The organism is Streptomyces sp. GB4-14 (assembly GCF_022696125.1).
Classification (GTDB): Bacteria; Actinomycetota; Actinomycetes; order Streptomycetales; family Streptomycetaceae; genus Streptomyces; species Streptomyces werraensis.
This window is the reverse complement of record NZ_RZHO01000002.1, coordinates 6666349-6723446: the sequence shown is the minus strand read 5'-3', so window position 1 is coordinate 6723446 and position 57098 is coordinate 6666349. Positions and strand designations below refer to the sequence as shown.

The 57098-nt window shown below is 72.5% G+C and carries 47 protein-coding genes and 3 pseudogenes (2 of these 50 only partly in view); 12 read left to right on the top strand and 38 right to left on the bottom strand.

Features of this window, described 5'->3' with window-relative positions:
- A pseudogene (locus ELQ39_RS32315) lies at positions 1-261 on the bottom strand (MFS transporter); its annotated part reaches 63 nt to the left of the window's first position; the annotation flags it as partial.
- A 96-nt stretch (positions 262-357) separates the two neighbouring features.
- Complete coding sequence (locus tag ELQ39_RS32310; RefSeq protein ID WP_242590673.1) at positions 358-621, bottom strand: monooxygenase family protein; 264 nt, start codon at positions 619-621, stop codon at positions 358-360.
- A 216-nt stretch (positions 622-837) separates the two neighbouring features.
- Between ELQ39_RS32310 and ELQ39_RS32305 the strand changes: the two genes are divergently transcribed.
- Positions 838-1197 (top strand): cytochrome P450, encoded by a 360-nt coding sequence (locus tag ELQ39_RS32305; protein WP_277994764.1) that lies wholly within the window; start codon positions 838-840, stop codon positions 1195-1197.
- 273 nt (positions 1198-1470) lie between these two features.
- On the opposite strand, the gene ELQ39_RS32300 is transcribed toward ELQ39_RS32305, so the two are convergent.
- A complete protein-coding gene (locus ELQ39_RS32300; protein WP_242590675.1) occupies positions 1471-2067 on the bottom strand; it encodes a hypothetical protein in 597 nt (198 codons plus the stop codon).
- A 129-nt stretch (positions 2068-2196) separates the two neighbouring features.
- Between ELQ39_RS32300 and ELQ39_RS32295 the strand changes: the two genes are divergently transcribed.
- Positions 2197-2691, top strand: a complete 495-nt coding sequence (locus ELQ39_RS32295) for a hypothetical protein (protein ID WP_242590676.1) — start codon at positions 2197-2199, stop codon at positions 2689-2691.
- Between the two features lie 57 nt (positions 2692-2748).
- Here the strand turns inward: ELQ39_RS32295 and ELQ39_RS32290 are convergent, their stop codons facing one another.
- From ELQ39_RS32290 to ELQ39_RS32280, 3 genes are all read right to left on the bottom strand, one after another.
- Complete coding sequence (locus ELQ39_RS32290; protein ID WP_242590677.1) at positions 2749-3774, bottom strand: 2-oxoacid:ferredoxin oxidoreductase subunit beta; 1026 nt, start codon at positions 3772-3774, stop codon at positions 2749-2751.
- Positions 3764-5665 carry a 2-oxoacid:acceptor oxidoreductase subunit alpha gene (locus ELQ39_RS32285; RefSeq protein ID WP_443334323.1) on the bottom strand — a complete coding sequence of 634 codons (1902 nt, stop codon included), beginning with the start codon at positions 5663-5665 and terminating at the stop codon, positions 3764-3766. Before ELQ39_RS32285 ends, ELQ39_RS32290 begins: the two co-directional genes overlap by 11 nt.
- A gap of 507 nt (positions 5666-6172) precedes the next feature.
- Positions 6173-7342, bottom strand: coding sequence for a DUF418 domain-containing protein (locus ELQ39_RS32280; protein WP_242595511.1), 1170 nt, complete (start codon positions 7340-7342; stop codon positions 6173-6175).
- A 106-nt stretch (positions 7343-7448) separates the two neighbouring features.
- Between ELQ39_RS32280 and ELQ39_RS32275 the strand changes: the two are divergent.
- Both ELQ39_RS32275 and ELQ39_RS32270 read left to right on the top strand, forming a co-directional pair.
- Positions 7449-7661: pseudogene (locus ELQ39_RS32275) on the top strand (IS5/IS1182 family transposase); the annotation flags it as partial.
- Between the two features lie 71 nt (positions 7662-7732).
- Complete coding sequence (locus tag ELQ39_RS32270; protein WP_242595510.1) at positions 7733-8233, top strand: metallophosphoesterase family protein; 501 nt, start codon at positions 7733-7735, stop codon at positions 8231-8233.
- A gap of 217 nt (positions 8234-8450) precedes the next feature.
- Here the strand turns inward: ELQ39_RS32270 and ELQ39_RS32265 are convergent, their stop codons facing one another.
- The 13 genes from ELQ39_RS32265 to paaA form a co-directional block, all read right to left on the bottom strand.
- Positions 8451-9092 (bottom strand): fascin domain-containing protein, encoded by a 642-nt coding sequence (locus tag ELQ39_RS32265; RefSeq protein ID WP_242595509.1) that lies wholly within the window; start codon positions 9090-9092, stop codon positions 8451-8453.
- Between the two features lie 562 nt (positions 9093-9654).
- On the bottom strand, positions 9655-10125 hold the full coding sequence (locus ELQ39_RS32260; RefSeq protein WP_400765161.1) for a hypothetical protein: 471 nt from the start codon (positions 10123-10125) through the stop codon (positions 9655-9657).
- A gap of 142 nt (positions 10126-10267) precedes the next feature.
- Complete coding sequence (locus ELQ39_RS32255; protein WP_242595508.1) at positions 10268-11053, bottom strand: dirigent protein; 786 nt, start codon at positions 11051-11053, stop codon at positions 10268-10270.
- Positions 11054-11963: 910 nt separating this feature from the next.
- Complete coding sequence (locus ELQ39_RS32245; protein ID WP_242595507.1) at positions 11964-12623, bottom strand: 4'-phosphopantetheinyl transferase family protein; 660 nt, start codon at positions 12621-12623, stop codon at positions 11964-11966.
- Between the two features lie 146 nt (positions 12624-12769).
- On the bottom strand, positions 12770-14029 hold the full coding sequence (locus ELQ39_RS32240; protein ID WP_242595505.1) for a kynureninase: 1260 nt from the start codon (positions 14027-14029) through the stop codon (positions 12770-12772).
- Positions 14026-14874, bottom strand: a complete 849-nt coding sequence (locus tag ELQ39_RS32235) for an alpha/beta hydrolase family protein (RefSeq protein WP_242595503.1) — start codon at positions 14872-14874, stop codon at positions 14026-14028. Before ELQ39_RS32235 ends, ELQ39_RS32240 begins: the two co-directional genes overlap by 4 nt.
- Entirely contained in the window at positions 14864-15712 is an 849-nt protein-coding gene (locus tag ELQ39_RS32230; RefSeq protein WP_242595501.1) for a tryptophan 2,3-dioxygenase, read from the bottom strand. Before ELQ39_RS32230 ends, ELQ39_RS32235 begins: the two co-directional genes overlap by 11 nt.
- 25 nt (positions 15713-15737) lie before the next feature.
- A complete protein-coding gene (locus tag ELQ39_RS32225; RefSeq protein WP_242595499.1) occupies positions 15738-16514 on the bottom strand; it encodes an SDR family oxidoreductase in 777 nt (258 codons plus the stop codon).
- Between the two features lie 39 nt (positions 16515-16553).
- A complete protein-coding gene (locus ELQ39_RS32220) occupies positions 16554-17684 on the bottom strand; it encodes a 2Fe-2S iron-sulfur cluster-binding protein (RefSeq protein WP_242595497.1) in 1131 nt (376 codons plus the stop codon).
- 8 nt (positions 17685-17692) lie between these two features.
- Complete coding sequence (paaD, locus tag ELQ39_RS32215) at positions 17693-18205, bottom strand: 1,2-phenylacetyl-CoA epoxidase subunit PaaD (RefSeq protein ID WP_242595495.1); 513 nt, start codon at positions 18203-18205, stop codon at positions 17693-17695.
- The gene (gene paaC, locus ELQ39_RS32210; RefSeq protein WP_242595702.1) at positions 18202-18993 is read right to left on the bottom strand and encodes a 1,2-phenylacetyl-CoA epoxidase subunit PaaC; all 792 of its coding nucleotides are present in this window, start codon (positions 18991-18993) and stop codon (positions 18202-18204) included. Before paaC ends, paaD begins: the two co-directional genes overlap by 4 nt.
- Positions 18994-19003: 10 nt before the next feature.
- Positions 19004-19315, bottom strand: coding sequence for a 1,2-phenylacetyl-CoA epoxidase subunit PaaB (gene paaB / locus ELQ39_RS32205; RefSeq protein ID WP_242595493.1), 312 nt, complete (start codon positions 19313-19315; stop codon positions 19004-19006).
- Positions 19312-20352, bottom strand: coding sequence for a 1,2-phenylacetyl-CoA epoxidase subunit PaaA (paaA, locus tag ELQ39_RS32200; RefSeq protein ID WP_443334355.1), 1041 nt, complete (start codon positions 20350-20352; stop codon positions 19312-19314). Before paaA ends, paaB begins: the two co-directional genes overlap by 4 nt.
- A 323-nt stretch (positions 20353-20675) precedes the next feature.
- Between paaA and ELQ39_RS32195 the strand changes: the two genes are divergently transcribed.
- From ELQ39_RS32195 to ELQ39_RS32185, 3 genes are all read left to right on the top strand, one after another.
- Positions 20676-20924 carry an acyl carrier protein gene (locus ELQ39_RS32195; protein WP_242595491.1) on the top strand — a complete coding sequence of 83 codons (249 nt, stop codon included), beginning with the start codon at positions 20676-20678 and terminating at the stop codon, positions 20922-20924.
- Positions 20924-22408, top strand: coding sequence for a class I adenylate-forming enzyme family protein (locus ELQ39_RS32190; RefSeq protein ID WP_242595489.1), 1485 nt, complete (start codon positions 20924-20926; stop codon positions 22406-22408). The genes ELQ39_RS32195 and ELQ39_RS32190 overlap by 1 nt, the downstream gene beginning before the upstream one ends.
- A gap of 361 nt (positions 22409-22769) precedes the next feature.
- Positions 22770-23489 carry an enterobactin synthetase gene (locus ELQ39_RS32185; protein WP_242595487.1) on the top strand — a complete coding sequence of 240 codons (720 nt, stop codon included), beginning with the start codon at positions 22770-22772 and terminating at the stop codon, positions 23487-23489.
- A 54-nt stretch (positions 23490-23543) separates the two neighbouring features.
- On the opposite strand, the gene ELQ39_RS32180 is transcribed toward ELQ39_RS32185, so the two are convergent.
- From ELQ39_RS32180 to ELQ39_RS32165, 4 genes are all read right to left on the bottom strand, one after another.
- Positions 23544-23738 (bottom strand): antitoxin, encoded by a 195-nt coding sequence (locus ELQ39_RS32180; protein WP_242595485.1) that lies wholly within the window; start codon positions 23736-23738, stop codon positions 23544-23546.
- A 67-nt stretch (positions 23739-23805) separates the two neighbouring features.
- Complete coding sequence (gene ccrA, locus ELQ39_RS32175) at positions 23806-25035, bottom strand: crotonyl-CoA carboxylase/reductase (protein WP_242595483.1); 1230 nt, start codon at positions 25033-25035, stop codon at positions 23806-23808.
- Between the two features lie 22 nt (positions 25036-25057).
- A complete protein-coding gene (locus ELQ39_RS32170) occupies positions 25058-28942 on the bottom strand; it encodes a type I polyketide synthase (protein WP_277994762.1) in 3885 nt (1294 codons plus the stop codon).
- Positions 28935-37568 (bottom strand): non-ribosomal peptide synthetase, encoded by an 8634-nt coding sequence (locus tag ELQ39_RS32165; RefSeq protein ID WP_242595481.1) that lies wholly within the window; start codon positions 37566-37568, stop codon positions 28935-28937. The genes ELQ39_RS32170 and ELQ39_RS32165 overlap by 8 nt, the downstream gene beginning before the upstream one ends.
- A 471-nt stretch (positions 37569-38039) precedes the next feature.
- Between ELQ39_RS32165 and ELQ39_RS32160 the strand changes: the two genes are divergently transcribed.
- Together ELQ39_RS32160 and ELQ39_RS32155 are read left to right on the top strand one after the other, a co-directional pair.
- Positions 38040-39344, top strand: a complete 1305-nt coding sequence (locus ELQ39_RS32160) for a phthiocerol/phthiodiolone dimycocerosyl transferase family protein (RefSeq protein WP_242595479.1) — start codon at positions 38040-38042, stop codon at positions 39342-39344.
- A gap of 63 nt (positions 39345-39407) precedes the next feature.
- A complete protein-coding gene (locus tag ELQ39_RS32155) occupies positions 39408-39926 on the top strand; it encodes an RNA polymerase sigma factor (RefSeq protein ID WP_190003486.1) in 519 nt (172 codons plus the stop codon).
- Between the two features lie 107 nt (positions 39927-40033).
- Here the strand turns inward: ELQ39_RS32155 and ELQ39_RS32150 are convergent, their stop codons facing one another.
- Positions 40034-40714, bottom strand: a complete 681-nt coding sequence (locus tag ELQ39_RS32150) for a PAS domain-containing protein (protein WP_242595477.1) — start codon at positions 40712-40714, stop codon at positions 40034-40036.
- A 680-nt stretch (positions 40715-41394) separates the two neighbouring features.
- Here ELQ39_RS32150 and ELQ39_RS32145 point away from each other — a divergent pair.
- Entirely contained in the window at positions 41395-42684 is a 1290-nt protein-coding gene (locus ELQ39_RS32145; RefSeq protein ID WP_242595475.1) for a helix-turn-helix domain-containing protein, read from the top strand.
- A gap of 311 nt (positions 42685-42995) precedes the next feature.
- Here the strand turns inward: ELQ39_RS32145 and ELQ39_RS32140 are convergent, their stop codons facing one another.
- The 7 genes from ELQ39_RS32140 to ELQ39_RS32110 all read right to left on the bottom strand — a co-directional run bounded on the left by ELQ39_RS32140 (position 42996) and on the right by ELQ39_RS32110 (position 49847).
- Complete coding sequence (locus ELQ39_RS32140) at positions 42996-43163, bottom strand: hypothetical protein (RefSeq protein ID WP_242595473.1); 168 nt, start codon at positions 43161-43163, stop codon at positions 42996-42998.
- Positions 43164-43462: 299 nt separating this feature from the next.
- Positions 43463-43813, bottom strand: a complete 351-nt coding sequence (locus ELQ39_RS32135) for an SAV_915 family protein (RefSeq protein WP_190003482.1) — start codon at positions 43811-43813, stop codon at positions 43463-43465.
- A gap of 29 nt (positions 43814-43842) precedes the next feature.
- On the bottom strand, positions 43843-44748 hold the full coding sequence (thpD, locus tag ELQ39_RS32130) for an ectoine hydroxylase (protein ID WP_242595471.1): 906 nt from the start codon (positions 44746-44748) through the stop codon (positions 43843-43845).
- A gap of 50 nt (positions 44749-44798) precedes the next feature.
- Entirely contained in the window at positions 44799-45197 is a 399-nt protein-coding gene (locus ELQ39_RS32125; protein WP_190003480.1) for an ectoine synthase, read from the bottom strand.
- 71 nt (positions 45198-45268) lie between these two features.
- Positions 45269-46564 (bottom strand): diaminobutyrate--2-oxoglutarate transaminase, encoded by a 1296-nt coding sequence (gene ectB / locus ELQ39_RS32120; RefSeq protein ID WP_242595469.1) that lies wholly within the window; start codon positions 46562-46564, stop codon positions 45269-45271.
- 61 nt (positions 46565-46625) lie between these two features.
- Positions 46626-47114 carry a diaminobutyrate acetyltransferase gene (gene ectA / locus ELQ39_RS32115; RefSeq protein ID WP_242595466.1) on the bottom strand — a complete coding sequence of 163 codons (489 nt, stop codon included), beginning with the start codon at positions 47112-47114 and terminating at the stop codon, positions 46626-46628.
- Positions 47115-47795: 681 nt separating this feature from the next.
- Positions 47796-49847, bottom strand: coding sequence for a phosphocholine-specific phospholipase C (locus ELQ39_RS32110; RefSeq protein WP_242595465.1), 2052 nt, complete (start codon positions 49845-49847; stop codon positions 47796-47798).
- A gap of 290 nt (positions 49848-50137) precedes the next feature.
- Here ELQ39_RS32110 and ELQ39_RS32105 point away from each other — a divergent pair, with 290 nt between their 5' ends.
- The gene (locus ELQ39_RS32105; protein ID WP_337663034.1) at positions 50138-50422 is read left to right on the top strand and encodes an SDR family oxidoreductase; all 285 of its coding nucleotides are present in this window, start codon (positions 50138-50140) and stop codon (positions 50420-50422) included.
- 352 nt (positions 50423-50774) lie between these two features.
- On the opposite strand, the gene ELQ39_RS32100 is transcribed toward ELQ39_RS32105, so the two are convergent.
- The 5 genes from ELQ39_RS32100 to ELQ39_RS32080 form a co-directional block, all read right to left on the bottom strand.
- Positions 50775-51617, bottom strand: a complete 843-nt coding sequence (locus ELQ39_RS32100) for a DUF899 family protein (protein WP_242595464.1) — start codon at positions 51615-51617, stop codon at positions 50775-50777.
- 203 nt (positions 51618-51820) lie between these two features.
- A complete protein-coding gene (locus tag ELQ39_RS32095) occupies positions 51821-52159 on the bottom strand; it encodes a hypothetical protein (protein ID WP_242595463.1) in 339 nt (112 codons plus the stop codon).
- Between the two features lie 254 nt (positions 52160-52413).
- The gene (locus tag ELQ39_RS32090; RefSeq protein WP_242595462.1) at positions 52414-53175 is read right to left on the bottom strand and encodes an SDR family NAD(P)-dependent oxidoreductase; all 762 of its coding nucleotides are present in this window, start codon (positions 53173-53175) and stop codon (positions 52414-52416) included.
- 49 nt (positions 53176-53224) lie between these two features.
- Positions 53225-54193, bottom strand: a complete 969-nt coding sequence (locus ELQ39_RS32085) for an alpha/beta hydrolase (RefSeq protein ID WP_242595461.1) — start codon at positions 54191-54193, stop codon at positions 53225-53227.
- 118 nt (positions 54194-54311) lie between these two features.
- Positions 54312-54629, bottom strand: coding sequence for a putative quinol monooxygenase (locus tag ELQ39_RS32080; protein WP_242595460.1), 318 nt, complete (start codon positions 54627-54629; stop codon positions 54312-54314).
- 143 nt (positions 54630-54772) lie between these two features.
- Here ELQ39_RS32080 and ELQ39_RS32075 point away from each other — a divergent pair, with 143 nt between their 5' ends.
- Complete coding sequence (locus tag ELQ39_RS32075) at positions 54773-55678, top strand: AraC family transcriptional regulator (RefSeq protein ID WP_242595459.1); 906 nt, start codon at positions 54773-54775, stop codon at positions 55676-55678.
- A 65-nt stretch (positions 55679-55743) separates the two neighbouring features.
- On the opposite strand, the pseudogene ELQ39_RS32070 reads toward ELQ39_RS32075, so the two are convergent.
- Both ELQ39_RS32070 and ELQ39_RS32065 read right to left on the bottom strand, forming a co-directional pair.
- Positions 55744-56482, bottom strand: a pseudogene (locus ELQ39_RS32070) (IS5 family transposase); the annotation flags it as partial.
- Between the two features lie 439 nt (positions 56483-56921).
- Positions 56922-57098, bottom strand: partial view of an SDR family oxidoreductase gene (locus tag ELQ39_RS32065; RefSeq protein ID WP_225643771.1) — the final stretch only. The gene runs 567 nt beyond the window's last position; the window shows 177 of its 744 coding nt (coding positions 568-744); its start codon lies off the right edge, out of view; its stop codon occupies positions 56922-56924.

Genomic DNA, 57098 nt, shown 5'->3' with positions numbered 1-57098 from the left:
GAGCGCCCGGCCGGCCAGGACCTGCGCAAAGCCGTCGCTCACGGCCACGGCCAGGGAGCCGGCGGCGAGCGCGGCGACGCCCAGGAGGAACACGCGGCGTCTGCCGTAGCGTTCGCCGAAGGCTCCGCCGGAGAGCACCCCGGCGGCCACCACCAGGGTGTAGGTGCTGGAGACCCAGCTGAGGTCGGCCGGCGCCACGCCGAGGTCGACCTGCATGGCGCGCAGGGTGGAGATGGCCGCGGTGACCTCGATGAAGGACATGAACAGGCCGAGGAGCAGCAGCCGGGGGCGGGCGGGGGTGCGGCGCCGGCCAGGGCGCCCCCCGGGCGGTGGCCGCCGGGGGGCTGGGGGTGGTGGTCACGGCCTTTCTCCTCTCAGGCGGCGGCCCGGCCCTGCGGGGGCCGGGCCGCCACGACCAGGCCGTCGCCGCCCCGGTGGGGCGTGCTCGGTCGCCTTGGCCATGCCGAACAGCGGCATGCTCCGGTAGATGACGTGCATGCGGTCGGGACGGGACACGCAGGCCTCGTGCCAGACACCCACGTTGCCGCTGTCGCCGACGCTGCGGTTGAAGTCCCGCCAGCCCGGCACGAGTTCAGCCTGGGCGGGGCTGGCGTAGGCCATCAGGTCGTCGAGGCCTGCCGGACGGGTTCGCCCGGCACGTGGCGAAGGCGCCGGACGCCTGCGTGGACCGCGAGGTCGTGCTCAACTCGCTGCGGGTGGTGCTGCAGGCCGGCTTCCAGACGGCCAGCCGGTTCCTCGCCACCGGACTGCTGACCCTGCTGCGCGTCCCGCCGGGCGAGCGCGTCGTGGTGGACACCGACAAGGGCCGTCCACGAACTGGTCCGCCACTGCGGCCCCGTGCACGTGGAGAGCCGCGCCTGCGTCCGCGACACCGTGCTGGGCGGGCGGCGCATCCGCCGGGGCCAGATCGTCTCCTGCTTCCTCGGCGCCGCCGACCGGGACGCCTCCGTCTTCCCCGAGCCCGACAGGCTCGTGTGGGACCGCACACCCAACCGCCATCCGGGCTTCGGCCGGGGCCCGCACGCCTGCCTCGGCGCCCAGGTCGCCGTGGAGGTCGCCCGCCACGTCCTCGGCACCATCGGCCGCCGGTTCCCCCAGGCCCGGCCGGCGGCCGAGCCGGTGCCGCGGCCCGACGTGACCGAACACGGGATGTACTCCCTGCGAGTTTCGTCCTGAACGCGCCCCCGCAGGCGCCGCCGGAACGAGCCCCCTGCCGCCGAGACCTCCGGGAGGTGACAGCGATGCGTCACGTCCACTGAATCCCCCGCCACGCGGGACGAGTCCCCCACACGCGGGACTGAGCCGAGCACCTGGCCCGCCGGGTACGGGACGCCCCGTACCCGGCGGGCCCGTGGCGCCGGCGGACCGGCACGGCGCACGAGCGAGGAGACCACCTGTGGGACGGACCGGAGCACAACCGGCGCCTGCCCCCGCGGCCGCGGCGCCCGGCTACCGGGCGGTGCTGCGGGCCCCGGGCACGCGGGCCGTGTTCGCCGCCCACACTGTCTCGACGGCCGGGAAACTGGCCGCCGAGGCGCCGCCCACGCCGTCTCGACGGCCGGGAAGCTGGCCGCCGAGGTGGCCCCGTCGATCCTCGTCCACCAGCGCACCGGCTCCCCGCTGCTGTCGTCGCTCGTGCTGGTCTGCGCCTTCGCGCCGCACGCCGTCGGCGGCACCGCCCTGTCCGCGCTCGCCGACCGCTTCCCGCCCCGCCGGGTCCTGGCCGGCTGCGACCTGCTCGCCGCCGCCTGCGTCGCCGCCATGCTCCTGCCCGGCCTGCCCGTGGCCGCGCTGCTGCTCCTGCTGCTGTGCACCGGCTTCGTCGCACCCGTCACGCAGGGGCGCCCGCACCGCGAGCCTGACCCAGCTGCCGGACGACGACCTGTTCCCGGTCGGCCGCTCACTGCTGCGGACCGTCGGCCAGACCGCCGTCGTCGCCGGATTCGCCCTGGGCAGCGTCCTGGTCGCCGCGGTCGGACCGTACCGGATGCTCGCCGCCGACGCCGCGAGCCTGCTGGTGTCCGCCGCCCTGGCCGGCCCGTGCACACCCGCGACACCCGCGCTCGCCCCGGACGGCCGCCGCTCCCCCGCCGGAGTCCTCGCGGACTCCGCCGACGGCCTGCGGCGCCTGTTCGCCGACCGCAAGGTCCGCCCGCTCGTCCTGCTGACTGGGCCGTGCCCGGGTTCTCCGCGGTGGGCGACGGCCCGGCCGTCGCCTACACCGCCCAGGCCGGCGCCCCCGCCACCGCCGCGGGCGCCCTCTTCACCGGATACGCGGCCGGCACGGTGCTCGGCGAGACGGCGGTGGCCCGGCTCTCACCGGCACGCCGGCGGCGGCTGGTCGTCCCCCTGCTGGTGTGCTCCCAGGCCCCGCCGGCCGCGTTCCTCCTGGGACCGCCCGTACCGGCCGCGGTGGCGCTGCTGGCCCTCTCCGGGGCCGGCTTCGCCTGCAACCAGGGAATCGACCCGCTGATCCCGGCGGCGACCGAACCCGCCTACCGCGGACACCTGTTCACCGTGCAGACCAGCGGGATGACGACGGCGCAGGGCGTGGCGACCGCACTGTCCGGCGCGGCCGGCACGGTGGCCGCACCCGGACTGGTCATCGGGGTGTCGGAAGTGGTGGGGACGGGCGTGGTGGTCGGGCTGTTCCTGCGGGGACGGGACTGACAGCCGCCCCCCCCGCCCCCGCAGGTCTCGGATGCCGGGGCCCTCCCGTGTCGGTGTTCAGCCGGCGACGGTCCAGGTGTCGCCGCCGGCGAGGAGTGCGGCGAGGTCGCCCTTGCCGTGCCGGTCGACGGCGGTGTCGAGCTGGTCGGCCATGAGGGTGTCGTAGACCGGCCGGCCGACGGAGCGGAACACCCCGATGGGGGTGTGGTGCAGGGTGTCGGGGTCGGCGAGCCGGGACAGCGCGAACGCGGTCGTCGGGGAGGCGTTGTGGGCGTCGTGGACGAGGATGTCCGCCTCGTTCTCCGGGGTGACGGCGACGACCTTCAGGTCACCGGTTGCCGGGTCGCGGACGACGCCCTTGCCGCCGTCGGCGCCGAAGCGGATCGGCCGGCCGTGTTCGAGGCGGATGACGGCTTCTTCGGCCTGCCGGCGGTCCTTGAGGACGTCGAAGGCGCCGTCGTTGAAGATGTTGCAGTTCTGGTAGATCTCCACCAGCGCCGTGCCGGGGTGGCCGGCGGCCTGGCGCAGCACCTCGGTGAGGTGTTTGCGGTCGGAGTCGACGGTGCGGGCGACGAAGGACGCCTCCGCGCCGATCGCCAGCGAGACGGGGTTGAAGGGCGCGTCGAGGGAGCCCATCGGGGTCGACTTGGTGATCTTGCCGACCTCGGAGGTGGGGCTGTACTGGCCCTTGGTGAGGCCGTAGATGCGGTTGTTGAACAGCAGGATCTTGAGGTTGACGTTGCGGCGCAGGGCGTGGATGAGGTGGTTGCCGCCGATGGACAGCGCGTCGCCGTCGCCGGTGACGACCCACACGGACAGGTCGCGCCTGCTCGTGGCGAGTCCGGTGGCGATGGCGGGGGCGCGGCCGTGGATGGAGTGCATCCCGTAGGTGTTCATGTAGTACGGGAAACGGGAGGAACAGCCGATGCCGGAGACGAACACGATGTTCTCCCGGGCCAGGCCCAGCTCCGGCATGAAGCCCTGCACGGCGGCCAGCACGGCGTAGTCACCGCAGCCCGGGCACCAGCGCACCTCCTGATCGGACTTGAAGTCCTTGGCGGACAGGCGCAGTTCAGTTCTCATCGAGGATCTCCCGCAGTGCGTCGGCGAGCTGCTCCGCCTTGAACGGCATGCCGTTGACCTGGTGGTGGGAACGGACGTCGACCAGGTACTTCGCCCTGATGAGTGTGGCGAGCTGCCCGAGGTTCATCTCGGGGATCACCACCTTGTCGTATCTGCGCAGGATGTCGCCGAGGTTGGGCGGGAAGGGGTTGAGGTGGCGCAGATGGGCCTGCGCCACGGCTTGTCCGGCCCGGCGCAGGCGCCGTACCGCCGCGGTGATCGGCCCGTAGGTGGAGCCCCAGCCCAGCACCAGCAGACGGGCGGCGCCGTCGGGGTCGTCGACCTGAAGGCGGGGGACGTCGATGCCGTCGACCTTGGCCTGCCGGGTGCGGACCATGAAGTCGTGGTTGGCCGGGTCGTAGGAGATGTTCCCGGTGCCGTCCTGCTTCTCGATCCCGCCGATGCGGTGCTCGAGACCCGGCGTGCCCGGGATCGCCCACGGACGGGCCAGGGTGTGCGGGTCGCGCTTGTAGGGCCAGAACACCTCCGTGCCCTCGGCCGTGGTGTGGTTGGGGCCCCGCGCGAACTGCACCGCCAGATCCGGCAGCTCCTCAAGCTCCGGGATCCGCCACGGCTCGCTGCCGTTGGCCAGATACCCGTCGGAGAGCAGGAACACCGGGGTGCGGTAGGCCAGCGCGATCCGCGCCGCCTCCAGGGCGGCGTCGAAACAGTCCGCCGGCGTCCTCGGCGCCACCACCGGCACCGGCGCCTCACCGTTGCGGCCGTACATCGCCTGCAGCAGATCCGCCTGCTCCGTCTTCGTCGGCAGCCCCGTCGACGGCCCCCCACGCTGGATGTCCACGATCAGCAGCGGCAGCTCCAGCGACACCGCCAGCCCGATCGTCTCGCTCTTGAGCGCCACCCCCGGCCCGGAGGTGGTGGTCACCGCCAGCGAACCGCCGAACGCCGCCCCCAGCGCCGCCCCGATCCCGGCGATCTCGTCCTCCGCCTGGAACGTGCGCACACCGAAATTCTTGTGCCTGCTCAGCTCGTGCAGGATGTCCGAGGCCGGAGTGATCGGGTACGAGCCCAGGAACAGCGGCAGATCCGCCTGACGCGAAGCCGCGATCAGCCCGTAGGACAGGGCCAGGTTCCCGGAGATGTTGCGGTAGGTGCCCGGCGGGAACGCCGCCGCCGCCGGCGCCACCTCGTAGGAGACCGCGAAGTCCTCCGTGGTCTCCCCGAAGTTCCAGCCCGCACGGAACGCCGCGATGTTCGCCGCCGCGATGTCCGGCTTCCTCGCGAACTTCGACCGCAGGAACGCCTCCGTCCCCTCCGTCGGCCGGTGATACATCCACGACAGAAGACCCAGCGCGAACATGTTCTTGCTGCGCTCGGCCTCCTTGCGGGTGAGGTCGAACTCCCTGAGCGCCTCCACCGTCAGCGTGGTGAGCGGCACCGGGTGCAGGTGGTAGCCGTCCAGCGAACCGTCCTCCAGCGGGCTGGCGTCGTAGCCGACCTTCGCCATCGCCCGCCTGGTGAACTCGTCGGTGTTGACGATGATCTCCGCCCCGCGCGGCAGATCCCCGATGTTCGCCTTCAGCGCCGCCGGGTTCATCGCCACCAGCACGTTCGGCGCGTCACCCGGGGTGAGGATGTCGTGATCGGCGAAGTGCAGCTGGAACGACGACACACCCGGCAGCGTGCCGGCCGGGGCACGGATCTCGGCAGGGAAGTTCGGCAGCGTGGACAGATCGTTGCCGAAGGACGCGGTCTCCGAGGTGAAACGGTCACCGGTGAGCTGCATCCCGTCACCCGAGTCCCCCGCGAACCTGATCACCACCCGGTCGAGCCGGCGGACTTCCTTGTCACACTCCCCTGTCACGTCAGGGACAATGATTTCCACAGACATACGTGTGTCGGCTCCTGTCGATGCTGGTCCGCGAGTGCAGACAGCCACGTCGGCGGACACGCGGTGCGGTGCGAGGTCGTTCACCCTGCCGGGAAGCTACGCGCCGCTGATGGAGAAGCACTCGTGCGGCCGCCCGGTACGGGCTCGAGCCAGGGCTCTCCAACGCCCCGCGAGCACCGGCCCCAGGGACGGACCGGGACGCTCGAGGTGGTGGAACTCCGGAACGGAAAGGCGTGAGTCCTCGCGAGGCCACCGAACCACCCACCGGCACCCCAACCCCCCCACCCCCCAAGGGCGCCCACGGCCCCCCCCTCCCCCCGGCCACCCAACCGCCTCGGCCACCCCACCGACATCGTCACCTTCCTGGCCACCGACCACACACACTGGATCACCGGCCACATCCCCAACGCAAGCGACGGCACCCACCCCTACCCCCCGGCCCACCCCCCGGCACACGACCAACCACAATCCACACCCCGACCGACACCGACACCCTGCCCGACGAAATCAGCGGCGCATCCGGGGACGCTCCACGTTCGTGACGGCCCGCAGTACCCATTCGGCTGGGCCGTACCGGTACCGCGCGAGCCAGCGTCGGCTCAACTCCAGTTGGACCGCGAAGATGCCGACGGCGACGACCGGCACGACCGTCGGCGGCGTGTCTCCGGTCAGCCCAAGCCCTACGCCGGTGAAGATCAGCACGCCCAGCAGAGACTGACCGAGATAGTCCGACAGCGCCATCCGGCCGGCTGGCGCGAGCGCCCGTGCCAGCCGGCCGCCGCGCGGGGTGGCGAACACCCGTAGCAGGGTCGCCACATAGGCGCTGACCAGCAACGGCGCGGTGAGGATGCTCGCCGCCAGCGCGGCCGGGCTCGCGGTGCCGCCGCCGACCGCGAACACCAGCGCGCCGGCGAGCCCGATCGGGTACCCGACCAGCTCCAGTCGGCGCAGCACGACTGTGCGCCTGCCAATCCCGTCGGTGAGCAACTTCCGCCGGCCGGCGGCCAGCCCGACGAGGAACGCGGCAAGCGCGAGCGGGCCCTGCACAGCAAGACTGGCGGCCATCGTCGGCAGCGAGCGCAGGTGCTCGTCGATCACCGAACCCAGGCCACCGGCCAGCGCATCGGTCGACGCGCGACCGTCGGCGAGCGCGGCGTCCTGGTCCGTGACCATTTCAACGCCGGCCAGCGCAGCCACGGCCATCCCGACCGCGATGACACTGACGATCGCGCCCGCGGCGATGACCGCGGTTCTCGGCTGGATCCGGTGCACGGCAAGCATAACAAGGCCAAGCAGCGCGTAGGTGGTCAGGATGTCGCCCTGGAACAGCAGCACCGCATGCAGGCCGCCGAGCACGAAAAGCCCGCCGAGCCGGCGGACGAACCGCGCGGTGAAGTTCGCACCGGCGGTGCCCGCGGCGGCCAACTGCAAGGTGAAGCTGTAGCCGAACAGGAACGAGAACAGTAGGTAGAACTTCATCTCGAACAGCAACCGGACCCCGAACTCGACGGAGTCGTCCCGCCAGGAGCCGTGCGCCGGATCGGCGACGAGGTGGAACGGGTAACCGGAGGCGAAGTACGCGAGGTTCACGACAAGGATGCCGAACAGTGCGAACCCGCGCAGCGCGTCGACATCAAGTAACCGGGTTGGGGTGCGCGATCGCTGCGTTTCCGTCATGCAAGAACGCTAGGAACGGTGGGGGCGTGGCACGAGCCGGTGTGCCCGAAAATCCGTGGTGGGGTCGGCCCTACCGGTCGACAACCGACCGGCCGCGGGCGAATCGGTCGTGCCGCACCGCAAAGGCCCTCGCCGACTGTTGCTGGCCGGTGAAGAAGCGGACAATGCCACCCACCGCAACGTGCGTGCCCGAGTGGAGCATGTGATCGGCCGCACGAGGAACTACAAGATCCTCCGCGACTGCCGACCGTACCGCGACGGCCTCCACCACGCCGTCCAAGCCGTCGCCCACAGGCACAACCTCGCACTCACATCATGACAAGAAGACTGTGATCAGGGCCCTGACCTGCCCAGACGCAGCCGTGTGCAACACCCTTTATGCTGCCCATCGTGCGTCTGCTCTTGATGTCCGACACCCATCTGCCGAAACGCGCCAAGAAGCTGCCCGAACCGCTGCTGGCGGAGATCCCCCGTGCCGACCTCGTCGTGCACGCGGGGGACTGGGTCGACACCGACACCCTCGACCTGCTCGAGAGCCGCAGCCGCAGGCTCCTCGCCGTGTACGGCAACAACGACGGCCCCGCGCTGCGCGCCCGGCTGCCGGAGGTGGCCCGCGCGGAACTCGACGGGCTGCGCTTCGGGGTGATCCATGAGACAGGTTCCGCGCAGGGGCGGGAGAAACGGTGCGCCGAACGCTTCCCGCACCTCGACGTGCTCGTGTTCGGACACAGTCACATCCCGTGGGACACCACAGCTCCCACGGGACTTCGCCTGCTCAATCCGGGGTCGCCGACGGACCGGCGCCGACAGCCCCACTGCACCTATATGACCGCCGCGATCACCGACGGCCGGCTCTCGGAGGTGACCCTCCACCGGCTGCCGCCGCGCTGACGGTCCGGGCCGGCTCGCCTCGGCGGAAACGGCCCGGGCGCGTCTCCAAGTGTCTCCTGAGTGAACTCCCATGAGAAATGACGTCTTATGGGGTGGGCTGCACCGACGGCTCGATCGACGATCATATGGTGCCTCAGAAGAACCTTCACCATGACGACGTCCCTGCCCTGGGAACAGGTGCCCTAGCGGGCAGGGACGTTCACGACCTACAGGCCAGTCAGATCGTGTAGAGGTTGAATTCTTCCCACGAGCCGGAGACGTCGGTCGAGCGGGCGCGCAGGGCGTACTGGAGCGTGCCGGTGTAGCTGTTCTCCATGGCGACGAACAGGCCGTTCAGCTCGGACTGGATGGCGAAGCGGTCCAGAGTCTCGTTGTAGTAGAGGACGAACCGCTCCCAGCCGCCCGCGCTCGCGGAACGGGCACGCAGCAGGTTCTGCGAGGTGCCGGTGTAGTTCTTCTCGACAGCCACATACAGACCGTTGGCCCGGGACTTCATGGCGAAGGTGCTCTCCTCCCCGATCCACTCGAAGGTGAAGCCCTCCCAGGAGCCGCCGTAGACGTCGGAACGGGCGCGCAGGGCAGCGGTGTTCGGGGCGGCGTACGTCTTCTCGGTGGCGACGAACTTGTTGTTCTTGGCCGATTCCACGGCCAGCGCGGTGGGCTCCGGGGCGGCGGCTGCGCGCGCGGTCTGCGCGTCACCCGACTCCTCGGTTATCCGCGCCAGTTCGGCGGCGTCGTCGATCTTCTCCCAGCCGGACTGCATCGCGGCCGGGGCGACCTGGGGGGCGGCCCCCACGGCGGGCGCGCCCAGCGCCGAGGTCGCCGCCAGGGCGCTGAGGGACAGAAGGACAGTGGTCATGCGTCGCATCGTTGGTTCCCCACCATTCGTGAAAACGGACGTTGCGCGGCGGCCATCGCTCGCACCTGCCGCCCCCGCCCAGGACAACCGCCGCCAAGCCCTTCCCCCGGGGCGGCGGCTTCGTCAGAGTAACGGGAATTACATATGTGGCGACAGGGACTGACGGGTTCACTCCTCGGTTATTTCACGGAAAACATGCCGCATTCCCTATTCCTTAACCCTCCGCTAACGCGCATAGAACGCGATGTTCTCGGTCGCTCTCGGAACCGAACTGTGCGGGGTTCGGGACCTTGCGGCGTTCCCTCGATCCAGCTGGTGCAGCTGCACGTCTGTCCCGCGTTCCGCGTCTCGACGTAGGGAATTCGCGCGAACCGCACCAGCTTGCATCTCGGAACCAGAATGAAGTTGAGGAGGCGAGTTCTGGGGTTCTTCCACGTCGGCCATGCGGAGCATGCCGTTGCGGACGAAGACCGAGGGTGTGCAGGCATCACCCACATGGAGGTGCCCGCCCCGCTCCGGTGGAGGGCGGCGCGTCCGTGCGGCCGCCTGCCGAGGTCGTTGTTCAGGCAGGGACGATCCGGCCGTTGTCGATGCGGAAGTTCTCCGTCGGTGAGCAGCCCACTGACGGCGTGATCAGCAAGCTGACTGCGACGGGTGCGGGCTGGGTACTGGAGGTGGAGAATGCACACACCGCGTGGCGGCCGGTCAGCGGGAACCAGAACCAGGAATCGGCCTCGCCCACCAGAGCACGGTCCGTTTCCCTCCAGGTGCCGTCGAAGGTGAAGACCTCGAGGCGCACGGATGCCGCGAGGGGCTCGGTCCGCGATCTCAGGGCGGTGAGTGTGTACTTCACGTCCTTGCCGAGGACCGATGAGGCGATCCGCCGATGCTCCGCCGACCGGGGCTCGGTTTGCGTCTTTGGTCCCTGACCGGCCGTGGAGCGGGCGGCCTGTGGGCCGGTCGGCTGCGGGTTCCCAGGGCCACCGGCGGTCACGCCGATCGTGGCCGTGACGGCCGTGGCGGTGGCCGCCACGACGACACCCCAGCCTGCGAGCCTACGGAGATTCTTGATCACGATGTCTCCACGTGTGGCGATGGGTGCGTGTCCCGACGTGCTGCGCACCGTCTTCGAACCGGTGCGCCTCACGGTCGACCACGAGGGCTGTTCGACGCGGCTACTTGCCGGGGAGTGACGGACGCACGGGCCTCGGCGCCTCGTCCGGACCGCGGCCGTCCTCGGGCCGGTAAGGCCGCACGTCGAGGAGTCCGAAGGTGAGTTGCCAGGTCGCCGGCGTCAACACCCGTTGGGTCACCTGGCCATGAGCCCGACGGAACGCCCCGGTGCCTCCGGTGACCGCGTTGACGACCGGACCCGGTACGGGAATGCCGGCTTGCCGGCCCTGAACGGTGATCTGGCCTTCCGGCAGCACCGCGGTCGACGCGCACTGTCCCGCGTTGCGTTCGAGGTCGGTGGTGACGCAGAACCCGCCGATGCTCCCGACGACGTGTTCCTCGCCTCCCTCGGTCGACGTCAGATCTCCGCCGAAGACGAACTGATCGCCCGCACTGCGGCCCGCCGTCCCCAGATCGAGTTCCTCGCCGACGGACAGCCGGGCTTCCACACGGATGACGCGGCTCTTCGCCGAGGAGTCGTCGTCAGGGCGGGGTGCGGCAGGGGGAGCTGTCTGCGGGGGGACCACGTCGGCCGATGCGGGCCCGATGAGGGTGAGCCCGGCACAACAGCCGAGAACCGCGATCGCGAGGGTGGTGAAGGGTCGGCCGGCGAAGCTCATGGTCGCCTCCGTGTTCGTGGGATGGAACAGGGCCGGTCCGGTGTTGCCGGGCCTTGTCCGTAGTCGACGCAGCCGGACGGTGGCGTGTGGGGTTGGTTGAGGCAGGAGGGGCGCCCGGTTCCCGGGGCCGTGGGCGAGTGCGTACGAGAAGCCCGGCGGCAGCAGCACTGGACATCCTCGTCACGCTCACCTTGGTGGTGACGTGTCTCGTGCGAGTCTGTGCGTGACGGGCGCTCCGTCTGGCGGAAACGCTAATGGCGGCCGTGGCGACGTGCTCAGCAAGAGCGACGGCAACAGGGCCGTTGGAGTGCATTTCTCTTGAAGACCCGGGCGAGCCGGGTGCCTGGGTGTCCATGGCGGCGCGGAAGGCGCGGCCAGGGCGTCGCGATCGTGGCCGGACCGGGCGAAACGATCGTGGCCCAGTCCGGCGGCGAAGGGCACGACATCGCGGGCCACAGCCCGCCTGGAGCAGACGACGGGACCGGCCTCGGCGGCGCGTCCCTGTCCCGGCCCCCTTCACAACGCCGTCTCCCGGCTGCCGCCGCGTCCAAGTCCGTCAACGCGGACGTTGTGCCGCCCTTCCGCGCCCGCCGGTATTTCGGCGGCGCGTCGTCCGCGATCGCCCTGCGGACGGTGTCCTCGAGAACCCAGCTTCCGTACGATCGCTCGCACCGGCATCTGCTCGGCCCGGAGCAACTGGCGGAAGTCCGCCCAGTCTTCCACGCTGGGCACCCATCCTCCCGGCCTGGCTCAACGAGCCAGCCCCCTGGAGAGGGTCAGCTTTCGAGCGTCGTTACTGGTCCACATTTCAGCCGTCGCCGACAACCCGGGCCCCGGCCCGTTGCAGTCGTTCCACCAAGCCACGGTCGATGCGGTGGAACCGCTGCGCCAACTCGTCCTGCTGAAGCAGCGGCCAAGCGTGTCCTGCCCCTGCCGGGGAGCGGGGCGGCTACCCGATCAGCCGCTGCTCGAGGTGAGGGCGGGAGTGGGGTCGGCCGGGTCCGCTCACGAATCCGCAGGTCGCCGTCCGCGGAACTCCTCAATCTGCGTGCTCCGTGGTCCCGGCACGGGGTCTTCTTCAGGTGTGCGGGACCGCCACGGCCGTGGCGATCAGGCTCAGTTCCGCCGTCCACCGGCCTTCGAAGTGGTCGAGGCGGTGGCCGCCCACCTGGGGGCCGGGGACGAGGAGCGCCGCGCGAAAGCGGCCGTCCTCGGAGAATTCGATGTCGGCCTCCGTGAAGTCGAGCCACTCTCGGGTGAGGGGGAACCACGCCTTGTAGACGGATTCCTTGGCGCTGAACAGCAGCCGATCCCAGTGCACGTCGGGGCGCCGCTCGGATAGCCGCCGCAGCCGGTTCACCTCGGCCGGCAGGGACACCGTCGCCAGTACCTCGTCGGGCAAGGGCCGGTGCATCTCGACGTCTATGCCGAGCGAGGCCAGATCCGCTGCGCGGGCAAGCGCGGCGGCGCAGAAGTCCTCGCAGTGGGTCATGCTGCCGACCAGTCCGGCCGGCCAGCATGGGGCACCATGCTCCCCCGACAGGACCGGCTGCGGCGGCACACCGAGCTTCTCCATGGCGCGCCGGGCGCAGGAGCGCACGACGGCGAACTCCCTCCGCCGTTTGGCGACCGCACGCGTCATCAGCGCCGCTTCCTCGGGGAAGAGCTCAAGGTCCGCGTCGTCCTGACCGTAGGCTTCCACCGTTACGACGGTCGGAGGCACCAGTTGCTCGATCACTCGGTACAGGATACGCCGCAGGCCCATTGGCGGATGTGACCACCGGCGCTACTCGGGTGGGTAACCCACCGACACCACCGACCCGATCGTTTCAAGGACCACCAGCGCAGCCGTGACGTCGTGGCAGCCGCCGCGTGACGGCCCGCTCAGGTCACCGGTCCCGCGCCGAGGGGAGCCGGGTCGTACGCGCCCTCCACGGTGAGGTCACGCAGGCGCGAAGCGGCGGTGAGCAGGTCGCCGTGACTGGTGAAGAGGGCGTTGACGCCGAAGCGGAGCAGGTCGGGCGCGCGCATGTCGGCCACGACACCGCGCCCGGCCAGGGCGACGGCCAGTCCGTGGGCGTGGGGGTGGCGCAGGGTGACCTGGCTGCCGCGGCGGCCGGGGTCGGACGGGGTGACGGAGGTGAAGCCCAGGGGCGCCAGGAGGCTCTCCGCGCACCGCAGGAGGAAGCCCGTCAGGGACAGGCTCTTGGCGCGGACCTGGTGCAGGTCGACGCCGTCGAAGGCGGTGAGGGCCGCTTCGAGGGCGAGCAGGGACAGGATCGGCGGGGTGCCGATGCGGGCGCGGGCGATGCCGGGCGCGGGGATGTAGTCCCGTGCCAGGCCGAACGGGTCGGCGTGGCCGGTCCAGCCGGGCAGGGGCGTCTCCAGCTCGGCGTGATGACGCTGTGCCACGTAGAGGAAGGCGGGGGCGCCCGGGCCGCCGGAGAGGAACTTGTAGCCGCAGCCGACCGCAAGGTCCACGCCGAGGGCGTCGACCTCCAGGGGCAGGGCGCCGGCGGCGTGGCACAGATCCCACAGCGCGAGGGCGCCCGCGTCGTGAGCGGCCCGGGTCAGGGCCCCCATGTCGTACAGCTCCCCGGTGCGGAAGTCGACGGGCGAGTAGCTGACGACGGCGACCCGTCGGCCCTCGGCGGCGAGGAAGCGCGCGAGGTCCGGCGGCGGTACGTGCCGTACCTCAAGGCCGCGGCGGCGGGCGACCGCGTCGGCGAGGTAGCGGTCGGTGGGGAAGTGCCCGGGGTCGGTGACCAGCAGGGGGCGGTCCGGCCGGAGCGCGGCGGCGGCGTCGAGCGCGGTGAACAACTGCACGCTGGTGGAGTCGCCCGCGATCGTCTGCCCCGGCGCGGCCCCGATGAGCGTGCCGATGGCGTCGCCCACGCGCAGCGGTGCGTGCCACCAGCCGGCCGCGTTCCAGGAGCCGATGAGTCCGGTGCCCCACTGGCGCCGTACGACGTCCTCGAGGGCCGCCGGCACGGCGGCGGGCAGCGGGCCCAGGGAGTTGCCGTCGAGGTAGACGACGTCCGGCGGGAGCAGGAACCGTTCGCGGAGGGGGGCCAGGGGGTCGTCGGCGTCGAGCTGTGCGGCCTGCTCGCCCAGGGCGGTGGCGGCGGAGAGTGCGGTGGTCATCGGTGTGCGGCCTCCTCGCCCGCGCGGCCGGCGTCCGCCGGGGGGAAGGCGGCCGCCATGTCCCGGAGGGTGTCGGCGACCGCGCGGGCGCCGGGTGCTCCGGGTTCGATGAGGGTGTAGTGGCCGGTGCCGGGCAGGACGACCGTCCTGAGGTCCCGGTGCACGGCCGCGTAGTCGCTGAACTGGGTGAGCGGGACCTCCTCGTCGGCGGCGCCGTGCAGCAGCACGGTGGGGACACCGGTGGTCCCGGCGGCGCGCAGCAGGGTGAGGGGGTCGACCTCGGCCAGACGCTCGGTGAAGTGCTCCTCACCGCCGAGGAGTTGCAGGGCGGCGTCGTTGCTGAGGCGGTCGCGGCGGGTGGCGGTGAGGTCGGTGATCGGCGCGAGGGCGAGCACACTGGTCGGCAGGGTGCGGGTGTGCCAGCGGGAGCCGGGCGGCAGCAGGCCGCGGGCGGCGCACCACAGGGCCAGGTGCCCGCCGGAGCAGTGGCCCGCCAGGACGTAGGGCCGCCCCTCGGGCAGGGTGTCCACGATGCGGGCGACGTCGTCGAAGGTCTCGGGATAGCCGCCCGCGCCGCCGGACCGGCGGAAGCCCGGGAGCAGCACGCTGAAGCCCTGGGTGGAGAGCCAGGCCGCGAACGGGGTCAGGTGCATCCGGTCGTAGCGCCAGTAGCCGCCGTGCAGCAGGATCACCAGCGGGGCGTCGGGGTCCTCGGACGGCCAGGCGTCGTAGGAGTGGTGGGGGTGGTCCCCGTAGCGGCCGTGCACCGGTGCGAGGACCGGCTTCAGGCTCAGGACCCGCTGCTCCTCCTCGGCCGCGAAGGCGGAGATCGTCCTAGACGTCACCGCGCACCTCCCACAGTTCGGGGAAGACCGGCCGGGCCGCACGCTGCTCCAGCCAGGCCAGCCCGGCCGATCCGGCGCTGCCCGGCTTGGCTCCCATGGCCCGGCGGACCACCAGGACGTGGTCGGTGCGCCAGCGGGTGACGAGTTCGGCGATGTCGGTGAGCAGTTCGCCGAGTGCGAGGTGGGGGTGGTGCTGCGGCCCGGCGTAGACGTGCCGCCAGGCCTCCACCACCCCGGGGTCGCTGTCGTAGGGGCCGGTCACGTCCCGTTCGCGGACGTGACGCGGGACGGGCAGGCCCTGGCGGTGCAGGTAGGCCAGCACCTCGTCGTACAGGGACGGTGCGCGGTAGGTCTCGGCGAGCGCCTCGTGGACGGTGGGGTCGCCGCGGTGGGCGCGCAGCAGCCCGGCGGACTTGTCACCGAGGAGGAACTCCATGTGCCGGTACATCGCCGACTGGAAGCCCGACGCCCGGCCGAACGCGGCCCGGAAGCCGTTGAACTGGGCCGGGGTCAGGGCGGCGATGGGCGCCCAGGCACCGCCCAGGGCGGTCAGCGCGCGGCGGCTGCGCACCAGCGCGTCCAGGGCGGCGGGCAGGTCGTCCTTGGCGAAGGCGACCTTGGCCGTGCGCCACTCGTGCACGATGAGGGTGAACCAGAGTTCCATCACCTGGGTGGTGACGAGGAAGCCCATCTCGTCCGGGGCCTCGGTGAGCGGCTGCTGCAGGGCGTTGAGGACGGACGCGTGCACGTACGTGTCGTAGGGGCTGGCGCCGTCGAAGGGGCGGGTCAGGGTGTCGTCCGTGGCCGGCCCGTCGAGGGTGGCCGTGAGGTCGTTCATCACTTCTCCTAGAGGTGCGGACGTGTCACACACCGAGGTGGGCGCCGCCGGACGCGTCGATCCACTGGCCGGTCACCCAGCGGGCATCGTCGCTCGCCACGAAGGAGACGACGTCCGCGATGTCCGCCGGGTCGCCGAGCCGGCCGAACGTGGAGGCCTCGGAGTAGCGGCGGCGGATCTCCGGAACGGCGAGGGTGGGGTTGATCTCGGTCTCGGTGTAGCCGGGCGCGACGGCGTTGACGGTGATGCCCCGGGGGCCCAGCTCCTGGGCCAGGGAGAGGGTGAGGTAGTCGAGGGCGGCCTTGGTCATGGTGTAGGAGACGATCGGCGGGAAGGCGATACGGGTCGCGACGGACGAGATGTTGATGATCCTGCCGCCGTCCCGGAGGCGGTCCAGTCCTCGCTGGATGATGAAGAACGGCGCCTTGGTGTTGATGGCGAAGACGCGGTCGTAGTCGGCCTCGGTCACCTGGGCGATGGGGCGGGGGACGGTGATGCCCGCGTTGTTGACGAGGATGTCCAGGCCGGCCGGGGCGTCCTGGCCCGCCAGGGCCTCGTCGAAGGCGGCCCACAGGGTGTCGGCGTCGCCGGGGACGCCGAGTTCGGCGTGTACGGGGAAGGCGCGGCCGCCGTCGGCCTGGATCTCCTTGACGGTCCGCTCGGCGGCCGTCAGGTCGTGGCCGTAGTGGACCGCCACGAGGGCGCCCTCGCGGGCGAGGCGGTGGCTGATGGCTCGGCCGATGCCGCGGCTGCCTCCGGTGACCAGGGCGGTCTTTCCCGCGTGGCGGTCGGTGGCGGTCATCGTGGGTCTCCTTCGCTGAGGGGTGGCGGGGCGGGCGGGTCAGGCGTCGAAGTCGAGGGTGAGTTCGGGGGTGCGGGGCCTGGCGCGGCAGACGAGGGTGTAGCCGGCGGCGCGGTCCCGTTCGTCCAGGGCGTGCTCGCCGTCCGCCGTCACCTGCCCGGACAGGACCTTCGCGCGGCAACTGCCGCAGACGCCCTCACGGCAGGCGTACGGCACGTCGGGGTGGCTGCGCAGCAGGGCGTCGAGCAGGGCCGGGTCGTCCGGCAGCACGGTGGCGGCCCGGCGGCGCCCGTCGAGCAGGGCGGTGACCCGGTACTCCCCCGCCTCCGGTGCTCGTCCGGCCGGCCGTGGCGGCGTCGGCTCGGTGCCGTCGGCCGTGAACAGCTCCCAGCGGACGAGCGAGGGGTCGGCTCCCGCTTCGGCCAGGACGCGCCGTGCGGTGGCGACGAGACCGGGCGGTCCGCACAGGGCGAATGTGGTGTCCGGGTCCGGACGGGCGTCCACGGCCGCCAGCAGCCGGCGCACCCCGGACGCGTCCAGCCGCCGGGCGAGCGGCCCGCTCCCACTTCCCCGGTCCTCCCGGGTCAGCACGTACAGGACGGTGAAGCGGTCCACGAACTCGTCCTTGGTCTCGGCCAGTTCGTCGGCCAGCACGGCGTCGGCGGAGGTGCGGACCGAGTGCACGAGGCTGACGCGGCAGGCCGGGTCCCGCCGCAGGGCATGGACGGCCATCGGGGCCAGGGGGGTGATGCCGGTGCCGCCCGCGAGGAGGACGTGATGGGCGCCCGGCACCTCCGGCAGGGCGAAGGTGCCGGTGGGCGGCGAGAGTTCCAGCAGCGCGCCGGCGGCAAGGCGGGTGGTGGCATGGTCGCCGAAGCCGCCGGGGCCGGACCTCTTGATCACCAGACGGAGCGCCTCCGGTGTGCTCGGTGGCGGGCAGACCGAGTAGCTGCGGCGCAGTTCGGTACCGGCCAGGCGGTGCCGGACGACGACGTGCTGGCCGGGGTGGTGGGCGAAGACGTGACGCAGTTCGGTGGGCACGTGGAGGGTGACGGCGACCGTGTCGGCGGTCAGGTGCCGGACCTCGGTGACGTCGAGTGTGTGCCGGCCGGTGCGGTGGCGGGAACCGGCCGGCGCCTGGTCGCGGAGGGCGGGCGGGGGGCTGTTCACGGTGTGCCTCACAGCGCGGTCAGGTGGGGGAAGGGCTCGCGGCACGCCGTGCACCACAGCACCGACTGGCAGCGGGACGGCCCGAAGGCGCTCTGCGGCCGGGTGGCCGTCGAGCCGCAGTGCGGGCAGGGCACCGCGCCCAGGGCGACGGGGACCGGGCCGCCCGGTGCCGGGGACACGGGTGGGGCGATGCCGTGCGCGGCGAGGGCGCGGCGCCCTTCGGGGGTGATGCGGTCCGTCGTCCAGGCGGGGGTGAGGACGTGCCGGACGCGGCCGTCGGGGTGACCGCAGGCGGTCAGGACCTCCCGCACCGCCGCGGTGATCTCGGGCAGCGCGGGGCAGCCCAGGTAGGTGGGCATGAGCTCCACCTCCAGCACACCATCGGCGCCGGGGGCGACGGAGTGCACCACGCCGAGGTCGCCGAGGCCGATCACCGGCAGTTCCGGGTCCGGCAGGGCGGCCACCCGCTCACGCACCTCCTCGGCGCAGAGGCGGGCCGTGACCGGTGCGGGTTCGCTCACCAGGTGCCTCCTGGGAACTGCCGTCGCACGGACTGCAGTTCGGCGATCAGCGGGCCGAACTCCTCGGTGTGCAGGCCCGAGCGGCCGCCGGTGGCCGACCAGGTGGGAGCGGGCACGGCGAGTCCCGCCTCGGTGACGACCTCGGTGACCCGGGCGCGCCAGGTGTCGTGCAGCGCTGCCGGTGAGGGCACGGTGCCGGACGCGGCCAGGCGGCGCAGGACGTCGTCCTCCTCGAAGAGTTCGGCGGTGTAGGGCCACACCCGCTCCAGGGCCCGTTGCATGCGGCGGGTGCTCTCCGCGGTGCCGCGTCCCAGCGTCACCGTCCAGCGGTCGGCGTGCAGCCGGTGGAAGGCGACCTCCTTGGCGGCCCGGACGCCGAACGCGGCGAGTTCGGCGTCAGCACTGTGCGCCAGGGCCTCGTAGTGGAGGACGGCGTAGTGGGTGTAGGCGAGTTGCCGTGCCACGGTCACGGCGAAATCGCCGTTGGGGAGTTCGGTCAGCAGGGCGTTGGTGAACTCGCGCTCCGAGCGGGTGTAGGCGACGTCGTCCTCGCTGCGGCCTGTCCCGTCGAGGCGCCCGGCACGGGAGAGGAGCGTGCGGGCGTGGCCGATGAGGTCGAGGGCGATGTTGGACAGGGCCAGGTCCTCGTCGATGGTCGGCGCGCGGGTGATCCACTGGCACAGCCGCTGGCCGAGGACGAGGGCGTCGTCGCCGAGGCGTGTCAGGTGTCGGGCCAGGTCGGGACCGGCGGCGGCCGGCGGCTCGCCCGGCGGGGGGCCGGGACGCACCGCCGTAACGTCACTCGTCGTGCTCACCTTCGGGACCTTTCTCGGTCAGCGGCGCGTAGTGCTCGGGGTAGCGGTACGGCTTGTGGCGGGCGCCCGCGAAGTACGGGTCGCGTTCGTCCGGGGAGGCCGTGCGCACGGCGTCGGAGCGGACAACCCACAGCGACAGTGGCTCGCCACGCCGGGTGTACAGATCGCGGGCGGCGGCCAGGGCCGCGTCCGCGTCTGCGGCGCGCACCGATCCGACGTGCTGATGGGCCAGGCCCCTACGGGCCCGCAGGAACACCTCCCAGGACGCCGGCGCGCCTTCCCGTGCCGCGCTCATGCGGCCGCTCCCGCCGGCTCGTCCGTCCTCGCGGCGTACGCGACGGCGGCCTCCCGGACCCAGGCGCCGTCCTCGTGCGCGGCCAGGCGGTGGGCGATGCGCTGCCGCGCCCAGTGCGTGTCGTCGCCCAGGGCGCGACGGTAGGTGTCCCAGTCGACGGGCGTGAAGTCGTAATGGCCGCGCTCCTCGTTCCAGCGGATCGCCGGGTCGGGCAGCGTCAGGCCGAGGCGCTCGGCCTGCGGAACGCAGGTGTCGACGAAACGCTGGCGCAGCTCGTCGTTGGTGTGCCGCTTGATGCCCCAGGCCATCGCGCGCCGGGAGACGGCCGCTCCCAGCGCGGCGGTCCGTGCGTCGGCGCCGCCCGCCTCGGTGTCGGGCGGTCCGAACATCAGCGCCACGGCCGGCAGCCACCAGCGGTTCACCGCGTCCTGTGCCATCTCCTTCTGCTCCGGCGTCCCCTCGCACAGGGCGCGCATCAGGTCGTAGCCCTGCCGCACGTGGAAGGCCTCCTCCTGGCAGACGCGGCGCATCGCCCGGGCGTAGGGCCCGTAGGAGGTGCGGCACAGGGGTGCCTGGTTGATGACGGCGGCGCCGTCCGTCAGCCAGGCGATGGCGCCGGTGTCCGCCCAGGTCAGCGCGGGGTGGTTGAAGGTGGCCGAGGCGCGCTGGCGGCCGTGGTGCAGGGCGTCCAGCAGGTCGGCGCGGTCCACGCCGAGCGTCTCGGCGGCGGAGTACAGGTACAGGCCGTGGCCCGCCTCGTCCTGGACCTTGGCGAGCAGGACCGACTTGCGGTGCAGGGAGGGGGCGCGGGTGAGCCAGGCGCCCTCCGGCTGCATGCCGATGATCTCGGAGTGGGCGTGCTGGGCGATCTGGCGGACCAGCATGCGGCGGTAGCCGTCGGGCATCCAGTCGCGCGGTTCGATCGTCTCGCCGTCGGCGATGAGCGCGTCGAAGTGGGCGAGCAGCTCGTCCTCGTCCGGGGCGGCCGCGGCGGCCGCGGTGGCCGCGGTGGCGGGGGTGGTGGTCGGCGCGGTCACCGGGCACCGCCCGGGTGTCCGGTGGCCGTCGCGGCGGTGCCGTGCTGCGGGCACCGTCCCGGGGCCCGGACCCGTACCGGCTGCCTGGGCACGCGCATCACTCCTTCGGCTGGGGAACCGCCCGCCGCGGGGCCGGGCGGAGCGGGTTGCTTCGTTGCGGTAAGAGGCCGCGGGCGTGGCCGGGCTATCCCCGCCGCGTCGGGTTCGGGCGCGTGACAAAGCTCACGGCAGGGCCCGGGGAGTGGGGTCGGCCGCGGCCGCCTCTTGAGGGGGTGACAGTCGTGGACCGCGGCGGCCGGCACGCCGGGGCGAAAGGGGAAACCATGAGCACCATCAGGGAGTTGCTGGTCGAACTCACCGGCACCGTCGAGTACGCCCACCGGATCGGCGACGACGCCGACCTGGCCGCCAGCGGCATCGACTCCGGGGACCTGGTGCGTCTCGTGCTGCTGGTCGAGCAGCGGCTCGGCGTCGAGATCACGGCCGAGGACATGGAGGAGCTGCGCACGATCGGCGACTACGAGCGTTTCGTGGCCGAGCGCACGGTCGCCGGCGCGAGCGGCGGTGCGTGATGTGGCTGACGCAACTGCTGGAGCGCAACCGCCAGTGCCGGCCCGGCCGGACCGCGCTGGTGGACGAGGAACGCAGCGTCACCTGGGCCGAACTGCATGACCGTACGCTGCAACTCGCGCACGGGCTGGCCGACCTGGGGATCCGGCGGGGCGACCGGGTGGCCGTGCTGTCCAAGGACCGGATCGAGGTCCTGGAGAGCTACTTCGCGCTGGCCCGGCTGGGCGCGCTGTTCGTGCCGCTGAACCACAGCCTGGCCGAGCCCGAGGTCGCCGGGATCGTCGAGCGCGTCGGCGCGGTGGCCGTCCTCGGTGAGTCCGAGCTGCTGGACCGGCACACCGGGCTGCCGTCCTCGGTGCGGATCCGGGTGGCCTTCGACAAGCCCGCCTTCGCGGCGCTGGGCACGCTCGCCGCCGAGCGGGAGCTGCCGGACGTCACCGACACGGACCCGATCGCCGTGCTGCACACCTCGGCGACCACCGGGCAGGCCAAGGGGGTGACGGTCGACAGCGCGTCGTTCCGCGCCATCGCCCTGGGCTGGCTGGTGATGGCCCGCCCCACGGACGACATCGTCATGGTCAACTGCTGCCCGCTGTACCACGGCAGCATGGTCGTCTCCCTCACCTACCTGGCGGCGGGCGCGACGGTCGTGCTGATGCCCGGGTTCACCCCACAGCGGGCGCTGTCCGCGGTGGAGACGCACCGCGCCACCCACATGTGGCTGGTGCCGCAGATGCTGCGCTTCATGCTCCAGGCGAAGGCGTCCCGGCGCACCGACCTGTCCTCCCTGCGGGAGGTGCTGTACGGGGCGGCCCCCATGCCGCTCGACGTCTACGCCGACGCGGTGGAACGGCTCGGGTGCGGCTTCCGGCAGGTGTACGGCATGACCGAGGTCGGCGGCCCGTTCGTCACGCTCGGTCCCGACGAGCACCCCGCGCCCGGGGACGTCACCGCCCGCATCCCGTGCGGGCGGGTCGTGCCGGGCATGTCCGCCCGCGCCGTGGACGAGACCGGGCGGGAGCTGCCGCCCGGCGAGATCGGCGAGATCGTGGTGCGCGGGCCGGGCGTCATGCAGGGCTACTGGAACGACCCGGAGGCCACGCGGGAGATCACGCGGAACGGCTGGATCAGGACCGGCGACCTCGGCTTCATGGACGAGGAGGGCCGCATCAGCCTGGTGGACCGCACCAAGGACGTGATCATCCGGGCGGGCCAGAACGTCTACCCCTCGGAGATCGAGCGCGCCCTGATGACCCACCCGGCGGTCCGGGACGCGGCGGTCGTCGGCATGCCCGACGAGGACTACGGCGAGGTGCCGCTCGCGTACGTCGCTCTGGAAGCCGGCGCGGAGCCGGGCACGGCGGAGCTGATCGCGCATGTGGCGGGGCTGCTGGCGCCCTACAAGCGGCCGCGGCGGGTCGAGTTCATCGAGCGGGTGCCGCGCAACCCCGCCGGGAAGATCATCAAGAAGCTGCTGCGGGCGTGAGCGGGTGCGGCGGCGAACGGCGATGACCGGGAGCCCGATGCGACCCGGGCCGGCCACGACGCCTCCGTCGTGGCCGGCCCGGGTCGCTGCCGTACGCACACGGCCCGGGCGAACCGGAGCGGAGCGCGGGCGGTCGGCCGAGAGCGACGCGGGGTCCTGGCGGACGGCGCAGGACGGTGCGGAGCTCGCGGCTGGATCGCCGTCGAGGACAGCCAAGGCCGGTGCGGAGCCCAGGGCAGCTCGGGCCGGTGAAGAACCCGCGTGGCCGACCGCGACCGGCCCGGAACCCGAGCTGGCAATTCCGTCCGCTGCAGGAACCGCGTGGCCGGCCGCCTCGTGGGTTCGGGCCGGGGTGGAGTCCGTGGGGACAGGACCGGGTGGTGGAGAGGCGCTGTCCGCGGTCGATGGTGGCCTGGTGGCGCTCGGGCCGCTCCTGGCCGCTGCCGGGCTCGGGCTGGGCATGGCCGCCGTGTCGGAGCCCGGTCCGGAACCGGCGGGGCCCGCCGAGGCGGCCGCCGCTGCGGCGATGCCGCCGCTGCGGCGGCTGGAGTTCCTGGCCGGCCGGCGGGCCGCCCGGCGGGCCCTGCGTGCGGTGGGGCTGGACTGCGGGGAGATCCCTCGGAGGGGGCGCCTGCCGGTGTTCCCACCGGGGCGGGCCGCGTCGATCTCGCACAGTGCCGGGATCGCCGTCGCCGTGGCCGCTGCCCCCGGACGGGACCTGCCGCTCGGCTGCGACCTGGAACTGCGGCCCCTCCCCCGTGAAGCGGCCCGCCTGGTGCTGTGCGAGGACGCGGAGTCCCTGCTTGCCGACGCGGGGCTGCAGCCTGGTGCGGGCGCGGTCTGGCCGGTGACGGCCTTGTTCTCCGCCAAGGAGGCGGCGTGGAAGGCCCTCACTGTGATGACGGCTGAGGGCCGGGAGGGCCCGGCGGGGAGTCTGCGGGAGTTGCGGGTCTCCCCATGCGGGGACCATCTGCGTGTGTGCCTGCGCGTCGATCCCGCCCAGGCCGTACGGGTGCGGGTCGTGCGCGTCGGCTCGGGAGTGTTCAGCTACGTCACCGGCCGGGCCGGCACCCACGACTGAATCGAACCCGCCGCCCGCCCCCGGGTGCGCCGGGGGCGGGCGGCGGGTTCGGTTTCAGCGCTCCGGTGTGCCACCGTCCCGGTAGGAACGCCGCACCGCGTCGGCCCCCTTGTCGGTCTTGGCGTCGTACTTGTCGCCCGTCCGCTCGTCGACCACGCGCTCGGCGCCCGAGACGCCCCTGTCGGCCTGGTCGGGGTGACCCTTGGCCATCTGCTTGGCCTTGTTCATCATGTCGCCCAGCTTGCCCATGGGGTACCTCCGGGAGGTGTGGGGGCAGGTTTTACCCCGCGCAGGTACCCGTCTGGCCGGGCGTGAATCACCCGCGGTCGCCGACCCTGGCCGCCATGTTGCCCGCCGGGTGGCGGTTGTCGTGGATGAGCTGGTGCGCGAGGCCGATCTCGTCGAAATCGAAGGTCTGGGACAGGCATGGGTCGATAATTCCCTGGTCGATCAGCCGCGTCACCTCGCGTGCCTCGCGGGCCGTGGCGACGTGCGAGCCTTGCAGGCGCTTCTGCCGCATCCACAGGAACCGCAGGTCCACGTCACCGTTGTAGCCGGTGGTGCCGCCGCACAGGACGACCATGCCGCCGTTGTCGCACAGGTACAGGGACGTGGGGATGGTGTCGGCGCCGGAGTGCTCCAGCACGACCCGCGGGCTGCGGCGCTCGCCGAGCACGTCCCAGAACGCCCGCCCGAAGGCGCGGGCCCCGGACAGCCAGCGGCCCATGGCCTCGTCGTCCGAGGTGTCCGGCAGCCGCCCCCAGTGGTCGAACTTCCGCCGGTCGATGAAGCCCTCGGCGCCCAGCTTGAGGCAGAACTCACCGCGCTCCTCGCTGGAGACGACCGCGACGGGGATGCCGCCGACGTGCCGGACGAGCTGGATGGCGATGCAGCCGAGTCCGCCGGCGCCGCCCCAGATCAGCACCGGGTCGCCCGGGCGCACCGTGTGCGGCGGCCAGCCGAACAACTGGCGGTAGGCGGTGGCGGCGGTCGCCATGTAGCAGGCAGCCTCAGCCCACGACAGCCGGGCGGGCTTGGGGTGGCACATGTAGTCGTCGACCACCGCGAACTGGGCGAAGGAGCCGTAATTCTCCTCGTAGCCCCACACCCGTTGGCTGGTGGACCAGGTGGGGTCGCCGCCGAGGCGGATGTCCTCGGCCCTCTCGTCCCAGCGGTTGGCGAGGACGACCACCTCGTCCCCGAGCTTCACCCCGCGCACGTCCTCGCCGACCGCCCACACGATCCCGGACAGGTCGGAGCCGCCGATGTGGAAGTCCTCGGTGGCGCCCGCCTTCTGCCGTGCGGCGATCACGTCGAGTGGCGAACCGAGCGCCGCCCAGACGTTGTTGTAGTTGATGCCGGCCGCCATCACCTTCACCAGCACCTGGCCGCGCCCCACGGGCGGGACGTCGACCACCTCGGTGCGGAAGGCGTCGACGGGCTGTCCGTAGCGCTCACGGCGGATGAGCGAGGCGTACATCTTCTTCGGGGCGGTGCCGATCTCGGGCGCGTCACCGAGTTCGTAGAGGTCCTGGGTCGCACTCACGCTGGGTCTCCTAGACGCGGGTTCAGGGGGAAGGGGAGGTGGAGGCCCGGCCGCCGAGACCGCGCAGGGCCTTGGCGACCGCCTCGCCGATACGGGCGATGGGTTCGGGTTCGGTCATCTCGTAGTGGCCGCAGGGCACGTGGTGGTCGTGGAGGGTCCCGTCGACGTAGGGCCGCCAGCTGTCGGCCTTGCCCGGCAGGACCGCCAGGTCCGCCGGGAAGTCGGCGGGCTGCTCCTCCGCGGCGCTGAAGAACAGCACGTCCCCGCGGTAGACGCCGGGGGCGAACTGGGGGGCGATGCGCAGGTTGTTGCGCATCACGGCGGCGATGGCGGCGGCCTCGGCGCGGGTCACGGGGACGCTCGACGGGTCGGCCGTGACCCGGGCGTCGATCCGGTCCAAGACGGTCTTCACGGGCGCCCCGTCGACCGCGAGACCGGCCACCCTGGACAGCAGGGCGGCGACCTGGCGTTCGGCCGCCTCGGGGTCGTGGGCGGTGCCGTGCGGCTGGGGGGCGTCCAGCATGGCGAGGAGCTCGACCTGCTCCCCGTCGCGCTGGAGGGCGCAGGCCATGGCGTGGGCGACGAATCCGCCGTAGGACCAGCCCAGCAACCGGTAGGGGCCGTGGGGTTGCACCTGGCGCACCAGGTCGAGGTAGTGGGCGACCATGGCGGCGGCGTCCGGGGCGGGCGGCCGGGTGCCGTCGAGGCCGGCCGCCTGGATGCCGTGGACGGGCTGGTCGCCGCCGAGGTGGGGCAGCAGGCCCGTGTAGCGCCAGGCGATGCCCGCGCCGGGGTGGACGCAGAACAGGGGCGTGGCGGTGCCCTCGGCGCGCAGCGGCAGCAGCGGGCCGAGCGCGGTGGTGGTGCTGTCCGGCGTCTTCTCGGGCGGCTGGTCGGCCGCGGCGAGGACCCCGGCCACCGTGGGTGCGGCCAGCAGGGTCGCCGCCGGGACGTCTAGGACACCGGCCTGACGCAGCCGGCCCGCCAGCAGCACGGCTCGCATCGAGTCGCCGCCGAGGTCGAAGAAGTTGTCGTGCAGGCCGATGCCGCCGATGCCGAGGGTCTCCTCCCAGAGTCGGGTGACCTCGCGTTCGCGGTCCGTGCGGGGCGGTACGTGCTCGGTCGTCAGCCGGGGCCGTGAAGCGAGGCCGGAGTCGGCGGCGGCCGGGGTGTCGTCGGGGGCGGGGTCCGTCCGGGCGCCCGGTGCGTCGATCCAGTGGCGCCGGCGTTCGAAGGCGTACGGGGGCAGCGGCACCCGTCGGGGCGCGCCCGGCACCGGGGGCAGTGCGGTGTCCACGCCCGCGCTCCACAGCCGTCCCAGTGCCTCGGCGAGGACGAACCCGTCGGACGCCTCGGCCTTGGCGTGCCGCATGGTGGTCACCGTGACCGGTGCCTCGTCGTTGAGCCGGCCGGTGGCAAGCTTGGTCAGGGTGTCGCCGGGCCCGATCTCCACGAGGACGGGGTGCAGCCGGTCCCACAGGGCGGTGATGCCGTCGGCGAACCGGACGGTGTCGCGGGTGTGGTCGATCCAGTGCCGTACGGAGGTGGCCTGGGCGTCGGTGATCCAGGTGCCGGTGACGTTGGTGACGTACGGGATGCGCGGCGGGCGCAGGGTGACCTGGCGCAGGTGGGTCTCGTAGGCCGGCAGGACGGGGTCCAGGACGTGGGAGTGGGCCGCGACGGGGATGCGCAGGCGGCGGAACGGGAAGCCGCGGCGGGTGAGTTCGGCCTCGAAGCGGGTGACGGCGTCGAGGTGCCCGGCGACGGTGCAGGCTTGGGGGCCGTTGACGGCGGCCAGGGACAGGCCGGCGTCGAGCAGGGGCCGGATCTCCTCGGCCGGGGCGGCGACGCCGACCGTGGCTCCGCCGGCGGAGCTGATGAGCCGGATGCGTTCGGTGACCAGGGGCAGCATGTCCGCCAGGTCGATGACGCCGGCCAGACAGGCGGCCGTGTACTCGCCGAGCGAGTGGCCGATCAGCGCGTCGGGGCACACGCCCGCTTCCATCAGGGTGCGGGCCAGGGCGTACTCGGTGACGACGAGTCCGAGGAACGCGGAGAGGTCTTCGGGCCGTCGCTCCTCGAAGAGGGCGGTGCGCAGGTCGGCGCCGAGGACGGGCCGCAGGATGCGGGCGCACTCGTCGACGGTGTCGCGGTAGACGGCGTGGTCGCGGTACAACTCCTTGCCCATGCCGGGGTACTGGGTGCCGCCGCCGGGCAGCAGGAACGCCACCCGGACCGGATCGTCGGACAGCGGCGGGGTGGCCGGGGCGGCGGAGCGCAGGGCGTCGAGGGCCTCGGCGCGGGAGGCGGCCGAGACGGTGAGCCGGTGGCGCAGCGCGGGCCGGTCGGTGCGCAGGGAGTGGGCCACGTCGTCCAGGCGCAGCTCCGGCCGGCGCTCCAAATGCCGGGCGAGCGCCTCGGCCTGGCCGCGCAGGGCGCCGGCGGTGCGTGCCGACAGCGGCAGCACCACGCGGCGCTCCTCCTCGGGCGGGCGCGGCGCGGCGGGTGCGACGCGGGGCGCCTCCTCCAGGACGACGTGGGCGTTGGTGCCGCCGATGCCGAAGGCACTGACGGCGGCCCGGCGGGGGTGCTCCCCGTCGGGCCAGTCCTCCAGGGCGGTGGGCACGCGGAAGGGGCTCGCGCCGAAGTCGATGAGCGGGTTGGGCCGGTCGAAGTGCAGGCTCGGCGGGACCTGCCGGTGTTCCAGGGCCAGGACGGCCTTGATGAGTCCGGCGATGCCGGCGGCGGCTCCCAGGTGGCCGATGTTGGTCTTGACCGAGCCGAGCGCGCAGAAGCCGGTCCGGTCCGTGCTGTGCCGGAAGGCCTCCGTCAGGGCGGACACCTCGATCGGGTCGCCGAGTTTGGTGGCGGTGCCGTGCGCCTCGATCAGGCCGATGGTGCCGGCGTCGACCTCCGCCTGGGCCTGCGCGGCGAGGATGACCTCGGTCTGTCCGGCGGCGCTCGGGGCGCTGAAGCCGACCTTGCGGCGGCCGTCGTTGTTGACGGCGCTGCCGCGGATCACGGCGCGGATGCGGTCGCCGTCGGCGAGGGCGTCCTCCAGCCGCTTGAGGACGACGGCTCCCACCCCGTCGCCGGAGGAGGTGCCGGCGGCGTCCGCGGCGAAGGCCCGGCAGTGCCCGTCGGGCGAGAAGGGTCCGTCGGGCACGTGGCGGTAGCCCAGGACGGCCGAGGGGTTGAGGGAGACGGCGGCGGCGAGCGCGGTGTCGCAGCGGTGGTCGAGCAGGTCCTGGCAGGCGGTGTGCACGGCGACCAGCGCGGTGGAGCAGGCCGTCTGCAGGGACACGCTGGGCCCGGTGAGGCCGAGTTCGTAGGAGATGCGGGTGGCGAGGGTGCCGAGGGAGTTCGCCGTGGCCGCGTGGACGAGGGCCACCGAGCCGGGCTGCCCCGCGAAGCGGGGGTGGACGTGGGCCGGGTAGTAGCGGCTGTCGCCCGCCCCGGCGTACACGCCGAACGCCTCTCCGGACCGGTCGGCGCCGAGGCAGCCGGCGTCCTCCAGGGCGTGGTAGGCCGTCTCCAGCAGCAGTCGCTGCTGCGGGTCGACGACGGCGGCTTCGGCGGGGCTGTAGCCGAAGAAGCCGGAGTCGAAGCGGTCGATGCCCTCGACGACCGACGCCTTGCGGATCAGTGACGGGTCGTCGAGGTCGCGCGGGTCGCCGCCCGCGGCGAGGAACTCCTCGTCGGTGACGGGCCGTACGGACTCCCGGCCGGCCGCGAGGTTGTCCCAGAAGGCGTCGAGGTCGTCGGCGCCGGGGAAGCGGCCCGCCATGCCGATGACGGCTACGGCGGGGAAGTCCTCGTCGTGGGGTGCGGTGGTGTCGTGCACGGCCTGTGCCTCGTCTTCTCCGGGTTCGTGGGTGTGCGGTGTGTCGTCGGCCCGGTCACGCATGGCCGCGGTCCTTGCCCTGACGGGCGGTGCGGCGGGCGCGGACGGCGCGTTGCCGGCGGGCCTGTTCCCGGGCGCGGTCCAGGCCGTCGCCGGTCTCCGGGCGGGAGGGCGCCTCGGCGTCCGGTACCGGGCCCGCGCCGGTGGCCGACAGGTGGCGGGCCAGGTCCCGGACGGTGGGGTGCGCGAACAGGTCGACCACCGACAGGTCGCTGTCGAAGGCGCGGTTCACGGCGGTCTGGGCGGTGACCAGGAGCAGGGAGTTGCCGCCCAGGTCGAAGAAGTTGTCGTCCAGGCCCACCCGGTCGCGGCCCAGGACGTCGCACCACACCTCGGCGAGCCGGCTCTCCAGCAGCCGCAGGCCGTCGTCCGTGCCCGTCTCGTCGGGGCGAGCGCTTGTGCCCGCCGAGCGCAGCGTCCACCCGTCGTCGGGCAGGCCGGCCGCGCGGGCGCTGCCGGTGACGGCGCGGTACAGGTCGCCGAGGTCGGTGCCGTCCTGCAGGCCGACGCGCGCGGCCAGGCGGCGGGTCTGGCGGACGGGGGCCACGACGTGGCTGCGCACCCAGGGCGCGGTGCGGTCGGCGCCGATCAGCAGGTGCGGCTCGTCGACGGTGCGGGCGAGGTCGAAGGAGCGCAGCGCGGCGGGAACGTCGAGCAACCGGTAGCCCCGGGCCTCGGTGAGCGCGGTGAGACCGTAACCGCGGCTCATGCCGCGATCGCGCCACATGCTCCAGGCGAGCGACTGCGCCGGCAGGCCGAGGCTGCGGCGGTACCCGGCGAGGGCGTCCAGGTAGGCGTTGGCGGCGGCGTAGGCGGCGTTCATGGCGCCGCCGAAGAGGCCGTTGACCGAGGAGAACATGACGAAGGAGTGGACCGGGTGGTCGGCGGTGAGCCGGTGCAGGGTCCACGCGCCGCGCACCTTCGCCTCCAGCGCCCGGCGCCAGGTGGAGCCGTCCAGTTCGCCCACGGGGCGCTCCACGAGCGTCCCGGCCAGGTGCAGCACCGACGTCAAGGGCACGCCCCAGGCCTCGGTGGCGGCCTCGACCGCGGCGCGGACCCGGGCTTCGTCGGTGACGTCGGCGCGGGCGTAGCGGACCTCTCCGCGGTCGCGCAGCCGCGGCAGGGCGTGGGCCTCGTCCTCGGGGGTGCGCCCGAGGACGAGCAGCCGGGTGCCGGGGGTGCGCAGCAGGTGGGTGGCGATCTCGGTGCCGACGCCGCCGAGGCCGCCGGTGAGCAGGGTGAAGCCGTCGGGCGCGGTCGGCTCGGCGCGGGGCGGGCTGTCGGGCAGGGCGGCCAGGCGGCGTTCGTAGCGCAGTCCGTCGCGGTACGCCACGTCCGCGCCGTCCGCGCCGGCGGCCGTCTCGGCCGTCAGGAGGGCCAGCGGGTCGGTGCCGTCGTCCGGGGGCAGGTCGAGGTGCCGGGTCCGCAGCCAGCCGCACTCCTCGGCCAGCGACTTCAGCAGCGCTCCGGCCAGGGCGTGGGGCGGGGAGGGGTGGTCGCCGGGGCGGACGGCCTGGGCGCCCGCGGACACGTACACCAGGTCCACGGGGCGCTGCCGGCCGGGGCGGGCGATGAGGGCCCGGGCGAAGGCGAGCAGCCGCTCCGCACCGGTCGTGTCGTCCGGCGCCGGGGGGACTGCCCGGAGTCCGTCGAGGTGGAGGACGGCGTCGACGGGCCGCTGGTCGTGCTCCAGCCGGTCCAGCAGCGCGGCGTAGTCGGACTCCTCGGCGGGCCGGACGCGGTAGTGCGCGGCGTCGGTCCGGGTGTACGACGGTCCGTCGCCGACCACCGTGCACAGGCCCCCGGCGGAGCGCAGCGCGTCGGCGAGCCGTTGCGCGAGTGCGCCGGCCCGCGGGTCGCCGCCCGCGAGGACGAGGGTGTGCCGGCCGGACGCCGCGGGACGGGTGCCGGCGCGTTCCGCGCGCTGCCACACCGGGCGCAGGAACCAGTCGGGGACGGTGGCCGCGGTGCCCAGCAGCAGCTGGGTCCGGCGCACCTCGTCGTCGAAGTCGCCCGCCTCGAAGCTCTTGCGGAGCCTGGTGCGCTGGATCTTGCCGATCTCCGTCTTGGGGACGGCGTCCCGCGCCACGGGGATGAGGAAGGACGGGCTCACGCCGATCTCCCGGGTGACCTTCCCGGCGATCTCGCGCAGGGCGCGGGCCGCGTCGGCGGCGGCCTCCGGGGTGAGGTGCAGGAACAGGGCGAGTTCGTCGGTGGGCGAGGACGGGTCGGTGCGCACCGCGACCGCGGCGGTGAAACTCCGCTCGGCGTAGGGCAGTTCCTCGACGCACGCCTCGATCTCGTGGCTGTAGTGGTTCACGCCGTTGACGATGATGACGTCCTTGGCCCGGCCTGTGATGTAGAGCTCGCCGTCGCGCAGGAACGCCAGGTCGCCGGTGTCGAACCAGCCGTCGTCGGTGAACGCCTCGGCGTTGGCCGCCGGGTTGTCGTGGTAGCCGCCGGTCACCGAGGTGCCGCGGGCCTGGAAGCGGCCCGCCTCGCCCTCGGTGAGGACCGTGCCCTGCTCGTCGACGATCCGCATGGCGAACCCCGGATAGGGGCGGCCGCAGCTGACGAACGTCCCCTCCCCCGGGACGGGTTCGGCGGGCAGGACGGCGTCGGTGACCACGGAGCAGGTCTCGGACATGCCCCAGCCGGGGTGCATCACGTCCTGCGGCAGGCCGAAGGGCTCGAGCGTGTGCAGGAACGCGCGGGCGGCGGAGGCGACGACGACCTCACCGGCGTTCATGACCAGCCGCATCGGCGACAGGTCCCAGGCGCGGCCGGTGAAGCGGTGGGCCTGTTCGGCGAGGAGCCCGAAGGCGAAGTTGGGCGCCCAGGTGACGGTGACGCGGTGCCGGTCGGCGAGGTCCATCCAGCGCAGCGGGTCCTGGAGGATCCAGGAGGTGGGGGCGTGGACCTGGCGGCAGCCGAGGTACACGTCGCGCAGGTGGAACATGACCACGCCGGTGACGTGGTCGAGTGGGATCCAGTTGAGGGAGACGTCGTCGGCGCCGAGGCCGTTCATCTGCTCGGTGGCGGCCGAACGGGTCAGCACGTTGCGGTGGGTGAGGCGCACCGCCTTGGGCAGGCCGGTGCTGCCGGACGTCATGAGCATCAGCAGGAGGTCGTCCGGTGCGGCGGAGTGCCAGTCGTGGTCCTCGGGCGCCTCGCGCAGGGCGTCGGCGGTGGTGATGCGCGGCCCGGGCCAGTCCTGCCGGGCGGCGACCGCGCGCAGACCGGCCTCGCGCCCGGCGGAGCACACGATCCAGGGCCGGCCGAGCATCCGCCAGATGCCCTCCAGCTTGGTCAGCGCCGCGGAGGGGGTGTCGTAGGAGGCGGGGACGGTCAGCGGGACGGCGACGAAGCCGCCGAGGACGCAGCTCCACAGCACGGCGAGGAAGTCCTCGGTGACATCGCACTGGAGGATGACCTGGTCGCCCGGGCGCAGTCCGGCCCGGCGCAGTCCGGCCAGGACGCGCGACGCCTCAGGGATGAGGGACGCGTAGGTGCGCCGGTGCTCGCTGCCGTCGGCGTGGACGTGGACGATGTCGCCCCGGTCCCGTTCGGCGGCGCGGCGCAGGGCCTCGGCCCAGCTGGACACGGACGGCTCGGCGAGGGCGGGGCCCTCGCTGACGGCCGGGACTCCGGAGGCTTCCGCGGTGCGGGTGGCCGGGGCGGCTTCGGCGGAGCGGTCGGGCAATCCGGTGTGGCGGCGGTCCAGTTCCTCGGGGGCGTTCTCGACCGACACGTCGACCGTGGTGACGCCGGGCAGCTGGGCGAGCCGCTCCCGCCAGGTCCGGGCCGCGGTCGCGTCGACGGCGGGCAGGGCGCGCAGTGCCGCGCCGTCCACGGTGCCGTCCTCGGTACGGGGCAGGGCGTTGACCGCCGTGACGCGGACGGAGCCGTGGCCCGCGCGGTCCAGGAACTCCTCGACGGGTTCGGCGGCGTCGGACCGCCCGGGCACCACGTACAGGCGCGGCGGGGCGTCGCCGCCCCCGGGCAGGGCATGGGCGTCGCGGATGCCGGGCACGGACAGGGCCGCGTCCTGAAGGACGGCGGGGTCGGCCGCGGCCGGGGCGGAGGTGCGCTCGGGGAGCGCGGGCAGGTCCCCTAGGCGGGTCGCGGGGTCGGCGCTCACCGTGCTCAGGACGTCGTGCAGCGCGCGGGCGAACGCCTCGGCGGTGCCGGCGTCGTAGAGGTCGGTGGCGTACTCGACGTGCAGCGTCAGGCCGTCGGGGCCGCCCTCGGGGTCGTGGCGCTCCAGGACGTCCACGAAGAGGTCGAACTTGGCGGTGCCGGTGGCGGTGGGCCGCAACTCGGTGCGGGTGCCGTCGAGTTCGAGGACGGCCGGCCTGTTGTTCTGCAGGGCGAGCATCACCTGGAACAGGGGGTGACGGCCGGGCGTGCGGGGCGGGTTGAGGTCCTCCACCAGCCGGTCGAAGGGAAGGTCCTGGTGGTCCAGGGCGGCCAGGTCGGCGGTGCGCAGCCGGGCGAGGAGGTCCCGGAAGGCGGGGTTGCCGGAGGTGTCGGCGCGCAGCACCAGGGTGTTGGCGATCAGGCCGATCAGGGGGTCGAGGCCAGGTTCGGTGCGGCCCGCCACGGGCGTGCCGAGGACGATGTCCTCGCCGGCGCCGCAGCGGGTGAGCAGGGCGCTGACGGCGGCGTGCAGCACCATGAACAGGCTGGCGCCCTCGCGGTCGGCGAGGCCCAGCAAGGCACGGTGCAAGGCGGGGTCGACGGCGAGTTCGACGTGCGCGCCGTCGCCGCGCGGCGCGGTGGGCCGCAGCCGGTCGCCGGGCAGGGTGCACTCCTCGGGCAGGCCGTCCAGCGCGGTGCGCCAGTGGGCGATGAGCCGTTCCAGCCGGCCGGGGCCGTCCGGTCCGGGGGCCAGCAGGGCGCGCTGCCACAGCGCGTAGTCGGCGTACTGCACCGCCGGCGTGGCCCAGTCGGGGGCCCGCCCCGCGCGGCGGGAGGCGTAGGCGGCGGACAGGTCGGCGGCGAAGGGACCGAGCGACCAGCCGTCGGCGGCGGCGTGGTGCAGCACGAACAGCAGGACCCGTTCGGGGCCGGTGCCCAGCAGCCAGGCCCCGAGAGGGCTTTCGGCGGTCAGGTCGAAGCGGCGTCGCAGCGCGGCGGTCACATGGGCGGCGGTCTCCGCGGCGGGGCAGTCGATCCGCCGCAGCACCGGGCGCAGCTCTCCCGGCGCCAGGATGCGCTGGTAGGGCACTCCGTCGTGCTCGGTTATCACCGTGCGCAGGCTCTCGTGCCGGTCGGCCAGGTCGCCGAGGGCCGCGTCGAGCGCCTCGGCGTCGAGGTCGGGCCCGACGGGGACGAGGAGCGGGATGTGGTAGGTGGCCGCGCCCTCGTCGAGCCGGTGCAGGAACCACATGCGTTCCTGCGCGAAGGACAGCGGCACCCGCTCGGGGCGCGCGGCCTCACCGAGCACCGGCCGGGGCGGGGCGTCCTGCGCCCGTACGGCGACCCGCCGGGCGATTGCGGCCGGGGTCGGCGTCTCGAACAGGGCGGCGATGGGGATCTCCGCGCCGGTCTCGTGCCGCAGACGGGCCAGCAGTCTGGTGGCGAGCAGGGAGTCGCCGCCCAGGTCGAAGAAGCCGGCGTCCACCCCCACGGACTCCCGAGGCAGCTGCAGCACGTCCTCGAACAGGGCGCACACCAGGGCCTGGTCAGGTGTGGTGGGGCGGGCGCCAGACGCGGCGGCGGTGAAGTCGGGGTCGGGCAGGGCCTGGACGTCGAGCTTGCCGTTCGCGGTCAGCGGGAGGACGTCCACCGGGACGCAGGCGGCGGGGACCATGTGCTCGGGCAGGTGGGCGGCGGCGTGGGCGCGCAGGTCGGCGGGGCTCACGGGCGCGTCGCCGGAGGGGACGGTGTAGGCGACGAGATGCAGCGCGCCGCTGCCGGCGTGGCGGGGTACGACGGCGGCGCGGTCGACGCCCGGGTGGGCGCCGAGGACGGCCTCGATCTCGCCGGGCTCGACGCGGAAGCCGCGCAGCTGTATCTGGGCGTCGGCGCGGCCGAGGTAGTGGAGGGTGCCGTCGGGGCGGCGCCGGGCCAGGTCGCCCGAGCGGTACATGCGGGTGCCGGGCGGGCCGTAAGGGTCGTCGAGGAAGCGTTCGGCGGTCAGTTCGGGGCGGTGCAGGTAGCCGGTGGCGACACCGGCGCCGGAGACGTACATCTCTCCGGTCGCACCGGGCGGCACCGGGCGTCCCGCGGCGTCGAGCAGGTGGACCCGCAGGTCGGCGAGCGGAGTGCCGATGGCGCCGGCGCGGCGCGGGTCGTCCAGGTCGGCGGCGGTGAGCCGGTGATGGGTGACGTGCACGGTGGTCTCGGTGATGCCGTACATGTTCACCAGCGCCGGGCGGTCCAGGCCGTGCCGCTCGGTCCAGGGGCGCAGCCGCGCCGGGCGCAAGGCCTCCCCGCCGAAGACGATGTAGCGCAACGCCCCGGCGTCGCCCCCGAGTTCCGCGTCGGCGTCGACCAGCTGCTCGAACGCGGACGGCGTCTGGTTGAGGACGGTGACGCCCTCCCGGTGCAGCAGGTCCAGGAACTCGCGCGGGGAGCGGCTGACGGCGTAGGGCACGACGACGAGCCGGCCGCCGTGCAGCAGGGCGCCCCAGATCTCCCACACGGAGAAGTCGAAGGCGTAGGAGTGGAACAGCGTCCACACGTCGTCGGCACGGAAGTCGAAGTGCTCGGCCGCGGCGGCGAAGAGCCGTACGACGTTGGCGTGCGGCACGGGCACGCCCTTGGGGCGGCCGGTGGAGCCGGAGGTGTGGATGATGTAGGCGGTGTCGGACGGGCCGGCCGGGCCGTGCCGTTCGGCGTCGGTCAGGTCGGCGCCGGAGCGGCGGGCGAGGTCCGCGGTCACCTGCGGGTCGTCCAGCAGCACGGCGGGGACGGCGGCGTGGGCGAGGTGGGCGTGGGCCTGTTCGGTGACCAGCACCACGGGGGCCGCGTCCTCGACTACCAGCCGCAGCCGCTCGGCCGGCTGGCCGGGGTCCAGGGGCAGGTAGGCGGCGCCGGTCTTGAGGACGGCCAGCAGGGCGGGCAGCAGCCGCAGGCCGCGTTCCAGGGCGAGCGCCACGACCCGGCCGGGCCCGGCGCCGTGCGCGGTCAGCAGCCGGGCGAGCCGGTTGGCCTCGTCGTTGAGCGCGGCGTACGTGAGTCGTTCGGGCCCGTGGCTGACGGCCGTCCGCTCGGGCCCGGCCACCACCTGCGCCTCGAACAGTTCCGTGAGGGTCCTCTCGGCCGGGAAGGTGCGGACGGGCGCGTCGCGGGGGTGTTCACCCGGCAGCAGGACGTCCAGGTCGCCCAGCGGCGTCACCGGTTCGGCCGCGGCCAGCCGGTGCAGCACGGCGAGGAACCTCCCGCGGTGCAGGGCGAGTTCGTCCTCCTCGTACAGGGCGGGATTGGCGTCGAAGGCCAGCCACAGGCCGCCGCCGCGGGGTCCTGGGCGCACCGAGATCTGGAAGTCGTCGACGGCTCCGCCGGACAGGTGGTGCCAGGTGGTGGGGTGTCCGGCGAAGACCGGGGACTCGTCGAACGGGACGATGTTGAGCACCGGTCCGTACAGCCGGCGTCCGGTGCCCAGCAGGCCCAGGTCGCGGCGGAGGAACTCGCCCCGGTAGCGCTGGTGGCGGCGCAGGGCCCCCAGTTCACCAGCGACGGCTCGGACCAGCTCCGCGACGGGCGTGCCGGGGGTGGCTGCCACGCGCAGCGGGAGGACGTCGGAGGCGGTGCCAGGGGTGCGCAGGGCGGCGGTGCCGAGGCGGCTCATCGTGGCCAGTCCCAGCACCAGGTCTTCGGCGCCGGTCATCCGGTGCAGGTAGACGGCGGTCGCGGCGGTCAGCAGGTCGGTGCGCCGGACCCCGAGGCGGGTCGCCGCGGCGTCGAGCGCTTCGGTCTCGGCGGGCGTCAGTTCGGCGGTGCGGCGCAGGAAGGGCGCCGTGGGGGCCGCCGTGCGGGAGGTGAGCCGGGCGGGCTCGGGCAGGTCGGCCAGGCGCCGCGCCCAGTGGTCACGGTCCTGGGCGTACCGCTCGGAGGCGAGGTAGGCCGCCTCCTCCTCCTGGAGCCGGCTCACCGGCGCGAAGACGCTGGGCTCCGGTTCGCGCCCCTCGGCCAGGGCGTTGTAGGTGTCGGCCAGGCGGCGCCCGAGGAGCTTGTAGCTGTAGCCGTCCAGGAGCAGGTGATGTGCCCTCAGCAGCCAGAGGTGGCGGTCGGGCGCCAGGGTCAGCAGGGTGTGCGCGAAGAGAGGGCCTTTCTCCAGGTCGACAGGGGTCGCGAGGTCGGTGCGGACGTGCCCCCACGCCGCGGCCTCGGGGTCCCCGGCGCCGCTGACGTCGACCCGGTGGAGGGGCCAGTCGTCCGCGTCCGGCGCGGGGTGGCAGCGCGGGCCGTCGTCGGTGTCGGCGAAACGCAGGGTGAAGGTGTCGGCCTCGGCGACGACGCGCCGCAGCGCGGTCTCGAACAGGACGTCATCGAGGGGCCCGTGTATCTCCACGGCCTCCGCGGTGTTGTACGCGGCACCGTCCGGTGCGAGCCGCCCGGCGTACCAGAGGCCCTCCTGGGCTCCGGACAGCGGTCGACGTGCGTCCTCCTGGAGTGACATAGCGCAACCCTCACGTGGCAAGCCGTAGATGTCCCGGACGGCGAAGGCCCGGCCGGATCGGACGGTGCGGTCACCCCCGTGCCGCCCGCGCGTGGGGTGACGCGCCGGGCCGCCGGCCCACGGGGCGGGGAAAGGGACCGCACGCCGAGGTCAGGGGGGATCTCGTCACCTGCCCCGGTTTCACGGCACAGCACGGTGCTGCACCGGCACCGACGGGGTCAAGGTGAACCGGCTCCTGGGGCGCCGATTCAGGGGTTTCCCTGAAGTTCGGGGTGCCGGGGAGTGTGCGCCGGGACTCAACTTCTAGGGAAATCACGCGACTTACCCGCGCGCCGGGTCCTGGACTGGATTCGGCCGCGGTCGGCCGTGCACTCTCGGAAGGCCCCCGACCTCCCCGCGGACCACCGCGGTGGCAGCTGTGTCCCGGGGCCGTGCATTTCCGGAACGAACGACGGAAAGAAGGCTGACGGCATGCACCGTGCGCTGTGTCCGGTCGAGACGCTCTACGTGGGCCAGAGAAGCAGGGCCGTGCTGTCCTGCTCCCTGCGCGGACCGGTGGACCTCGCGGCGCTGTCCGCCGCGTTCGACGCGCTGACCGAGGCCAACCCGCCGCTGCGCTCCCGCATCGAACAGGACGGCGGCGATTACGTGTTGCGCGTCCTCGGCGCGGACAAGCGGCCCCGGCTGATCACCCGGACCGGTGACGAGGAGGAGGCCTACGCGGCGGAGCTGAACAGACCGCTGCCGGTCGGTGGCCCGCTCAGCCGTGCCGTTCTGGTCAGCGCGCCGGACGGCCGTAGCCACCTGTTCGTGCTGGTGATCGACCACACCGTCACCGACGGCCACAGCAGTATCGCGGTGCACAACGCGCTGTGGGACCGCTACCGGGCGCTGGTCGAAGGCACCACCGACGACACTGCCGCCGCGGAACTCACGCGCTGGCCCGAGCCCGTGAGCCGGCTGCTGCCTCCGGCCGACGAGGCCGACACGGCGAAGTACCTCGACGGCCGGCTGGAGGAGATACGGCGCCACCCGGTCGAGCTGGTCCCGTACGACGCCGCGAGCGGGGTGAGCGCCCGCCCGGACGGGCACATCGAGGTCCGCCGGCTGACCCTGGACGCGGACCTCACCTCCCGGCTGCGCGGCACGGCGCGCGCCTCGGGCGTCTCCGTGCACGCCCTGGTCGCCGCGACGCTGCTGGTGACCGCCCGGCGGCGGCTGGCCGGGGACGACGGGGCGCGCACGCTCGGCTGCCTCTCCCCCGTCGACCTGCGTGCGCGGCTCACCCCGCCGGTGTCGGCCTCCGACCTGGTCCCGGCGGTCACCACCCATCTGCAGACCCTGGACGTGGCCGCGCGTTCCGAGCCGCTGGAGTTGGCGCGTGCCGTGCACGCCCGGCTGGGCGACTTCCTGGCCCGCGGCGACCACTTCCACGAGATGCGCATCACGCCGGAGATCCCCCGCAATCCCGCGCTGCAACTGGCCACGGTGATCGCCACGAACATGGGCGTGGTCCCCGGTCCGCGGCTGCCGGAAGGGCTGCGGGCTGCCGACGTGCGCCTCGTCCCGGCCCGCGAGCACTACTTCCCGCAGGCGGGACGCAGCCCCATCATGGCGTGCGTGGTCTCCTTCGAGGGCCGGCTCTCCATCGAGTTCCCGCACTCCACCGCCTGTTACAGCCCTTCCTTCATGCGGGCCTTCCGCGACGACGTGCGCGCCGGGCTGCTGCGTTTCACGGACGTGGTGGAACCGGGGCTCGCCCACGCCACCGGCTGAGCGCCGTCCGTTCGCCCGTCCGACCCCCCGCCCGCCCGGCTGTGTAAGGAACCTCTGTCCGCCATGACGACCGTCAGCGAACTGCCCTCCCCCCTGACGCTGCTCCCCCGGGCCCAGGCCGGCGACGAGCACGCGATGAACCACCTGCTGACCGCCATCACGCCCTACGTCGCGCGCATCTGCAGGTCCATCACCCACGACGACGGCGCCGACGCCACGCAGGAGGCACTGCTCGCCGTCTACCGCGGCCTGGGTTCCCTGCGGGAACCGGCGGCGTTCTACGGCTGGGTGCGCTCGGTGACGGTCCGCGAGGCCATCCGCACCGCCAGGCGCTACGGCGCGGAGAGCTGCTGCTCCGAGGTGGACTCGCAGGAGGAGACCAATCCCCTGGACGCGGTGTACATCAGTGATGTGCTGGAGCGGCTGTCCCAGGCGCACCGGCAGGTCCTCACCCTGCGCGCCTACGGGCTGAACGAGGAGGAGATGGCCGAGGTGCTCGCGCTGCCCGTGGGCACCGTCCGCTCGCGTCTGTTCCGGGCCCGCCGCCGGTTCCAGGAGGCGTGGCAGCCCTCGGCGGCGTGACGCCGGCGCCCCGCCCTCCCCCGGGGGCGGGCCGGTACGACGGCGGCCGTGGCGGTGTGTCTCCGCCACGGCCGCCTTCGCGGGGCTCGGCAGGCCCCGGCTCAGCACTACCGCACGCGCTCCGGCAGGACCCGCGGCGGCCACTGCCCGGTGGCGAACATCCCGAGCGCGTGCGCCCGCGCCACCAGAGCGGGCCGGTTGGGGGCGTCGAAACGCCGCAGCATCTGACCGACGCGGTATTCGATTCCCTGACGGCTCAGATAGAGACGGGAGGCCAACTGCACCGTGGATTCACCACTCGCGACACCTTCCAGCACCTGCGCGTCGAGGGCGGTGAGTACGGGTCCGCCGCCGGCCGCTTCTTCGGTCCGGCGCAGAAGGACGACGAGACCGACGATCTCACCCGTGGGCTGTCTGACGGCGATCGCCGTGACTTCGGCCGGGAAATTCCGGCCCTCTCCGTCGCGGCCCGTCACCCTTTCTTTGAATCTCCGGCAACGTCCCGAGGAAAGCGCGGTGAACTGTTCCCGCAATTGTCCGGGAACCGGGGAGCGGAGCAGTTCGAGCAGGCCGCGCCCGCATACCTCGTCGGCGCTCAGGCCGAATTGCCGGGCGAATTCAGGTTCCGCGGTCCTGACGGCCAGCGTCCGGGGGGACACATGGGCCGTGCAGGCGGCTTCCGATGTGGCACCGTCCGGGGCGCCGATCAGGTCACGGCGGACCGGGACAGCCGCAGCGGCGGTCTTCTTCTTACGGGGCGAGGCGTCGGGGAAACTCGTGGTCGCCACGGACGTACCGTCCTTCTTCCTGCGCGTGGGGGGCTGGGAAGGGTGTGCGGACGCGGAGCGGGCCGGTGCGCTGTGCCTGGGTGTCGGCGAGCGCCCGGTGACGGCGCGCCACCTCGTCGGTGGCCGGGGCCGGGTGTCCGCGTCGTTCCGGGCCGGCGGCGGGCGCCGGGTCCCCGGGGCGGGTCGGGGTGAGCAGAGGAAGCGGTGCCGAGGCGACCGTCGTCCGGGTCACCTGGATAACGTTGTCATGACCACTCGATCCCGCAGTGCGGTCCGTCGGCGGACGACTCAGCGGCGGGGCGGGCGAAATGTAAGTTCTGCCGTGACGAGAAGCCCGTTCGGGCAGTGCGCGGCACGGAAACCTCCACGATACGAAGAGGGGGTTCGTTTGAGGAGCCGCCTTCGAGACTAAGGGGAGGCAACTCCTGAGGCAAGAGTTTGTCAGGTGAACTAGGCAACTCGTCAACTGTTCCGCGCCCGGGCCCATTTCGGGCACACACAATCCCCGATGCAAACAATCCCGACGGAGTGGCGACACCGCCTCCGGAATGCGAAACCAGCCGAGCAACGGCTTGTCGCTCCTTGCCGCGCTCCCTAAAATGTGGACAACTCACGCGCCCGTTCGGGCAAACGGAACCGCGGATACCGGGCCGGCCGGGCCACCGAACCCGAGGAGGGAGATGCTGGATCAGCCGCAGTTCGGCCGTCGGCTCAGGAGGCTGCGTGCCGCGCGGGGCCTGAGCCAGGCCGACGTCGTCGGCGACGGTATGTCGACAGGGCATCTGTCGCGCCTGGAGTCCGGTGAACGGCGGCCCACGGAGCGGACCGTGGCCTATCTCGCCCGGCGGCTCGGTGTGGACGCCTCCGCCCTGACCGGACCCACGGACGGCAGATCCCTGACCGCGGTGCTGGCGTCCGTGGCCTCGGCGCCCGCAGGTTCGGACGGCACGGGGGTGCTCGGCCGCGCCGTCGAGGAGGACCCGGGAGAGGATCCGGCCGCGCGCTGGCAGGCCCTGTGGCTGCTGAGCCGCGACGCGGGACGCGACGGCGACTACGAGCTCGAACGCGTCCGGTTGCTGGAACTCCTGGAGCTGAGCCGCGTGTTGGAGGCACCCGACCTGCGGGCCAGGTCGCTGGTGCGGTACGCCCGCTGCACCCGTGCCCTGGGCGATGCCGACGGCGCGGAACCGGCGGCCGTGGAGGCACTGTCCGTAGCCCGCGCCGCGGAGCTGGGTGTGCCCGACACCCTGGCCGCCCTCACGGTGCTGATCGGCGTCGAGACGGAACTCGGCAGGTGGGAGTCGGCCTCCCGGCACGTCGACGAGATGGAACGCGATCTGCTGCCCGGGGCCCCCTCCGCCCTGGCGGCCGAGGCGTTGTGGGCGGCCGCCGAGGTCAGCGACCGCCAGGGCGACGAGGCGACCGCCCTGGCCCGGCTGGACACCGCCCTGGACCTCCTCGAGGGCGGGGACGACCTGGCCCTGTGGGCCCGGTTGCGGGCCGCCGCCACCGCGACAGCTCTGCACATGTCACCGCCCCGGGTGGCCGCGGCCGAGCGCTGGCTGGCCGAGGCCGCCCCCGTCCTCGGCCTGATCGGCACGCCCACGCAACTGCAGGAACTGCACGTGCTCCAGGCGCACCTCGCGTTCGCACAGGGCCGGCTGGACGACGCCCGCGCGCTGAGCCGGGCCGTGCTGTCCCAGGAGCACCTGCGTCTGTCCTACCGCGACCGCGTGCGGCTGTCGGTCCTCGACGGCCGGCTCGCGATCCTGGCGGGCCGCGTCGAGGAGGGGGCCGCGGCCCTGGAACGGCTGGCGCGTCAGGCGACCGAGTCCGGGAGCCGTGATCTCGCGGCCCACGTGTGGCAGGCCCTGGCCACCACCCTGGCGGCACACGTCCACTCCCCCCAGGTCGGCCCGGCGCCCGGTGAGTCCCGGCCGGACGGGCGGGTGGTGCGCCACCCAGCTTGAGTGCCTCGCCGGCGGGCCGACGAAGCCTCCCTGTCGTACTGGAACGGCGTGGGCCAAGCCGTGAACGACCACAACGAGGCCGCCGCTTTCTCGTACGGCCACGAGGGACAGGTGCCGTGGCGAAGCCTGGGCGGACGACGCCGGCCGCGGAGGTGCCCGGACGCAGGTTGATGACCGTCGTGCCGCTCGCTCCCTGGGTCGTTCGGTCAGCCGGTCGCCTTCGAAGCGTGCTCCGGCGCGGACGAGGGCGGCGAGGTGGGGTGCATCCACGGCTCGCCACCACTGCTGGGCGGGCTGACAGCCGCTGCGGATCACGAGCCGTCGGCCGGTCCGTCGCGCTGGTCGACCAACTCGGCCATGGCGGAGCCACTTCGGCCTCCGGGCCCGCCGCAGCATCCGTTCGCGCCCTTCCGGACGATCTCGTCGATCAACGAGAAACGGTTGGCGGTGGTGCCGTCGTCGTTGACTACGCTTGGCACGGGCGTGCCCTCGCAACCGGTCTGGGAGAGGACGGCGTGACGAGGTGGTGCGGGCAGCGATCGGGCGGGGGCGCCGATGCCGTGGTCGACGCCGTATCGGGGAGACGGGCGAACTGCCGGCCGGCGAGCCGTGCTCACGTCCCGCGGCCGCCGTGTACGTGCGCTCTCCACCTGCCGCGCGGTACAACGCGACAGCGTCGTTCCTGTGCTCGCCGGATACGGCGTCCCACAGGTCCACCAGGACGTTCTTCCCCGCACCTGCAGACCCGTCGTCAGCGCCCGCGTCACGGAGGGCCGCCTCAGTTCGCCCGTGCCCCCGGCAACAAGCTTGCACCGGGGCCCGGGCGGGTTCTGCGGGAGCCGTCCAGGCGGACCGCCGCCACCGGATCGACGGTGATCGTGGTGCACCCGAGGGGTGCGGTGAGGGCGCGGAGCGCGGTGACGGAGAGTCTGATCCACGGGTGGTCCTGACCGAGGGCCGCCAGCAAGCGTGCGCCGGAGGTGAAGGCGACGGCGGTACGGCGGCCGCCGGGGGTGCGGAAGAAGCAGGTCACGCAGCAACGGCGGTGCGGCCGGACGGGTACGTACAGCAGGTCGGCCGACGGATGTCCGCCGGGCGTGGGGTCCTCGTTGCGTCGGGCATCAGGCATGGTGGTCCGGTCACCTTTCCGGCCTGCTGTCACCTCACCGGGGTGAAATCGCGCGCTGCGACGAACGCGGGTCGGCGTGCCGGTGCCGCGAAGGGGTCGCCCGCCGTGTTCTCGACGCTGTTGAAGACGATGAACACGTTGCTGCGCGGGTACGGTGTGATGTTGTCGCCGGAGCCGTGCATGCAGTTGCAGTCGAACCAGGTCGCGGAGCCGGAGCGGCCGGTGATCAGTCGAATGCCGCTCGGTTCGGACAGCGCGGTGACGGCCTCGTTCGACGGCGTCCCCGCTTCCTGCATCCTCAGTGACTTCTTGTAGTTGTCCTCCGGTGTGGCGCCTGCGCAGCTCAGGAACGTCCGGTGCGAGCCGGGGATGATCATCAGGCTGCCGTTGGTGGCGTAGTTGTCGGTGAGCGCGATCGACACCGACACGGCGCGCATGCGGGGCAGGCCGTCCTCGGCATGCCAGGTCTCGAAGTCCGAGTGCCAGTAGAAACCGCTCGCGCCGAAGCCGGGTTTGACGTTGATGCGGGACTGGTGGACATACACGTCCGAGCCGAGGATCTGGCGGGCTGTTCCCACCACGCGCTCGTCTCGCACGAGAGAGGCGAACACCTCGCTGATCCGGTGCACTTCGAACACCGATCGGATGTCGCGGGAGGTGGGCTCGACGACGGCGCGTTCGTCCAGGCGGACTGCCGGGTCACGCACCAGCCTGTCCAGCTCGGCACGGAAACGGGCCACCTCGCTGGGGCTCAGCAGTGGGTCGAGGGTCGTGAAGCCGGCGCGGTCGTAGTCCATCAGTTCGGGCCGTCCCAGGGGGCCGGGCGTGCCGGGTGCGGACCACACCACTGGGTCGCGGCGCGGCGTCATCGTCTCGGCCGTGCCGCGGGTCGGGTACATGTCGGTGGTCGGACGGTGGTCGTGCGTTGTCGTCATGGTCGTCCCCATGCCTGGTCGATTGCGGATTCTTCCCGGTTCGGGGTCCCTCAGGCACTCGGCTCCGGGGGAGGATAGGCGCCGTCAACGTCGTGATCCTCCCGGCCGGTCAGGGGCGGGTTGAACACGCACACGCAGCGGAAGTCGGTCTTGGGCCGCAGGGTGTGCCGTTCGTGGCCGTCCAGCAGGTACAGCGTTCCGGGCGTGATCCAGTGTTTCTCGCCGGTCTCCTCGTCGGTCAGCTCGGCCTCGCCCTCGACGCAGAGCACGGCCTCGACGTGATGGGCGTACCACATCGTCGTCTGCGTGCCGGCGTAGAGCGTCGTCTCGTGCAGGGAGAAGCCGGCCTGCTCCCGGGCCAGGACGAGCCGTTTGCTCTCCCAGGTGCCGGATCTGGCCCTGACGTGCCGGTCGGTGTCCTCGATCTCCTTCAGACAACGGATGATCATGATGCATCCCACCTCTGCGTGTGTCCGGGGTGTGCCCACACCCGCCGGTGCGTTCGTATGCGTGTGTGTTCTCAGCGGGGGCCGGCTGACCGGGAGGGCTGTTCGGTCTCCCACACCGCGCGGGCGAAGAGCGCGAGCCCTTCTTCCAGTTCCTGGTCGTCGATGGTCAACGGCGGGAACAGCTTGACGACTTCGTCCCTCGGGCCGGACGTCTCCAGCAGCAGGCCCAGTTCGAAGGCACGGGCGCACACGGCGGTGGCCCGCGACGGGTCGGCGAACTCCATGCCCCAGGCGAGCCCACGACCACGCACCTCGGGCACGGGACCGGGCCGGCCGGTGGCGATGTCCCGCAGCGCCTGCTCCGTCTGGTCCCCGCGGGAAAGGGTCTGCTTCTGCAACCGGCCGTCGCGCCAGTACTCCTCCAGCGCGGCGGTGGCGGTGACGAAGGCCGGGTTGAAGCCGCGGAAGGTGCCGTTGTGTTCGCCGGGCTGCCATACATCCAGCCCGGGACGGAACAGGGTGAGCGCCATCGGCAGTCCGTACCCGCTGACGGACTTCGAGAGCGTCACGATGTCCGGGGTGATGCCGGCCTCCTCGAAGGAGAAGAACGCACCGGTGCGGCCGCACCCCATCTGGATGTCGTCGACGATCAGCAGCATGTCCCGGCGCCGGCACAGTTCGGCCAGGCTGCGCAGCCACTCGGCCCGGGCCACATTGATCCCGCCCTCGCCCTGCACGGTTTCCACGATCACGGCCGCCGGGGTGTCCAGTCCGGATCCCTCACCCGCCAGGAGCCGGTCGAACCAGCGAAACGCCCGCTCCCCGCCCTCCCGCCGCTCGTCGTAGGGCATGGGCACGGCGTGCACCAAGGGGACACCCGCGCCCGCACGCTTGAAGGCGTTGCCGGTGACGGCGAGGGAGCCCAGCGACATGCCGTGGAAGGCGTTGGTGAAGAAGACGACAGCTTCCCTGCCCTTCACCTTGCGGGCCAGTTTCAGGGCGGCCTCCACGGCGTTGGTGCCGGCGGGCCCCGGGAACATCACCTTGTACGGCAGTTCGCGCGGTTCCAGCACAATCTCCTGGAATGTCTCCAGGAAGGTGCGCTTGGCGGCCGTCGACATGTCGAGGGCGTGGGTGACACCATCACGTTCGATGTAGTCGAGGAGCGCGCGCTTGAGCACCGGGTTGTTGTGCCCGTAATTCAGCGCCCCGGCACCGGAGAAGAAGTCCAGAAAAGGGCGGTTGTCCTCGCCGTAGATGCGGCTGCCGTATGCCCGGTCGAATACGGTGGGCCAGCTGCGACAATAGCTGCGGACCTCGGACTCAAGCCTCTCGAACACATGAGAGACGGGATGGGGAAGAGTCATGATGCTCGCTCCTCACGGAGGACGAACGGACTTTCTTATGTGTTTCGAGGGCGCCGGCTCTTCAAAGCAGCGGCCCGATACGGTACAGGAACTCGGCTTCGTGCGTGCCGGGGAAGAGCTCCGCCGGGAACAGAAGGTTCTTTTCGAGTGGTGCCGCGTGCCGTTGGGCGAAGGACCGGAACAGCCGGCGGGAGGCGGCGTTGTCCGCACTGATGGTCGTCTCCAGATGCCGCAGGGCGCCGTCCGCGGTCAGCCGGGCGGTGAGATGGTCCAGCATGGCACCGGCCGTTCCGCGTCCGCGGTGTCCCGGGTCCACGGCTATCTGCCAGACGACGAGGGTCTCGGGCTGCTCGGGGCGGCAGAATCCGGTGACGAACCCGACCGGCCTGTCACCGGACTGCAAGGCCATCACGGAGGTACGGGCGAAATCCCTGAACCACAGCAGATAACTGTAGGGAGAATTCACGTCGAGTACCCGGGAATCGCGGGCGATATGCCACGCCGCAGCCCCGTCCTGGACCGTGGGAACCGCCATGACCAGTGTGTCCATGGAACACACCTCACTCTCGCTGCGCGAACCACCGCGCGCATGCGTCAATCCGCGTTCCGAAGGACTTCGTTCAGTCGGTTCTCTGCGGTCCCGGAAGGTGACCGCTCAACCGGCGCGTCACTGACTTCGGTGCCTTTTCTCAGATTCAATTGTCCGCGCAGACGTACTGCCGTGACGCGTCGGTTCGATGCTACGTCCGTCGGGCCGCGCATGCCTAGGTGAAATTCTCTGTTTAGGGGCGGGGAAAGGTGGAACGTCGCGGAGCGTTCCCCGTCGGCCAGGGAATCCGGCATGGTGATTCCGCCCCCTGTCAGGTTCGTCTCTTACGACGTGAGCGCAGGCTCCCTGCGCGTCAGGCCGAGGTGACGGCGGCACGGGCGACAGCTGCCGTCACCTGCGGCGTACCGTCGACCGATGCGAGACGCTCGCCGCCGCGGCGACCTGTGCCAGGCCCAGGACTGGATACCTGAGTCCACCACTCCCTCGAGGTTGACCGGGCCACCGTGGCCCGAACGCCTGGCCGCCGAACTCGGCGCCAACACCCGCCTCCCGCAGTACCCGCGCCTGAGCGAGCCCGGGATGTCTGGTCTCCGGGGCTCGCGACATGTCCTGGAGTCGACTCGGCCGCAGCCGGACCGGCGTAGGTGTCCCGGCCGCACGATCCGGGGCACCTCACCACGGCTACGCGGTGATGATCGCCGGGTCGCTCACGCCAGGCTGTCCGTTCTCGACGTGCCCCGCGAACCGCCGCAGGAACGCCTTGTCGCCGTCGGCGGTGACGGTCAGGTCGTACCAGCGGCGGCTTCTGGTGAGGTCGACGGTCCGGCGCACGGTCGTGCCCGGGCGGACCGTGACGGCCGAGGGCTTGCCGCCGTAGCCGTCGGCGATCCGCAGCCGGGCCGTGCCGGTGCCCCGGTGGGTGAAGGTCAGCTCGATGTCGTCGCCACGGTGGCGGGCGGTGACCTCGCAGCCGGCCGTGCTGTTCGAGCCCTTGAAGACGCGCACGAAGCCGTTCGGACCGTGCACGGTCAGGTCGTAGGAGCCCGCCGAGTACGCCGAGTTCCAGGTGTCCCGGAGCGTCTTGCCGGCCTCGGTGGTGTACGTCCAGGGACCGTCGGCGCGGTATCCGGAGGTGACGTGGAAGGCGGCGCCGGCCTTCGGCCCGGAGGCGAAGGTGAGGGTGAGCTTCCCGGCGGCCGCGTCGACGGAGGCGTCGACGTGCGGGGCGTACTTCAGCGGCCGGGAGCGGCGCAGTCCGCGCTCCTGCCGGGGCATGCGCGGGTCGGCGGGCGGGGTGGGCCTGTAGTCGGGGTGGCGTTCGCGGTCCTGCGGCTCGTACGCGTCGGTGCCGGGCAGCGGGGCCGGGCGCGCGTCCTTGCGGGAGAAGTCGAACGCGGCCGTCAGGTCACCGCAGATCGCCCGGCGCCACGGCGAGATGTTCGTCTCGCGCACGCCGAAGCGGCGTTCCATGAACCGCAGGATCGAGGTGTGGTCGAGGGTCTCGGAGCAGACGTAGCCGCCCTTGCTCCAGGGTGAGACGACCAGCATCGGCACGCGCGGGCCCAGCCCGTAGGGGCCGGCCGTCTTGCGGCCGTCGCCCGGGAAGAGGTCGGGGGTGACGTCGACGGTGGACAGGCCGCGGGAGGCGTCCTTCGGCGGCAGCGGCGGCACGACGTGGTCGAAGAAGCCGTCGTTCTCGTCATAGGTGATGAACAGGGCCGTCTTCGACCAGACCTCGGGGTTGCAGGTGAGGGCGTCCAGGACCTGGGCGATGTACCAGGCACCGTAGTTGGAGGGCCAGTTGGAGTGCTCGGAAAAGGCCTCGGGGGCGGCGATCCAGGAGATCTGAGGCAGCCTTCCGGCCTTGACGTCGGCGCGCAGGTGGTCGAAGTAGCCGTCGCCGTTCTTGACGTCGGTGCCGGTGCGGGCCTTGTCGTACCAGGGGTCGCCGGGCCGGGCGTTGCGGTACTTGTCGAAGTACAGCAGGGAGTTGTCGCCGTAGTTGCCGCGGTAGGCGTCCTGGATCCAGCCCCAGGAGCCGGCCGCGTCCAGGCCGTCGCCGATGTCCTGGTAGATCTTCCAGGAGATGCCGGCCTGCTCCAGGCGCTCGGGGTAGGTGGTCCAGCCGTAGCCGAGTTCGGCATTGTCCAGGACCGGGCCGCCGCCGCTGCCGTCGTTGCCCGTGTAACCGGACCACATGTAGTAGCGGTTGGGGTCGGTGGAGCCGATGAACGCGCAGTGGTAGGCGTCGCAGACGGTGAAGGCGTCCGCGAGGGCGAAGTGGAAGGGGATGTCCTCGCGGGTCAGGTACGCCATGGTCGTGGTGCCTTTGGCGGGCACCCACCGGTCGTACTTGCCGCCGTTGTAGGCCTGCTGACCGTCGGGCCAGGAGTGCGGCAGGCCCTCCAGGAACTGCATGCCGAGGTCGTCGGCGTCCGGGTGGAAGGGCAGAAGCTCCTTGCCGTCCTTCTCCTGGTGCCAGACCGGTTTGCCGTTGCCGAGGGTGACCGGGCGGGGGTCGCCGAAGCCGCGGACGCCTCTCAGGGTGCCGAAGTAGTGGTCGAAGGAGCGGTTCTCCTGCATGAGGACGACGATGTGCTCGACGTCCTCGATCGACCCGGTGCGGTGGTTCGCCGGCAGGGCGGCGGCACGCTGGATGCTGGCAGACAGGGCACTGAAGGCCGTGGTGGCCCCCGCGAGTTGGAGAAAGCGACGCCGGTTGACTTCGGACATGTAGGACAAGCCTCTCATCCTGAGATGCGGGCGGCCGGGAGATGAAGGAATCTGCGCGGAAGGAGTGTTTCAGGGGCACCGAACGCCGAGGAAGGGGCGCGTGACAGGGGTGTGAAGGTCGCCGGTACGGAGGGTGCGGCAGCGCGCTCGCCGGGGAGGGTCCGGATCGCGACAGAGGGTGGCGCCAGGTGCGTTCGCCGGGCGTCAGGTGCTCTCGCTGAGCTCGGTGAGGGGGCCCGCTGCGGCGGTTCCGGCGCTGTCGAAGCGACGTCGAGGCGGCCGTGGGGGGCGTGACGGTCGACGACCAGGGTCACGACGTCGGCGGCGCCTTGGACGCCGGTGGAGTCGGCCTAGATGAGCAAGGCATCCCGGCCCAGGTCGGCGTCGGCCCGACGCGGACCGAGGGCACCGCCCAAATGGGCGACGCCCTGGGCGCGCTCGCCACCAACGCCCCAGCGGGCCGGACGGCGAGTCCGCAGGAGATCGCTTCCGTGATCGCGTTCCTGGCGAGCGACGAGGCGAGCTTCGTGCATGGTGCGATCGTCCCTGTCGACGGCGGGCGCGTCGCCGTCTGAACCCTGTGGGAGCAGTGCCGGCAGGCGCTGCTGACCAGAGCGGCCGGGCCCGGCGCGACGGACGAATGGTCGTTGCGCCGGCCCCCGGGGCGTCCCGGCGACGGTTCGGGACGTGGCCGAGGCAGTGCCGTCGGCCGGGCAGCACGGACTTCCGCCGACCCGTCAAGGACGCCCGCCGGTCTGCGCAGCGTGGTGCCGCCGGCAGTGGCGGCACCACCCACGCGTATCGCCGCACGCCGGAGAGCACCGCTCCCCGCCTGCAACAGGCTTGCGGCGCATTGAGGAGGCCCTGGCCCTGTTACGGTCGGACGCCGAAGTACAGCCGTAGGAAGTGGCCGAGTTACTGGGGTTCTCAGTGACAGTGACCGGACTCGGTCGTCGGGTCCGTACCGGTGGAGCCCAGGTCGTCGGAGCGGCCGGCGTCGACCCGCGGCCATTGGGCTGTGGGACGTCCGATCGGTCGTTCCTCCCACAGCGGTGGCCAGTCGGGCGCCCCGCCCAGGGTCCGCGTGGCCTGCCCGAGACGCGGCCAGCCTGCCGGCGAGTCCTCCCAGCTCTCCTGTCGCCCGAACACCGTGAGGTCCATCAGCGCGTAGCTGTAGTCCACCGCCTCGGCCCCGCGACGTTTGGTCCAGTAGGTCTCGAAGACACGGTCACCGTCACGCAGATAGCACACCAGGTGGAACAAGCCCAGCTCCCGACCGGCGAGAAGCGACTCGAGCGAGGGCTGGGCGGAGTACCACGGCATCGTCCAGCCCATGAAGGCGCGATAGCGCAGACTCTCCTCGTACGACGTCTGCGCGTCTGCGAAGCCGTAGGCGGTGTTGCGTCCCTGGCAGAACACGGCGAAGGTGATGTCACGGGAGTGCAGATAGGCCAGCTCACCCACGTGGCTCATCACCCAGGTACAGCCCTCGCACTGCTCACCGGCAGGCCGGCCCGGCCACCACATGAAGTAGTAGGCGATCATCTGGCGTCGACCTTCGAACGCCTCCAGGAGCGTCATGGGACCGTCCGGCCCCATCAGCGGACTGTCCGCGGCCACCTCGACCATCGGGAGCCTGCGGCGGGCGGCAGCGATCGCGTCGCCTTCCCGGGTGTGGGCCTTCTCCCTGGCCCGCAGCTCTTCCACCTGCTGCTCGAAGATCACGCGGTCGACGACGGACGGCTGCGCCTTGCTGGGATTCTCGGACATCAGGGACTCCTGGGATCGCTTCGTCGCGACGACGGGCCGCTCCTCAGCAACGTCAGTTGCCGGCCGGAACCGCCGCCACACGCACCCGGCCCGGCTCTACCGTCTCCGAACATACCCCCGCGACATCACTCACCGTCGTGATCGACGACTCCTGCGTGTGCTGCGCACCAGTGAATCGCCCGCCTGGGTCCGCTGACGCGCCCTCAACGCTGCCCACCTGGTCGCCGCGGACCTTGCAGGGCTTCGGCGTAGCTGCGTGACGTCCGGTTCATCGTGAGCTGTGCCATGCCGCCGACGACGCCGACCGCGAGACCGGCGGCTCCGGCAGCGATCGCCGTTTCCCATACCGGATCCGCACCGGTGGTGGACATCGTGGTGATCTCACCGCGTCCCCGGCCGGCGAAGGGCGCGCCCTGCCGGCAGGCGGACCGGTGCTCGACGAGCAGGCGAATCCAGCCGTCGACCTCGGCCCTCCAGACACGGACGTGGTGGTGTCCGAGGTGAGGCGGGGTGAGCGCGTCGTGGCCCTGGGCGCACGTCACGCCGGTTCGAGACGGGAGGCGGACCAGGACGGGGCATGGAGTGGCGGAAGCAATGCGGGCCTTCGCCACGGGCGCACGCCGGGCCTCCCGTCCCGGCGTCGGCGTGTGGGGGGTGCATGCGGCGACACTACCCGGGTCCGCGAACCGGCGGCCGACCGTGCGGCTGCGCGCGGGATCACCTCTGTTCTGCGCTGTGACCTGGGCGGATCCGGGCCCGGTAGGGGCGGGGAAGGGGGCGACGTGGGGAACTGGTCTCAAAGATTGAGGCCGCCCGATACTTCGATGTTCTGAGCGGTGACCCAGCGGCTGTCGTCGGAGGCGAGCGTGGCGATCACCGCGCCGATGTCGTGGGGCTCGCCGACGCGGCCGAGCGCGGTCTTCGCCGCGAGGGCCGGGACGACCTCGGGGAACCGGGTGAATGCGTCGTCGGCGATCCGGGTGCGGGTCGATCCCGGGGAGACGGCGTTGACGCGGATGCGCCGCGCGCCGAACTCCTTGGCCATGTACCGGGTCAGGACGTCCAGACCGCCCTTCATCGACGCGTAGACGGAGTAGCCGGGCTCCAGGCCGGCAGTCGCCGTCGCCGAACTGCTGCTCGTGTTGACGATGGCCCCGCCGTCTGCCATCAGGGGCAGTAGCCGCTGCGTCAGGAAGTACGGTCCCTTCAGCAGGACTCGCATGAGCCTGTCGAACGTCTCCTCGGTAGTGTCCTCGATCAACGATGTCTGTGCGAACCCGGCGTTGTTGACCAGGTAGTCGAAGGTGTCGCGTTGCCAGGTCTCGCGCAGCACCGCGGCCACCGTGTCGCGGAAGGCCGCGAAGGTGCCGGTCTCGCCCACGTCCAGCGGCAGCGCGACGGCGGTGCCGCCCTCCTTCTCGATGGCGGCGGTCGTCTCCAGCGCTCCTTGCTGGTTCTTGCCGTAGGTCAGGATGACTCCGGTTCCGCACCGGGCGATCTCGATCGCGGCGCCCTGTCCGATGCCGGAGCTGGCGCCCGTGACGATGGCGATCTTCATGGTGTGGTCCTCCTGGGTGCAGTGGGGTGGGCCTGAGGAGTCGGCGGCGTCATGCGGCGCGGTCCGGGGACAGAACTCGGGCCAGCCAGTCGGCGCGGGTCCGGCGGGCCGTGGCCGATATGCGGGCCTGCGGGTACAGCGCGTCGAAGCCGTGGAAGCCGCCCGCCCAGACGTGGAGTTCGGCCTGGCCGCCGGCCGCCCAGATGCGGGTGGCGTAGTCGGTGTCCTCGTCGCGGAAGACTTCGGCGGAGCCGGTGTCGACGTAAGTGGTCGGCAGGCCCGAGAGGTCGTCGGCCAGGGCGGGTGAGACGTATGGGGGGATCTCGTCGTCGGTCAGGTCGCCGAGGACACAGCGCCATCCGAACGCGTTCATCTCGCGGGTCCAGACGCCGGGCCCGTCAGCGTACTGGCGGCTGGAGACGCTGGTGTTGCGGTGGTCGAGCATGGGGCAGATCAGCAGCTGCGCGGCAATCGCCGGGGTGCCCAGGTCGCGGGCCAGCAGGGTGACGCCGGCCGCGAGGCCGCCGCCTGCGCTGGCGCCCGCGACGACGACACGGGCGCGGTCGATACCCAGTTCGGCGGAGTGTTCGGCGATCCAGAGCAGTCCCTGGTAGCAGTCGTCGACCAGGGTCGTGCCGGTCGCCTCGGGTGCGAGCCGGTAGTCCACGCAGACCACGACCGCACCGAGCCGGTCGAGCCACTCGAGCGGGATGTCGAGCTGCGAGAAGCGGTCGCCCATGATCATCCCGCCGCCGTGCATCCAGTAGACGCAAGGCGCGGCAGTGGTGCGATCAGTGCGGGCGGGGCTGAAGACCGACAGCGGGATCGGGGCGCCGTCCTTGGCTCGCACGGTGACCTCCTGCCGGTCGACCTGCCGGTGGGCGAGGAGGGATTCGACCGGCGTCGGAGGGAGCCGGCGCAGCTGCGCGAGGACGTCCGTGCTGAGCCGGGACATCAGCGGCATGTCGGCGGCCAGCTCACGAAGCTCGGGGTCCAGTGCGGGTCGTGCCATGGTCATGTCGTTGCCTTCGGTCGAGTGGTGCACAAGCAGCAGTACAACGAGGTCGGGCGGGAAAGGCAGCCGCATCGCCGGGAGCCGAGACGGCGGGCCGGGGGTGCGGGGTGGCGGGGTGGCTTCAGAAGGCGGCCTTCCCGCGGACCGGGACGTAGTCGGTGTACGCGGACTCCCCGGCCAGCAGTCCGTCGAGCCGCGCCACAAGGGCTTGGGCGGCCTCACCGGCGAAGACCCGGTGGTGGTCCTCCTCGCTGGTCCAGCCCTCGGTGACGTGGACGACGTCGGGGTCGGACGTGGAACGGCAGACCAGGTAGACGACGCAGTGTTCGCTCGTGCCGGGACCGCCGTCGTTCAGCGCGGACAACAGCAGGTCGACCAGGCGGTCACCCATTCCGGGCCTGGCGGTCACGGTGGCTTGGAAGCCATAGTTTGCGATCATGGATGACCTCTTCGTCGGTGATGGAGTGAGGTGATTCCATTCAACCGAGCTGACGTGCGGAAACGTTAGAAGGATGCTCTCCGGTACTTGCACGATCCTCGCGATCACGGGAGCCGCGGCCTTGAGGGTGCTGCAATGGACGCATGCACCTCGACGAGCTCCGCACCCTGTTGGCCCGGCATGCCCGGCCCGACTGGACGACCCCCATCGACGGCGTCTTCATCTCGAAGGTCGACCGGTCAGACCCGCCGGCGCCCTCCATGTCCGGCACGGTGCTTGCGGTCATCGCCCAGGGCGCCAAACGCCTCGCGCTCGGCGACCGGGTCTACGAGTACGGCCCCGGGCAGTACCTGGTCGCGTCCGTCGACCTGCCGGTCACCGGGCAGTTCACCCGGGCCGGTCCCGAGCAGCCGGCCCTCGGCTTCGGCCTCGCGCTGGAGCCGTCCGCCGTCGCCGAACTGCTGCTGCAGGCCCGGCCGGGAGATGCCCCCCGCGTCGGCGAAGGCGTCCCGTCGGGGATCGCCGTCAGCGACGCGCCCGCCGCGCTGCTCGACGCGGTGGTCCGGCTGCTGCGCCTGCTCGACGAACCCCGCGACCGGACTGTGCTGGCGCCGCTGATCAAACGCGAGATCCTGTGGCGTCTGATCACCAGTGACCAGGGAGCGGCGGTGCGCCAGCTCGGCCTTGCGGACAGCGGTCTGAGCCACATCTCCCGGGCCGTGGGCTGGATCCGCGATCACTACGCGGAGTCTTTCCGGGTGGAGGACGTCGCGCGCCTCTCCGGCATGAGTGTCTCGGCCTTCTACCGCAACTTCCAGGCGGTGACGGCGATGAGCCCCATCCAGTTCCAGAAGCAGATCCGGTTGCAGGAGGCCCGGCTGCTGCTCGCCGCCCACCCGGGTGACGTCACGGGAGTCGGCCGACGGGTCGGATACGACAACCCGTCGCAGTTCAGCCGCGAGTACCGTCGCCAGTTCGGCGCGCCCCCGAGCCGGGACGCAGCCCGCCTGCGGAACACCGCACGCACGCCCGTGGGCGTGCTGGAGTGAGCGGGTTTCAGTTACCTCTCTGGTTGCCGCATGGCCGGGGCGTCGGCTAGGGGCTTTCGCTTGGATCAGCGGGCGGACCACAGGAAGATGCCGGCGATGTGGAGTCCGGCCAGGTAGATGGTCGTCCTTCGTAGCGGGTGGCGATGCCGCGCCGCTGCTTGAGGCAGTTGATGCACCGCTCGACGGTGTTGCGCTGCTTGAATGTCTCGCGGTCGAAGGCCCGTGGCCTGCCGCCCCGGCTGCCTCGAGGCAGCCGGTGGCCACGCTGATCTGCCGGGACCGGGATCACCGCCCGGATGCCGCGCTTGCGCAGGTGGATGCGGATCGCACGGGACGAATACGCCTGTCCGCCAGGACCACGTCCGGCCTGGTGCGAGGGCGTCCGCGCCGCCGGGGAACGCGCAGGCGGGCCATGACGTCTGTGAAGGCCGGTGCATCGCCGGTCTGGCCAGCGGTGAGAACGAACGCGAGGGGTCGGCAGCGGGCATCGGCTGCGAGGTGGATCTTGGTCGTCAGCCCACCGCGGGACCGGTCAATGGCGTGGTCGGCCGGTTCGCCGATCGGGGCCCCTTTTTGCGGGCCCCGGCCGCGTGCTGGTGACCTCGCACGATCGTGGAGTCGACCGACAGTCCAGGCCAGGTCCTCATCGGCGTCGGCGCGTGCCATCAGCGCGGTGAAGGTGCCGTGGACGGCCCACATCCGCAGCCGGTTGTAGACGCCTCGCCAGGTGCCGTATTTCTCCGGCAGGTGGACCCACTGCGTTCCTGTCCGGAACTTGCGGCTGCGCCGACACCAGCGGCTCCCGGCGCAGCACCGTCGAACGCGGCATCGTCACCAGGGCGCTGTTCGCCGGCGTCGTACGTCCGCTGCTCATTCGAAGCGCCGACCGCGGGGCATGGCCAACCCTGCGAGCAGCCACCGACATCAGTGGCTGGCGGCGAGTACTGCGGTCCCAGCGGCTTCCTGGAGAGCGAAGGTCACCCCATGACGGTGTGTTCCACATCTGAGACCCACGACGAGGCCGCACAACGCCAACTGTGGGACCTCTCGCGGGAGCTGACCGGGGTCCGGTACCCGGTCCAGTGCCGCGACCGGTCAGACACACCATCTCGTCCGCCGGGGTGGTGACGGCCGTGCCGCTGGAGCCAGAGTCGCCCGGTCCGTTCGACCAGGCGGGCCGACCAGGGCCGCTCAGCCATCAGTCACGCTGCAGGTGGCGGAGCGGGCACCGGCCGGCCGGAGGTCAGCCCTGGACGGTTGGACGGACCACGATTTCGTTGACGTCCACGGTGGCCGGCTGATCGAGGGCGAAGCCGATCGCCTCGGCAACTGCGGACGCCGGGATGGCGAGTTGGCGTGCGGCGGCGCGCGCCGCCGCCTGTGCCTCGACGGCGCCACCCCGGTCCAGCAGCTCACTCTC

Bases quoted from the DNA above. Each gene is read 5' to 3' on its own strand.
- ELQ39_RS32285 (WP_443334323.1), bottom strand. From the start codon at position 5,665: ATGTCTGTGGAAATCATTGTCCCTGACGTGACAGGGGAGTGTGACAAG.
- ELQ39_RS32080 (WP_242595460.1), bottom strand. From the start codon at position 54,629: ATGATCGCAAACTATGGCTTCCAAGCCACCGTGACCGCCAGGCCCGGA.
- ectB (WP_242595469.1), bottom strand. From the start codon at position 46,564: ATGACTCTTCCCCATCCCGTCTCTCATGTGTTCGAGAGGCTTGAGTCC.
- ELQ39_RS32225 (WP_242595499.1), bottom strand. From the start codon at position 16,514: ATGACCGCCACCGACCGCCACGCGGGAAAGACCGCCCTGGTCACCGGA.
- ELQ39_RS32170 (WP_277994762.1), bottom strand. From the start codon at position 28,942: ATGCGTGACCGGGCCGACGACACACCGCACACCCACGAACCCGGAGAA.
- ELQ39_RS32100 (WP_242595464.1), bottom strand. From the start codon at position 51,617: ATGTCCGAGAATCCCAGCAAGGCGCAGCCGTCCGTCGTCGACCGCGTG.
- ELQ39_RS32280 (WP_242595511.1), bottom strand. From the start codon at position 7,342: ATGACGGAAACGCAGCGATCGCGCACCCCAACCCGGTTACTTGATGTC.
- ELQ39_RS32290 (WP_242590677.1), bottom strand. From the start codon at position 3,774: ATGAGAACTGAACTGCGCCTGTCCGCCAAGGACTTCAAGTCCGATCAG.
- ELQ39_RS32090 (WP_242595462.1), bottom strand. From the start codon at position 53,175: ATGAAGATCGCCATCGTCACGGGCGCCAGCTCCGGCATCGGACAGGGC.
- ELQ39_RS32240 (WP_242595505.1), bottom strand. From the start codon at position 14,029: ATGACCACCGCACTCTCCGCCGCCACCGCCCTGGGCGAGCAGGCCGCA.
- ELQ39_RS32195 (WP_242595491.1), top strand. From the start codon at position 20,676: ATGAGCACCATCAGGGAGTTGCTGGTCGAACTCACCGGCACCGTCGAG.
- ELQ39_RS32145 (WP_242595475.1), top strand. From the start codon at position 41,395: ATGCTGGATCAGCCGCAGTTCGGCCGTCGGCTCAGGAGGCTGCGTGCC.
- thpD (WP_242595471.1), bottom strand. From the start codon at position 44,748: ATGACGACAACGCACGACCACCGTCCGACCACCGACATGTACCCGACC.
- ELQ39_RS32165 (WP_242595481.1), bottom strand. From the start codon at position 37,568: ATGTCACTCCAGGAGGACGCACGTCGACCGCTGTCCGGAGCCCAGGAG.
- ELQ39_RS32135 (WP_190003482.1), bottom strand. From the start codon at position 43,813: ATGCCTGATGCCCGACGCAACGAGGACCCCACGCCCGGCGGACATCCG.
- ELQ39_RS32160 (WP_242595479.1), top strand. From the start codon at position 38,040: ATGCACCGTGCGCTGTGTCCGGTCGAGACGCTCTACGTGGGCCAGAGA.
- ELQ39_RS32085 (WP_242595461.1), bottom strand. From the start codon at position 54,193: ATGACCATGGCACGACCCGCACTGGACCCCGAGCTTCGTGAGCTGGCC.
- ELQ39_RS32230 (WP_242595501.1), bottom strand. From the start codon at position 15,712: ATGAACGACCTCACGGCCACCCTCGACGGGCCGGCCACGGACGACACC.
- ELQ39_RS32190 (WP_242595489.1), top strand. From the start codon at position 20,924: ATGTGGCTGACGCAACTGCTGGAGCGCAACCGCCAGTGCCGGCCCGGC.
- ectA (WP_242595466.1), bottom strand. From the start codon at position 47,114: ATGGACACACTGGTCATGGCGGTTCCCACGGTCCAGGACGGGGCTGCG.
- ELQ39_RS32110 (WP_242595465.1), bottom strand. From the start codon at position 49,847: ATGTCCGAAGTCAACCGGCGTCGCTTTCTCCAACTCGCGGGGGCCACC.
- ELQ39_RS32075 (WP_242595459.1), top strand. From the start codon at position 54,773: ATGCACCTCGACGAGCTCCGCACCCTGTTGGCCCGGCATGCCCGGCCC.
- ELQ39_RS32310 (WP_242590673.1), bottom strand. From the start codon at position 621: ATGGCCTACGCCAGCCCCGCCCAGGCTGAACTCGTGCCGGGCTGGCGG.
- ELQ39_RS32155 (WP_190003486.1), top strand. From the start codon at position 39,408: ATGACGACCGTCAGCGAACTGCCCTCCCCCCTGACGCTGCTCCCCCGG.
- ELQ39_RS32265 (WP_242595509.1), bottom strand. From the start codon at position 9,092: ATGACCACTGTCCTTCTGTCCCTCAGCGCCCTGGCGGCGACCTCGGCG.
- paaB (WP_242595493.1), bottom strand. From the start codon at position 19,315: ATGAGCGCGGCACGGGAAGGCGCGCCGGCGTCCTGGGAGGTGTTCCTG.
- ELQ39_RS32180 (WP_242595485.1), bottom strand. From the start codon at position 23,738: ATGGGCAAGCTGGGCGACATGATGAACAAGGCCAAGCAGATGGCCAAG.
- ELQ39_RS32125 (WP_190003480.1), bottom strand. From the start codon at position 45,197: ATGATCATCCGTTGTCTGAAGGAGATCGAGGACACCGACCGGCACGTC.